Annotated in this window: 48 protein-coding genes and 1 tRNA gene (1 of these 49 cut by a window edge); 13 read left to right on the top strand and 36 right to left on the bottom strand. The window is 73.5% G+C overall.

Features of this window, described 5'->3' with window-relative positions:
• From galE to rsmI, 15 genes are all read right to left on the bottom strand, one after another.
• Positions 1-108 carry the start of a UDP-glucose 4-epimerase GalE gene (gene galE, locus ACOTKD_RS29615; protein ID WP_424892054.1) on the bottom strand. It extends 867 nt beyond the left edge of the window, so 108 of the gene's 975 nt are visible here — the first part of the coding sequence; its start codon is at positions 106-108; its stop codon lies beyond the left edge, outside the window.
• Positions 105-1,157: a galactose-1-phosphate uridylyltransferase gene (gene galT, locus ACOTKD_RS29610; protein WP_424892159.1), complete on the bottom strand. Its 1,053-nt coding sequence runs from the start codon at positions 1,155-1,157 to the stop codon at positions 105-107. Before galT ends, galE begins: the two co-directional genes overlap by 4 nt.
• A gap of 226 nt (positions 1,158-1,383) precedes the next feature.
• Positions 1,384-2,088: a helix-turn-helix transcriptional regulator gene (locus ACOTKD_RS29605; protein WP_424892053.1), complete on the bottom strand. Its 705-nt coding sequence runs from the start codon at positions 2,086-2,088 to the stop codon at positions 1,384-1,386.
• 314 nt (positions 2,089-2,402) lie between these two features.
• Positions 2,403-4,268: a hypothetical protein gene (locus ACOTKD_RS29600; RefSeq protein ID WP_424892052.1), complete on the bottom strand. Its 1,866-nt coding sequence runs from the start codon at positions 4,266-4,268 to the stop codon at positions 2,403-2,405.
• 411 nt (positions 4,269-4,679) lie between these two features.
• The gene (locus tag ACOTKD_RS29595; RefSeq protein ID WP_424892051.1) at positions 4,680-6,494 is read right to left on the bottom strand and encodes an ABC-F family ATP-binding cassette domain-containing protein; all 1,815 of its coding nucleotides are present in this window, start codon (positions 6,492-6,494) and stop codon (positions 4,680-4,682) included.
• 69 nt (positions 6,495-6,563) lie between these two features.
• Complete coding sequence (locus tag ACOTKD_RS29590) at positions 6,564-9,098, bottom strand: FtsX-like permease family protein (RefSeq protein ID WP_424892050.1); 2,535 nt, start codon at positions 9,096-9,098, stop codon at positions 6,564-6,566.
• 322 nt (positions 9,099-9,420) lie between these two features.
• Entirely contained in the window at positions 9,421-9,690 is a 270-nt protein-coding gene (locus tag ACOTKD_RS29585; RefSeq protein WP_424892049.1) for a DUF397 domain-containing protein, read from the bottom strand.
• Positions 9,687-10,496, bottom strand: a complete 810-nt coding sequence (locus ACOTKD_RS29580; protein WP_424892048.1) for a helix-turn-helix domain-containing protein — start codon at positions 10,494-10,496, stop codon at positions 9,687-9,689. The genes ACOTKD_RS29585 and ACOTKD_RS29580 overlap by 4 nt, the downstream gene beginning before the upstream one ends.
• 114 nt (positions 10,497-10,610) lie before the next feature.
• Positions 10,611-11,072: a hypothetical protein gene (locus ACOTKD_RS29575; protein WP_424892047.1), complete on the bottom strand. Its 462-nt coding sequence runs from the start codon at positions 11,070-11,072 to the stop codon at positions 10,611-10,613.
• Positions 11,073-11,121: 49 nt separating this feature from the next.
• Positions 11,122-12,021: a 4-(cytidine 5'-diphospho)-2-C-methyl-D-erythritol kinase gene (locus ACOTKD_RS29570; protein WP_424892046.1), complete on the bottom strand. Its 900-nt coding sequence runs from the start codon at positions 12,019-12,021 to the stop codon at positions 11,122-11,124.
• 562 nt (positions 12,022-12,583) lie between these two features.
• Entirely contained in the window at positions 12,584-13,468 is an 885-nt protein-coding gene (rsmA, locus tag ACOTKD_RS29565; RefSeq protein WP_424892045.1) for a 16S rRNA (adenine(1518)-N(6)/adenine(1519)-N(6))-dimethyltransferase RsmA, read from the bottom strand.
• Positions 13,465-14,979, bottom strand: a complete 1,515-nt coding sequence (locus tag ACOTKD_RS29560) for a ubiquitin-like domain-containing protein (protein WP_424892158.1) — start codon at positions 14,977-14,979, stop codon at positions 13,465-13,467. The genes rsmA and ACOTKD_RS29560 overlap by 4 nt, the downstream gene beginning before the upstream one ends.
• A 381-nt stretch (positions 14,980-15,360) precedes the next feature.
• Positions 15,361-16,287: a TatD family hydrolase gene (locus ACOTKD_RS29555; protein WP_424892044.1), complete on the bottom strand. Its 927-nt coding sequence runs from the start codon at positions 16,285-16,287 to the stop codon at positions 15,361-15,363.
• Between the two features lie 41 nt (positions 16,288-16,328).
• Positions 16,329-16,874 (bottom strand): hypothetical protein, encoded by a 546-nt coding sequence (locus ACOTKD_RS29550; protein ID WP_424892043.1) that lies wholly within the window; start codon positions 16,872-16,874, stop codon positions 16,329-16,331.
• 195 nt (positions 16,875-17,069) lie between these two features.
• Positions 17,070-17,915 carry a 16S rRNA (cytidine(1402)-2'-O)-methyltransferase gene (rsmI, locus tag ACOTKD_RS29545; RefSeq protein ID WP_424892042.1) on the bottom strand — a complete coding sequence of 282 codons (846 nt, stop codon included), beginning with the start codon at positions 17,913-17,915 and terminating at the stop codon, positions 17,070-17,072.
• 414 nt (positions 17,916-18,329) lie between these two features.
• On the opposite strand from rsmI, the gene ACOTKD_RS29540 reads away from it, so the two are divergent.
• The 5 genes from ACOTKD_RS29540 to ACOTKD_RS29520 all read left to right on the top strand — a co-directional run bounded on the left by ACOTKD_RS29540 (position 18,330) and on the right by ACOTKD_RS29520 (position 24,847).
• Positions 18,330-18,707 (top strand): cupin domain-containing protein, encoded by a 378-nt coding sequence (locus ACOTKD_RS29540; RefSeq protein ID WP_424892041.1) that lies wholly within the window; start codon positions 18,330-18,332, stop codon positions 18,705-18,707.
• 37 nt (positions 18,708-18,744) lie between these two features.
• Complete coding sequence (locus ACOTKD_RS29535; RefSeq protein ID WP_424892040.1) at positions 18,745-20,505, top strand: dolichyl-phosphate-mannose--protein mannosyltransferase; 1,761 nt, start codon at positions 18,745-18,747, stop codon at positions 20,503-20,505.
• 185 nt (positions 20,506-20,690) lie between these two features.
• Entirely contained in the window at positions 20,691-22,337 is a 1,647-nt protein-coding gene (locus tag ACOTKD_RS29530; RefSeq protein WP_424892039.1) for a penicillin-binding transpeptidase domain-containing protein, read from the top strand.
• Between the two features lie 267 nt (positions 22,338-22,604).
• Positions 22,605-23,948, top strand: coding sequence for an acyltransferase family protein (locus ACOTKD_RS29525; protein ID WP_424892038.1), 1,344 nt, complete (start codon positions 22,605-22,607; stop codon positions 23,946-23,948).
• Between the two features lie 47 nt (positions 23,949-23,995).
• The gene (locus tag ACOTKD_RS29520; protein ID WP_424892037.1) at positions 23,996-24,847 is read left to right on the top strand and encodes an EamA family transporter; all 852 of its coding nucleotides are present in this window, start codon (positions 23,996-23,998) and stop codon (positions 24,845-24,847) included.
• 30 nt (positions 24,848-24,877) lie between these two features.
• Here the strand turns inward: ACOTKD_RS29520 and ACOTKD_RS29515 are convergent, their stop codons facing one another.
• Positions 24,878-25,672, bottom strand: coding sequence for an SDR family NAD(P)-dependent oxidoreductase (locus ACOTKD_RS29515; RefSeq protein WP_424892036.1), 795 nt, complete (start codon positions 25,670-25,672; stop codon positions 24,878-24,880).
• Positions 25,673-25,724: 52 nt separating this feature from the next.
• Here ACOTKD_RS29515 and ACOTKD_RS29510 point away from each other — a divergent pair, with 52 nt between their 5' ends.
• Complete coding sequence (locus tag ACOTKD_RS29510) at positions 25,725-26,135, top strand: nuclear transport factor 2 family protein (protein ID WP_424892035.1); 411 nt, start codon at positions 25,725-25,727, stop codon at positions 26,133-26,135.
• A gap of 487 nt (positions 26,136-26,622) precedes the next feature.
• On the opposite strand, the gene ACOTKD_RS29505 is transcribed toward ACOTKD_RS29510, so the two are convergent.
• The 4 genes from ACOTKD_RS29505 to ACOTKD_RS29490 form a co-directional block, all read right to left on the bottom strand.
• Entirely contained in the window at positions 26,623-27,804 is a 1,182-nt protein-coding gene (locus tag ACOTKD_RS29505) for a serine hydrolase domain-containing protein (RefSeq protein ID WP_424892034.1), read from the bottom strand.
• A 113-nt stretch (positions 27,805-27,917) separates the two neighbouring features.
• Positions 27,918-28,715, bottom strand: coding sequence for an energy-coupling factor ABC transporter ATP-binding protein (locus tag ACOTKD_RS29500; protein ID WP_424892033.1), 798 nt, complete (start codon positions 28,713-28,715; stop codon positions 27,918-27,920).
• Entirely contained in the window at positions 28,712-29,479 is a 768-nt protein-coding gene (gene cbiQ, locus ACOTKD_RS29495; protein WP_424892032.1) for a cobalt ECF transporter T component CbiQ, read from the bottom strand. Before cbiQ ends, ACOTKD_RS29500 begins: the two co-directional genes overlap by 4 nt.
• Before the next feature lies 1 nt (position 29,480).
• Positions 29,481-30,677 (bottom strand): energy-coupling factor ABC transporter permease, encoded by a 1,197-nt coding sequence (locus ACOTKD_RS29490; RefSeq protein WP_424892031.1) that lies wholly within the window; start codon positions 30,675-30,677, stop codon positions 29,481-29,483.
• A 197-nt stretch (positions 30,678-30,874) separates the two neighbouring features.
• Here ACOTKD_RS29490 and ACOTKD_RS29485 point away from each other — a divergent pair, with 197 nt between their 5' ends.
• From ACOTKD_RS29485 to ACOTKD_RS29475, 3 genes are all read left to right on the top strand, one after another.
• Positions 30,875-32,884, top strand: a complete 2,010-nt coding sequence (locus tag ACOTKD_RS29485) for an MDR family MFS transporter (RefSeq protein WP_424892030.1) — start codon at positions 30,875-30,877, stop codon at positions 32,882-32,884.
• 283 nt (positions 32,885-33,167) lie between these two features.
• Positions 33,168-34,316, top strand: coding sequence for a helix-turn-helix domain-containing protein (locus tag ACOTKD_RS29480; protein ID WP_424892029.1), 1,149 nt, complete (start codon positions 33,168-33,170; stop codon positions 34,314-34,316).
• A 173-nt stretch (positions 34,317-34,489) separates the two neighbouring features.
• Complete coding sequence (locus ACOTKD_RS29475) at positions 34,490-35,314, top strand: HNH endonuclease family protein (protein ID WP_424892028.1); 825 nt, start codon at positions 34,490-34,492, stop codon at positions 35,312-35,314.
• A gap of 99 nt (positions 35,315-35,413) precedes the next feature.
• Here ACOTKD_RS29475 and ACOTKD_RS29470 read toward each other — a convergent pair whose 3' ends face one another.
• From ACOTKD_RS29470 to ACOTKD_RS29460, 3 genes are all read right to left on the bottom strand, one after another.
• Complete coding sequence (locus tag ACOTKD_RS29470; RefSeq protein ID WP_424892027.1) at positions 35,414-36,610, bottom strand: MarP family serine protease; 1,197 nt, start codon at positions 36,608-36,610, stop codon at positions 35,414-35,416.
• Positions 36,611-37,011: 401 nt separating this feature from the next.
• Positions 37,012-39,228, bottom strand: a complete 2,217-nt coding sequence (locus ACOTKD_RS29465; RefSeq protein WP_424892026.1) for an MMPL family transporter — start codon at positions 39,226-39,228, stop codon at positions 37,012-37,014.
• 110 nt (positions 39,229-39,338) lie between these two features.
• Positions 39,339-39,938 carry a TetR/AcrR family transcriptional regulator gene (locus ACOTKD_RS29460; RefSeq protein ID WP_424892025.1) on the bottom strand — a complete coding sequence of 200 codons (600 nt, stop codon included), beginning with the start codon at positions 39,936-39,938 and terminating at the stop codon, positions 39,339-39,341.
• 173 nt (positions 39,939-40,111) lie between these two features.
• Here ACOTKD_RS29460 and ACOTKD_RS29455 point away from each other — a divergent pair, with 173 nt between their 5' ends.
• Complete coding sequence (locus ACOTKD_RS29455; RefSeq protein WP_424892024.1) at positions 40,112-43,492, top strand: S41 family peptidase; 3,381 nt, start codon at positions 40,112-40,114, stop codon at positions 43,490-43,492.
• A 60-nt stretch (positions 43,493-43,552) separates the two neighbouring features.
• On the opposite strand, the gene ACOTKD_RS29450 is transcribed toward ACOTKD_RS29455, so the two are convergent.
• From ACOTKD_RS29450 to ACOTKD_RS29435, 4 genes are all read right to left on the bottom strand, one after another.
• Positions 43,553-43,738, bottom strand: a complete 186-nt coding sequence (locus tag ACOTKD_RS29450; RefSeq protein ID WP_424892023.1) for a hypothetical protein — start codon at positions 43,736-43,738, stop codon at positions 43,553-43,555.
• Between the two features lie 14 nt (positions 43,739-43,752).
• Positions 43,753-43,944, bottom strand: a complete 192-nt coding sequence (locus ACOTKD_RS29445) for a hypothetical protein (RefSeq protein WP_424892022.1) — start codon at positions 43,942-43,944, stop codon at positions 43,753-43,755.
• 97 nt (positions 43,945-44,041) lie between these two features.
• Positions 44,042-44,920 carry an SDR family oxidoreductase gene (locus tag ACOTKD_RS29440; protein ID WP_424892021.1) on the bottom strand — a complete coding sequence of 293 codons (879 nt, stop codon included), beginning with the start codon at positions 44,918-44,920 and terminating at the stop codon, positions 44,042-44,044.
• Complete coding sequence (locus ACOTKD_RS29435) at positions 44,917-46,452, bottom strand: flavin-containing monooxygenase (protein WP_424892020.1); 1,536 nt, start codon at positions 46,450-46,452, stop codon at positions 44,917-44,919. The genes ACOTKD_RS29440 and ACOTKD_RS29435 overlap by 4 nt, the downstream gene beginning before the upstream one ends.
• 486 nt (positions 46,453-46,938) lie before the next feature.
• Between ACOTKD_RS29435 and ACOTKD_RS29430 the strand changes: the two genes are divergently transcribed.
• Positions 46,939-47,724, top strand: a complete 786-nt coding sequence (locus ACOTKD_RS29430) for a MerR family transcriptional regulator (RefSeq protein WP_424892157.1) — start codon at positions 46,939-46,941, stop codon at positions 47,722-47,724.
• Positions 47,725-47,935: 211 nt separating this feature from the next.
• Here the strand turns inward: ACOTKD_RS29430 and ACOTKD_RS29425 are convergent, their stop codons facing one another.
• The gene (locus tag ACOTKD_RS29425) at positions 47,936-48,724 is read right to left on the bottom strand and encodes an exodeoxyribonuclease III (protein WP_424892019.1); all 789 of its coding nucleotides are present in this window, start codon (positions 48,722-48,724) and stop codon (positions 47,936-47,938) included.
• A 35-nt stretch (positions 48,725-48,759) separates the two neighbouring features.
• Here ACOTKD_RS29425 and ACOTKD_RS29420 point away from each other — a divergent pair, with 35 nt between their 5' ends.
• Positions 48,760-49,245 (top strand): GNAT family N-acetyltransferase, encoded by a 486-nt coding sequence (locus ACOTKD_RS29420; RefSeq protein WP_424892018.1) that lies wholly within the window; start codon positions 48,760-48,762, stop codon positions 49,243-49,245.
• 202 nt (positions 49,246-49,447) lie between these two features.
• On the opposite strand, the gene ACOTKD_RS29415 is transcribed toward ACOTKD_RS29420, so the two are convergent.
• From ACOTKD_RS29415 to ACOTKD_RS29405, 3 genes are read right to left on the bottom strand one after another with little or no spacing between them, the layout of a single operon-like run.
• Positions 49,448-49,942 carry a hypothetical protein gene (locus ACOTKD_RS29415; protein WP_424892017.1) on the bottom strand — a complete coding sequence of 165 codons (495 nt, stop codon included), beginning with the start codon at positions 49,940-49,942 and terminating at the stop codon, positions 49,448-49,450.
• Positions 49,943-49,979: 37 nt separating this feature from the next.
• Entirely contained in the window at positions 49,980-51,236 is a 1,257-nt protein-coding gene (locus tag ACOTKD_RS29410; RefSeq protein WP_424892016.1) for an ATP-binding protein, read from the bottom strand.
• A 20-nt stretch (positions 51,237-51,256) separates the two neighbouring features.
• On the bottom strand, positions 51,257-51,745 hold the full coding sequence (locus ACOTKD_RS29405) for a hypothetical protein (RefSeq protein WP_424892015.1): 489 nt from the start codon (positions 51,743-51,745) through the stop codon (positions 51,257-51,259).
• A 250-nt stretch (positions 51,746-51,995) separates the two neighbouring features.
• Between ACOTKD_RS29405 and ACOTKD_RS29400 the strand changes: the two genes are divergently transcribed.
• On the top strand, positions 51,996-54,305 hold the full coding sequence (locus ACOTKD_RS29400; RefSeq protein ID WP_424892014.1) for an alpha-N-acetylglucosaminidase: 2,310 nt from the start codon (positions 51,996-51,998) through the stop codon (positions 54,303-54,305).
• Positions 54,306-54,408: 103 nt separating this feature from the next.
• On the opposite strand, the gene ACOTKD_RS29395 is transcribed toward ACOTKD_RS29400, so the two are convergent.
• The 5 genes from ACOTKD_RS29395 to moaC all read right to left on the bottom strand — a co-directional run.
• A tRNA-Ala gene (locus ACOTKD_RS29395) sits at positions 54,409-54,482 on the bottom strand.
• 91 nt (positions 54,483-54,573) lie between these two features.
• Positions 54,574-55,689: a gephyrin-like molybdotransferase receptor GlpR gene (gene glpR, locus ACOTKD_RS29390; protein WP_424892013.1), complete on the bottom strand. Its 1,116-nt coding sequence runs from the start codon at positions 55,687-55,689 to the stop codon at positions 54,574-54,576.
• 151 nt (positions 55,690-55,840) lie between these two features.
• A complete protein-coding gene (locus ACOTKD_RS29385; protein WP_424892012.1) occupies positions 55,841-56,404 on the bottom strand; it encodes a GNAT family N-acetyltransferase in 564 nt (187 codons plus the stop codon).
• Between the two features lie 56 nt (positions 56,405-56,460).
• Complete coding sequence (locus ACOTKD_RS29380; protein WP_424892011.1) at positions 56,461-57,006, bottom strand: MogA/MoaB family molybdenum cofactor biosynthesis protein; 546 nt, start codon at positions 57,004-57,006, stop codon at positions 56,461-56,463.
• Positions 57,003-57,337: cyclic pyranopterin monophosphate synthase MoaC (gene moaC, locus ACOTKD_RS29375; RefSeq protein WP_424892010.1), on the bottom strand; the 335-nt coding region annotated here is incomplete at its 5' end. The genes moaC and ACOTKD_RS29380, both read right to left, overlap by 4 nt.

Genomic DNA, 57,337 nt, shown 5'->3' with positions numbered 1-57,337 from the left:
GTCGAGGACGGTCACGGTGTGCCCGGCGGCCAGCAGATGCGCCGCCACGACGCTTCCGACGTAGCCCGCGCCACCCGTGACCAGGCACTTCCTGCTGCTGTCGCTCATTGACCCGCTACCTCTCGCAGTCGCTCCGCCGCGGCCTCGGGCGGCACATCGTTGATGAACACGTTCATGCCGGATTCGGAACCCGCGAGGAACTTCAGCTTTCCGGGAGCCCGGCGGACGGTGAAGAGCTCCAGGTGGAGCGCGAATTCACTCCTGCGGGGGTCCTGGAACGGCGCCTGGTGCCAGGCGGAGACGTACGGGGTGGGCGGCCCGGCGGGGTCGAATATCCGGTCGAACCGGCGCAAGAGTTCCAGGTAGACCTGTGGGAACTCTGTGCGGGCGGCGTCGTCCAGGGCGAGCAGGTCGGGCACGCGGCGGCGGGGGTAGAGATGCACCTCGTAGGGCCAGTGGGCGGCGTACGGCACGAAGGCCGCCCAGTGCTCGGCCGCGAGGACGATGCGGCGGCCGTCCTCGCGCTCGGCGGCCACGGTGTCGTCGAAGAGGTTGCGCCCGCCCGTGCGGGCCGCGTGGGCGGCGGCCGAGGCGAGCATGCGCTCGGTGCGCGGGGTGACGAACGGGTACGCGTAGATCTGGCCATGCGGGTGGCCGAGGGTCACGCCGATCTCCTCGCCCCGGTTCTCGAAGCAGAACACCTGCCGCACGGCGGGGAGCGCGGCCAGTACGGCGGTGCGGTCGGTCCAGGCGGCGAGGACGAGGGCGGCGCGGTCTTCGCCGAGGGCGGCGAAGGAGGCGTGGTGGTCGGGGGTGAAGCAGACGACTTCGCAGCGGCCGGCCGCCTCGCCGGCGAGGGAGGGGAAGCGGTTCTCGAAGACGGCGACTTCGTAGTCGGAGGCGGGGATCTCCGTGGGGCGGCCGGGACTTGAGGGGCACAGGGGGCACGCTTCCGCGGGTGGGAGGAAGGTGCGGGTCTGGCGGTGGGAGGCGATGACGACGTCGTCGCCGAGGATCGGGTCGCGGCGGATTTCGGTGGTGGTGGTGACGGGAGGAAGGGGGCGGGGGTCGTCCGCGGGCTCGCGTATGACGTCGCCGTCGAGGTCGTAGTAGATCAGCTCGCGGCCGTCGGCGAGCTTGGTTGCCGTCTTCCTCACGGGGCGCGGTGGGCTCACGGCTTTCTTCTCCCCACCCCGCCCCTTCCCGTAACTGGGGGCAAGCCCCCAGACCCCCTTGTCGCGCTGAACGCGCTCGTCCTCAGACGCCGGACAGGCTGTGTTTTGCTGCGGCTTGCGCAACACCAAAGGTGGAGTCCGCAACGAAAATCACCCAGCGGTAGCTGGGGGGAGTTCGAGGACCGGGGTCCGGGGCGGAGCCCCGTGCCTACGGGCCTGCAGGCCCCCGCGGCGGCGGCACCGGGCCGGAGCCCGCCGCGCGGTCCAGCAGGCCGGTGCGCGCGGCAAGCGCAGCCGCCTCCAAGCGCGACCCCACCCCCAGCTTCATCAGCACTCGCTGCACATGCGTCCGCGCTGTGCTCGGCGCTATCCCCATGCCCGCCGCGATCAGGCGCGTGTCCTCCCCCTCTGCGACCCGGACGAGGACTTCGACCTCCCGCGGGGTGAGGAGCTGCAGCAGCCGCGCCCCTTCGTCGTCGGGCTGGGCCGCGGGGTTGAGCAGCTCCGCGAACGCGCCCTGGAGGAGCTGCGGATCGACCGCGGCCTCGCCCGCCCGCGCCTTCATCATGGCGCGCTCGACGCCCTCGATCCGTTCGTTGTGCCGCACGTAGCCGGACGCGCCGGCGGCGAAGGCCGCGGCGATGCCGAGCGGGCTCGGCACCGGGCCGAGCACGACGACGGCCACCTGCGGCCGGTCCCGCTTGATGCGGACGACGGGGTCGAAGACCCCCGGCTCGGCGGGTGTGGCGGTGCCCAGCAGGCACACTTCGGGTGCGCGGCTCACCACCAGATCGGCGGCGCCCGCGCTCGGCGCGGCCGCGGCCAGGACCCGGTGCCCGCGCAGCTTCAGGGCCGAGGCGAGCGCCTCGGCCAGCAGTCGGTGATCGTCGACCACCATGAGCCGCACGCCCATGCGCTTGCCCCCTGTCGCCCCGCGTACGTCTCTACGTCTCCTTGTCGACCCCTCGACCCCGGAAGCTACACGCTTGTTCGACGTTGCGCGCCCCTTACCGGTGAGAAGTCCCCCGGAATGCCGAAATCCCTGCCAATCACGTGTACTTCGCGACTGAAACGGATCGTTCAGGCGCGGCAGCGCGACGAGCAGGGATACGACTTCTCCGACGTCAATTGTGCTTGATCACGGCGCCAAGCGGTCGGAAACCGCTTGTACGGGCAGCGCCGTGATCACGTCGCGTCAACGCGGACGGTCAGCCTTCCGGGTCAGGATCAGCTCCCGCCGAACACCATCAGCGTGTACTGCTTCCCCAGATCGACCGTGGAGGCGCGGTGCGCGTACTTGGTGCCGAGGAAGAGCCGGCCCTGGGCCCACAGGCCCATCTGGAAGTCGGGCGACAGCTCCCGCTCCGGGCGGGACGTTTCGTCGGCGTTCTTCAGCAGCACGTCGGCCTTGTACGTCTTGGGGTCGATGCGCAGCACCTTGCCGCCGGCGTTGTAGGTCGGGATCTGGTACCCGATCGGGTAGCCGTCCTGGTCCACGCCGAGGGGCACCAGGGTGGAGCCGGGGGTGCCGTCCGTCTTGCCCTTGGTCTGGCCGGTGGCCAGGTCGAAGGCGACGATCTCGTTGACGCGGCCGGCCTGGTTGGCGTCTCCGGAGGCGTGGTCCGCGGTCGGCATGTAGAGCGTGTCCTTGGTGATGGACAGCTTGGTGCAGCCCTCGACCTCGGTGGACGGGCAGCGCGGCTCGTACTTGCCGTTGTCCGTGGAGATCTTGCTGCGCAGCTTGCCGTCCTTGGCGCTGTCGTCGACGACGAAGAAGTCGGACGCGCCGTTGCCCGTGCTGCCACCGGCGTTGACGGCGACGACGAGGGGATCGGTGGAGGCGATGTGCGGCCAGCTCAGGCCGGGCGGCATCTGGTACGAGGACTTCACGGCGCCCGACGCGGGGTCGAGCGTCTGGATCTTGACGATGCCGCGCTCGATGTCACCGCAGCGGCGCACGGCGACGAGCTTGCTGCCACCGCCGTAGCCGCCGTCGCGGCAGTCGTCGCCGTCGGCCTTCGGGGCCCACAGCTCCTTGCCCTCCGCCAGCGACCAGGCGGCTCCGCCGCTGAGGCCGCCCGCGGCGACCGTGCCGCCGCCGATGGTGACCTCGGAGAAGGTCACGTCGCGGTCGCCGGACTTGGCCGACTTCTGCCAGAGCTTGGTGCCCTTGTTGACGTCGAAGGCGATGACCTGGGTGCAGGGGCCGCCGTACTTCTTCTCCGCGCTGGGCTTGCCGTCGCTGACGAGGATGACGGCCTTGCCGTCGTCGGTGGCCTTGGGGTTCGCCCAGCAGATGGCGCCGTCGAGCGGGAGCTCCCACTTCTTGCCGCCGGACAGGCCGTAGCCGACGACCTTGTAGACGTCGCCCTTGGCGATCACCTGGTCGGTGGCCCACATGCCGTTCATGTTGACGAGGTCGTCGACCTTCTCCTGCTCGACGTTGAACAGGAGCTTGCCGTCGACGGTCTTGGGCTTGCCGCCACCGCCTCCGCCGCCGCCCTTGGTGCCGCCGTTGCCGCCGTTGCCACCGGTCTGGCCGTTGCTGGCGACGTTGGTCTCGTCCTTGTCGCCGCTGGTGGCGAACCAGATGCCGCCGCCGACGAGGACGAGGACGGCCGCCACGGAGCCGGCGATGATCGCCATGCGCTTCTTCTTGGCGGCGTCACCGCCGTTGCCGCCGGGCGCGCCGGGGTACTGGCCCGGGGCGCCGTACGGGCCGGGCTGCTGCGGGTAGGCGTTGTACTGCGGGTACCCCTGCGCCGGCTGCTGCTGGCCCGGGCCCGGGTAGCCGTAGCCGCCCTGGGGCGCGGTCTGCGGCGCGGCGGGCGGCGGCGGGGGCGGCGGCGTCTGCGGGTAGCCGTAGCCGGGCTGCCCCGACGGCGGCGGCCCGGGCGGGCCGAGGGGCGGGGCCGGCGGGCCCTGCGGGGGCGCCTGCGGCGGCTGCGGGGACTGCGGCGCCGGAGCGCTCACCGCGGGCTGAGCGGGCTGAGTGGGCGCGGGCTGCTGCGGCGGATAGCCGTACGAGGGGCTGGGTGCCCCGAAGCCCTGCGGCGGCTGGTTGGGCGGCTGGGGCGGGGGCGGTGTTGACATCAGCTTTCCTCGTTGCGGCGGGGCTGGCGGATGTTCTTTTTATCACCCGGTACTGACGGGGCACGGGTCGATACCGGCCCGTGACGAGACTGTTGCCCGTGCCGGACGGTTGTGCGGGGCCGTACGGGTTCGGGTGCGCCGGGCACCGCCGGGCTCCACCGTTGTGGTTGCGCGCCGTTGCGGCGGAAGCGAAGGGGCCGGGCCCCTTCGCCCCGGTCACAGGCCGAGGTTGCGCTCCCGCACCCTTGAACCGCCGGATGTGAAGGGGCAGGCTCCTTCACCGGGTGCAGGTCAAGGATGAGCTCGCATCCTTGAAGCCGCCGCGACGGCGGTCGACCACGACGGCGAGGGTCCGGCGGAATCCGGAAGCACCGGCACAGGCACGTGCCGCCCCGTCATCCGCCGGAACGGCTACGCGTCCTCCGCCAGTTCCAGCCAGCGCAGTTCCAGTTCGTCGCGCTCGCCCGCCAGCTCCCGCAGCTCCGCGTCCAGCTTGGCAACCGCCTCGAAGTCGGTCGCCTTTTCGGCGATCTGCGCGTGGAGCTTCGCCTCCTGCTCGCTGATGCGGTCCAGGCGGCGCTCGATCTTCTGCAGTTCCTTTTTCGCGGCGCGCGCGTCCGCGGCGGACTTCTGCGCCGGCGCGCCCGCCGCCGGGGCCGCGGCCGGAGCGGCGGCGGGCGCGGCAGCCTCGATCACGCGCTGCCGCCGCTCCAGGTACTCGTCCAGGCCGCGCGGCAGCATCCGCAGGGCCCGGTCGCCGAGCAGCGCGTACACCTTGTCGGTGGTGCGCTCGACGAAGTACCGGTCGTGGCTGATGACGATCATCGAGCCGGGCCAGCCGTCGAGGAGGTCCTCCAGCTGGGTGAGGGTCTCGATGTCGAGGTCGTTCGTCGGCTCGTCGAGGAAGAGGACGTTGGGCTCGTCCATCAGCAGGCGCAGGATCTGCAGCCGGCGGCGCTCACCGCCGGAGAGGTCGCCGACCGGCGTCCACTGCTTCTCCTTCGTGAAGCCGAACTTCTCGCACAGCTGTCCCGCGGTCATCTCGCGGCCCTTGCCGAGGTCGACGCGGTCGCGGACCTGCTGCACGGCCTCCAGCACCCGCTTGGCCGGGTCGAGTTCGCCGACCTCCTGCGAGAGGTAGGCCAGCTTGACGGTCTTGCCGACGACGACCTTGCCGCCCGCCGGCTGCTTCTCGCCCTCGGTGGCCGCCGCCTCCGCGAGCGCGCGCAGCAGCGAGGTCTTGCCCGCGCCGTTGACGCCGACGAGGCCGATGCGGTCGCCCGGGCCGAGCTGCCACGTCAGGTGCTTGATGAGCTCCTTGGGGCCCGCCTGGATGGAGACGTTCTCCAGGTCGAAGACCGTCTTGCCCAGGCGCGAGCTCGCGAACTTCATCAGCTCGGCGCTGTCGCGCGGCGGCGGCACGTCCGCGATCAGCTCGTTCGCGGCCTCGATGCGGAAGCGCGGCTTGCTCGTGCGGGCCGGGGCGCCGCGGCGCAGCCACGCGAGCTCCTTGCGCATCAGGTTCTGCCGCTTCGCCTCCTCGGTCGCGGCGATGCGCTCGCGCTCGGCGCGCGCGAAGACGTAGTCGCTGTAGCCGCCCTCGTACTCGTGGACGACGCCGCGCTGCACGTCCCACATGCGCGTGCACACCTGGTCCAGGAACCAGCGGTCGTGCGTGACGCAGACCAGCGCCGAGCGGCGCTGCTGCAGGTGGCTCGCGAGCCAGGAGATGCCCTCGACGTCGAGGTGGTTCGTGGGCTCGTCCAGGACGATCATGTCCTGGTCGGCGATGAGCAGCTTGGCGAGCGCGATGCGGCGGCGCTCGCCGCCGGACAGCGGGCCGATCACGGTGTCCAGGCCGTCCGCGAAGCCGGGCAGGTCGAGCCCGCCGAAGAGCCCCGTGAGCACGTCGCGGATCTTCGCGCTGCCCGCCCACTCGTGGTCGGCCAGGTCGCCGATCACCTCGTGCCGGATGGTGGCGGCCGGGTCGAGCGAGTCGTGCTGCGTGAGCACGCCGAGGTGCAGGCCGCCGGCGTGCGTGACGCGGCCCTTGTCCGCCTCCTCCAGCTTGGCGAGGATGCGGATCAGGGTGGTCTTGCCGTCACCGTTGCGGCCGACCACACCGATCCGGTCGCCCTCGTTCACGCCGAGGGAGATGCCGTCGAGCAGTGCACGGGTGCCGTACACCTTGTCGACGGCTTCCAGATTGACGAGGTTGGCTGCCATGCCGCTCCTTGCGTGGGGTTCCTGGGTTCCAGGATCCCATGCCTGCCGGAAAGCCCGGCGGGGGCGGGGTCAGCCGCGGGCCGCCTCCACCGGGCGGGACCGGAGCGCCCACCACGTGGGGACCAGTGTCGCCGCCAGCGTCAGGGCGAGCCCTGTGCCGATCACCGTGACGGCGATCTCCGGCGGCCCGGAGATCGCCCCCGCGCCGCCCAGCGCGTACCCGAACGGCACCAGCGTGCTGGCTGCCGCCACGCCGCCGAGGAGGAGGCCCACCACAGCCACCAGGCCGCCCTCCACCGTCATCATCCGCAGCACCTGCCCGCGCGTGGCCCCCGTGAGCCGCTGCAGCGCGAACTCCTTGCGGCGGTTGCCGACGGCGACCGCGGTCGTGTTGACGACGGACAGTGCCGTGTACGCGATGAGCATCCCGATGATCAGGTAGTTGACGGACGCCTGGGTGCGGCTGCCCTGCGCGTGCGCCGTCATCAGCGCGTCCCGGTCCGTGACCTTCAGCCCCGGGTGCCGCGCCGCGAACGCGGTGAGGTCGGCCGTCAGCCGGTCCCCTGCACCGGGCGCCGCCCGCACGAGGAGCTGTGCCGGAAGCCCGGCGGTGGTGTGCGGGGCGAGCAGCTCGGCGCTCGTCAGCGCCGTGTCGAACCCCTCGCGCCCCTCGAACAGCGCCACGACCCGTACGTCCGCCCGCTCCCCGTCGCCCAGGATCAGGGTGATCGTGTCCCCCACGGTGCGGTGCATGCGGTGCGCCACGGTCTCGGGGAGGGCGATCGCGTTGCCCCGCAGGGCGTCCAGGCGGCCCCCGGTCGCCCGGACGGCGAGGGTGCGGGCGACGCCCTCCGCGCTCACCCCCTGCAGGGGCAGGCCCTTCTTGTTCTCGTCGCCGTCGTGCGGCTTCTCGGTGTGCGCGACGCTGGTCACGTACGCGCTCGCGGCGGAGACGGACGGCAGGGCACGGACGCGGGCGAGGAGGGCCGGGTCCACACCGCCCGCGGCGGAGGTGAGGACGGCGTCGGCCCGCAGGTTGTCCGCGAAGGCCTTGTCGGCCATGGCGGCCGTCGTGGTCTGCAGGTAGAGGTTCCCCGTGGCGATGGCGCTGGCCAGCATGACCGGAGTGGCGATGGCGGCCAGCTTGGCCGTACGGGCACGGCAGTTGAGGGCGGCGAGGCGGCCGGCGGGACCGGTGAGGATCCGTACGGGCCAGTGGAGGAGAAGGGTGACGGCTTTGGCGAACCACGGGCCGAGGAGGGCGAGCGCGATCGCACAGCACATCACCGTGGGGCCTGCCGTGCTGGCGGCGACCGGGCCGCGCAGGACGAGCGCGGTGACGAGAGTGAGGGCGATCGTGCCGGCGAGGAACAGCAGCCCGGCGGCGATCCGCACGGGGTGCAGTCCGGGCGCCTGGACCGCCGCCTCGCCGAGCGCCTGGACGGGCTTGGCGCGGACCGCCCGCGCACTGCCGAGCAGGCCGCCGAGGACGGCGGTGAGGAGCAGCGCCCCGTAGGCGGGCAGGGCCGGGATCCAGCCCTGGGTGAAGACGACCGTGTCCGCGATCATGCCGCTGTCCACGAGGGTGTCGTAGAGGGCCCGGCCTGCGACGGGCCCGGCGAACCAGGCCGCGGCGCCTGCCAGCGCCATGACCATGAGGGTCTCGCCGAGCAGCATCCGGCGGAGCTGCGGGGTCGTCGTACCGATCGCCCGCAGGAGCGCCAGTTCGCGGCTGCGCTGCTGCGCGGAGAGGGCGACCGTCCCGGCGACGACGAACGCCGCGACGAGGACGACGAGGCCACCGACGACGCCGGAGAGCGCGACCAGGTCGTCGCCGCCCTGGAGCACCTCCGGGTGCTCTACGGCTCCCCGGTCGTCCCCGGAGAGGAGCGTGACGGGCGTCTGGTCGGCGAGGGCTTCGGTGATGCCCTTGCGGACGGCGTCCTGGTGTGCGCCGGGGGCGAGAGTGACGGCGATGTCGGCGACGGTGGCGGGGCGGCCGGAGAGGACCGTGGCGTCCGCCGCCGAGAAGAAGAGCGTCGCCTGCGGGACGTCGTGTGCGGTGGCGACACCGCTCACCCGGTAGGTGGCGGAGCCGCCGTGCGCGGCGATACGGACTCGGTCGCCGGTTCGTGCGCCTGCGCGGCGGGCGGTGGCCGCGTCGAGGACGACCTCGCCGCGGGCGGGCGCGTCACCGGTGGTGAGGGCGTACGGGGTGAGCGCGGCGGATTCCCATCCGTGAGCCTGGACGGTGACCGTTGCGGCGCTGCCCAGCACGGCGGCGTCGAACGTCCGCTCACCGGTGGCGGCCCGGACGCCCGGCACGGCGCGGACCTTGTCGACGAGATCGGCCGGAAGCTCCACCCGCTCGGGCAGCGTGGTCGCCTTCTTGTGCTTCTTGCTCGTCGCCACGGTGTGCGTACGGTCGCCGGTGACCAGCAGGTCGGCGCCCGCGAGGCGCTGCGGCGGCACGTTGTTCCGAATGCCGGTCTCCATCAGGCCACCGCAGGCCATGACGAGCGTCGCGCCGATGAACAGCGCGAGGAAGGTGGCGGCGAAGCCGCCGATTCTGTAGCGCAGCGAGCGCGCTGCGAGTTTGCCCATCACTGGGTTCACGCTAGGGACGCGGGGCGTCCCGCCCCATGGGAGCAGCGGGCCCTTTGGGGGTAGGGGTAGCCCTACCCGCCCGCCCGTGGAGAACCGGGTGGGCTGGGCGACGTGGTCCAGTGCCGGGTGCCGGGGGCTCCGGGGTGGGGGTCCGGGGCCGTATATTTACGGGCCCGTTGCCGCGGATGCCAAGGGTGCCCCGGTATTGGGCCCACAAATACACGTCAGCGCCCCGGACCCCCACCCCTGCGCCCCCGGCCCCCTCCCGCACGCTGTGGTGCTCCCCTCCGCACGCGGTGGTGCCGGCTCGCCCGGTTCTTCACATGCGGGTGGGGCAACCCCACCGCGCCGCGGCGGGTGCGTAGGCGATGAACGCCTCCCAGGCGGGGGCGCCTACGGCGAGTTGGGGGCCGTCCTTGCGTTTGGAGTCGCGTATTCGTATGGCTTGGGGGAGGCTGGCGACTTCAACGCATTGAGCGCCCTCTTCATCGCTGTAGCTGGACTTGGTCCAGCGGAGGGTGACTTCAACGCAGGCGGCGCCTTCATTGTCGCTGTAGCTGGACTTGAACCATATGGGCCCACTGCTCATAGTTCGTCTGCCACCTTCTTGATCAATCGCGCCGAGTCCGCGGCATTGAGGGCATGCATGCGGATTCCCGCATAGCGCTTCATGAGAGCGCTCACCCTCTCCGACTCCGTGTACAACATGCTGCTCCCCTGGGCCTCCTGATACCCGTAAAGCCTGTGATCGGGGTCCTCCAGCACAGTGAACCCGCCGCTGATCCCAGGGCACGCGCCTTGACCGAGAGGCAGCACCTGGATGGAAACATTGCGCAACTCGCCGACTTCCAAAAGGTGGTTGAGCTGCCCCTTCATCACCTCAGGACCGCCCACCATCCCGCGCAAGGCGGCCTCATGGATGACGAAGTTGAACAGCGTGGTCGACTTCTTCAGCAGGTCCTGACGATCCAGCCGGGCCACCACCCGCGCTTCAACAGTCTCGTCATCCACAGGTGGGCAGTGACTGGACATAAGGACGCGCGCGTACGCCTCGGTCTGCAGCAGGCCGGGGACGATCAGCACGTCGTACCAATGCAGGGCAATTGCCTCGGCCTCGATGGCCATATATTCGCGCACCCGGCTGACGAACTTATCCGGCTCCAAGTACTGGTGCGTCGACTCCAGCTTCCCGCCCGCGCCGAACATGCTGTCCGCCACCTGCAACAAGTGCTGGCTCGGCCTCCGGCGGCCCATTTCCATGGACCGGACGGCCTCCACCCCGTACCCCGCCTCCGCCGCGAGCTCCTCACGAGAGACGCCCGCGGCCTGGCGCCACAGCTTGATCTGGTTTCCGCACAGCCGCCAGGCCATCGGCGCGTCGGGTCGTGCTTCCATCCGGCATCCCGCCCTTCCTGCCTACCTCCGTCGGTAGCAACGGACGCTAGGGCGGGCAAGATGCAAACACGCCGGACTCGAAGAACTACTCCCCGAACGGGTGAACGGGGGAACTTACAGCCACTGCTGGCCAGAGCCCTGGTTGGGCACCTGTCCAGGAGTGGGCGGGGGCAGCTTGTTCAGCTTCGACCGCACCGTCATGTTCCAGATCAGCGTGAACGGCGTGAAGAGCGCCAGAGACAACGGGCTCCACCAGCCCTGCCACAGCGTCTTGCCCGTCATCTCACGCTCGACCGCGAGACCGCAGTTCCGGCAGAACGGCCCCTTCAGGTGCATGAAGGTCATCCAGAAGAGGACACCCCGGTGCTGGCGGATCGTCGCCTCGACGGCCGGGAACCCGCCGCACATGCGGCACGTGGGCCCCGCCGGCATCGGGCCGGGCGCAGGCGCATGGCCCGGCGCTACGTAGCCGTACGGGTTCTGCCCTTGGCCGTGCGGGGCCTGCCCCTGGCCGTACGGGTTCTGCTGCTGGCCGTACGGGTTCTGCTGCTGATAGGGCGGCGGTGGAGTCGCCATGGTGAAACCCCCGATTCAGGCGCCCCCTCGGGGCGCGGAATCGCAGAGCCTAACCGACAGTGATCGTCGCCCCGGGCACCGGGCCCGACGCCACCCGGACCGTCCGGCACGTGCCGGACTCCCGCAGCGCCTCCGCGACCTTCTCCGCCTGCGCCTCGTCGCTCACCAGGAACGCCGTCGTCGGGCCGGAACCCGACACCATCGCCGCCAGCGCGCCCGCCTCCGTGCCAGCCGTCAGAGTCTCCGCCAGTGACGGCCGCAGCGAGACCGCCGCCGCCTGCAGGTCGTTACTCACCGCACCCGCCAGCGCCACCGCGTCCCCCGCCCGCAGCGCCTCCATCAGCTCGGGCGACGGATCCGGCGCAGGCACGAACGAATCGCCCCGCAGGCGGTCACACTCCCCGTACACCGCCGGGGTCGACAATCCACCATCCGCAACCGCAAACACCCAGTGGAAGGAGCCGCCCGTCTCGACCGGCGTCAGGAGCTCGCCCCTCCCCCGGCCCAGAGCCGCGCCACCCACCAGGCTGAACGGCACGTCGCTGCCCAGCTCGGCGCAGATCTCCAGCAGCTCCTCGCGCGAGGCGCCCGTGCCCCACAGTGCGTCGCACGCGACCAGCGCCGCCGCGCCGTCCGCGCTGCCGCCCGCCATGCCGCCCGCGACGGGGATGTCCTTCTCGATGTGAATGTGGACATTCGCCTCGCGCCCATGCCGCGCAGCCAGCGCCGCTGCTGCCCGCGCCGCGAGGTTCGACGGATCCAGCGGCACCTTGTCCGCGTCCGGACCCGAGCACGTCACCCGCAGCTCGTCCGCGGGCGTCACCGTCACCACGTCGTACAGGCCGACCGCCAGGAACACGTTGGCCAGGTCGTGGAAACCATCGGGCCGCAGCGGGCCCACCGCGAGCTGGACGTTGACCTTGGCGGGGACGCGAACGGTCACGGACACGGAGCGGGCTCCTCGGGGTGCGGATGATAGCGGGCACCCCGATCGTACGGCCGAGCTGTAGCGAGATCGGAGTCGACCATGTCCCCGAGGCACGGGTTTCCGGTAGCGTGAGGGGCACGTAGGCCCCCGCCCAAGGGCCGGAAACCGTAATGGGCGGGAGCTGGAAGCCGCAGGGTTATCGACCTGAGCCTCCGTAGTCGGGGCTCAGGTCACCCCTTGAACCACCTCCCCAGCTTCCCCGCGATCCGGACCAGAAGGTCCTCGGCGCGCTGCCGGAGTGATGGCTTCGACTTCCCGTGACGCCCCATCGGCGCCTCCCCTCAGATCAACCGCCGAGATTCCCGGTCGACGGTTTTTCTTCGGTTCGGGCCGGGCCCCGAGGGGACGGGACCCGGAGACGATCCATGAGGGGAGGCGCCTTGATGGGAGGCGCACCGTGGCGCGCCGTGGAAGACGTTACTGACACAGCTCGGACCAGGGATCCGCTGCTCATCAACGTGAGCGGCGTTCAGCCACTTGTGCGCGCCGTGGCGCGCCCGTGGCCCATACTGCCCGCCCGCCGCTACACCGCCGGCTTGTTCTCCGCGATCGCCGCGAACTCGTGCACCGTCAGCGCCTCGCCCCGCGCCTGCGGCGAGATCCCGGCCGCGACCAGCGCCGTCTCCGCCGCCGCAGCGGACCCGGCCCAGCCGGCCAGCGCGGCCCGCAGCGTCTTCCGGCGCTGGGCGAACGCCGCGTCCACGACCGCAAAGACCTCTTCCTTGGTCGCGGTCGTCTCGATCGGCTTGTCGCGGCGGACCAGCGACACCAAGCCCGAGTCGACGTTCGGCGCCGGCCAGAAGACGTTCCGGCCGATCGCACCCGCCCGCTTGACCTCCGCGTACCAGTTGGCCTTCACGGACGGCACGCCGTAGACCTTGTTGCCGGGCCGGGCGGCGAGCCGGTCGGCGACCTCGGCCTGGACCATGACGAGCGTGCGCTCGATGCTGGGGAAGCGGTCCAGCATGTGCAGCAGCACCGGCACGGCGACGTTGTACGGAAGGTTGGCCACAAGAGCGGTGGGGTCCGGCCCCGGAAGCTCCTGCACGTGCATCGCGTCGCTGTGGACGAGCGAGAAACGGTCCGCCCGCTCCGGCATCCGCGCGGCGATCGTCGACGGCAGGGCCGCTGCCAGCACGTCGTCGATCTCGACGGCGACGACCCGGTCGGCGGCCTCCAGCAGGGCGAGGGTCAGCGACCCCAGGCCGGGGCCGACCTCGACGACGACGTCGTCGGGCCGGACCTCGGCGGTGCGGACGATGCGCCGGACCGTGTTCGCGTCGATCACGAAGTTCTGGCCGCGCTGCTTCGTGGGACGCACCCCGAGGGCTGCGGCCAGCTCGCGGATGTCGGCGGGGCCGAGCAGGGAGCCGGACTCGTCTGTGCTGGGGCTGGGGCTGGAGCTCACCCGTGAAGTTTACGGCCGCACACGGGCCACGGGCTCGCCCCCCGGCTGACGTACAGCTTCTTGGCCCGCAGGGTCTGCTCGGAGGCGGGCGCGTCCTGCGGCCGGCCGCTGCCTCCGAGGGACCTCCAGGTGTGGACGTCGAACTGGTAGAGGCCGCCGTACGTGCCGGAGGGGTCGACGGCGTCGGGGCGGCCGCCGGCCTCGCACTGGGCGAGCCCGTCCCAGTTCAGGCCGTCCCCGCCGACGCTCTGGACGGAGACGGGACGGGGCTTGGTGCCGACGCGGACGATCTGGGTGCGGGGCTCCCGCACGGTCTCGGACGCGACGCGGCGCGGCTTCTGCTTGACGCCGTTGACGGTGCGCAGGGCGTACGTGATGCGTTCCACGCCCTTCTCGCCGCGCTGGGAGACGACCTCGGTGCCTTTGAAGAGGTCCGGGTCGTCGTGGCGCTCGGTGGTGAAGTCGATGGGCTCCTCGCGGACCTCCTCGCTGCCGGTGATCCGCATGACGGAGATCGTCTGGCCTTCGCGGGGGAAGCTGTCGGGGTCGACGGAGGTGGTGTCCTCGCCGTGGAGGGAGATGCCGGCCTGTTCAACGGCTTCGTGGACGGTGGCGGCGTTGGTGCGGATGGTGCGCTCGCGGCCGTCGGCCATGAAGGTGACGGTGCGCTCCGTACGGATGGCGAGGTCGAGGCCTTCGCGGCTGATGGGGGCGGACCGATCGGTCGACAGGTAGGCGCCTTCGGCGCGCACGCCGAGCTGCCGCAGGGCGCCGTCGACGGTGCGGGCGGTGGTCCACATGCGGTGGTGCTCGCCGTCGAGGGTGAGGGCGAGGGGGCGGCCGTAGCGGACGGTGATCTCGTCGCCGCGGGCGAGGCCGTGGCCGGGGCCGGGCGAGACGTCGTCGTGCTCGCCGAGGTCCATGCCCTGGTCGGCGAGGAGCTCGTCGACGTCGTCGGCGAAGGTGTGCAGGACGCGCTCACGGCCGTCGACGGTGAGGCGGACGGTCTTGTCGTCGGCGACGAACGCGGAGGTGCCGCCGGCGAGGAAGGCGACGACGAGGGCCTGCGGGAGGAGCTTGCGCAGGGCGTCGGGGCGGTCGCCGGGGCGCTTGCGTCCGCGGCGGCCGGGGGCGGGGCGGGCCGCGGCGGGGGGCGCCTCCGCGACCGCCTCGTCAGCCCTGGCAGTCCCGGCAGCCCCGGATCCGCCGACTGCGACCACCCCGCTCGGGGCAACCTCGCCGGCGGCAACCCCGCTCGCGACGACCTCGCCCGTGACGGTCTGCCCCGTCTCGTACGCCTCCCTGGTGAGCGGCTGGCGCGGCAGGTGCGGGGCGTCGTACGGAGCGGGCGCCTCGGGGTCGGCCGCCGCCTCGCGCGGCTCGGGCAGGAACGGGTCGTACGGGGCGTAGGGGCCGGAGCCGGGCCCCGCCGGGGCCGGGACCGGTTCGTGTGCCGGGACCGGTTCGTATATCGGGTACGGCCCGACCGGGGCGACGTAGGCGGCGTACAGGTCGTAGCGGCTGTCCCCGTAGTGACCGGTGAAGTACGGGTCGTGCGGGTCGTACGGATCGTGTGCGGCGTACGCGTCGTGCGCCGCGTACGGGCTGGACAGGCTGCTGGACGGACTGGAGGTGTCGAACGGGTCGTACGGCGGTGCTTCCGCCGCACCGCTGCGTGCGGCGCGGGGGCTGCCCTGTGCATGACGAGTCACGTGACGCTCCCCTGGGTCGGGCTTCGGCCCGGGACTGTAGCGGAGGGGAAGTCACTCTCCAAAGTCGGATCATCACACGGTGTCGCGGGGCGCGGGAGTGCGGAGGGGGCGCACGGCGGACTCCGGCCACCGACCGGGCTGCCGCCCGGCAGCCGCCCGGCAGCCGGATTCAGTCCGGATTCAGTAGCCGAAAGCCCGCGCCGTGTTCGCCGCGACGGCCTCGGCGAGCGCGTCCTCGTGGATCTCCTTGTAGCCCGCCATGGCGCGCAACGTGACCGGAATGAGGTACGGCGCGTTGGGCCGTCCGCGATAGGGGGCGGGGGTCAGGAAGGGCGCGTCGGTCTCGACGAGGATCAGGTCGAGGGGGGCGACGGCGAGGGCGTCGCGCAGCGGCTGGGCGTTCTTGAAGGTGACGTTGCCGGCGAACGACATGTAGTAGCCGTTGTCGGCGCAGACCTTCGCCATCGCGGCGTCGCCGGAGTAGCAGTGGAAGACGACCGCGTCGGGCGCGCCCTCCTCGTCGAGGACGCGCAGGACGTCGGCGTGGGCCTCGCGGTCGTGGATGACCAGGGCCTTGCCGTGGCGCTTGGCGATGTCGATGTGGCGGCGGAAGGAGTACTCCTGCGCCTCCATGCCCTCCGGGCCGGTGCGGAAGAAGTCCAGGCCGGTCTCGCCGACGCCCTTGACCTGCGGGAGTGCGGCCAGGCTGTCGATCTCGGCGAGCGCGGCGTCGAGGGCCTCCCGGCCGCCGCCGGGGCGGGCGCCCTGGCGCGACCAGCCGTCCGGGTCGCCGTGGACGATGCGGGGCGCTTCGTTGGGGTGCAGGGCCACCGCGGCCCAGACGGCCTCGTGCGCGGCAGCCGTCTCCGCCGCCCAGCGGGATCCGGCCACGTCGCACCCCACCTGGACGACCGTCGTCACGCCGACGGACGCGGCCTTGGCCAGGGCCTCGGCGACAGGGGTGTCACCCTGCATGTCCAAGTGGGTGTGCGAGTCGGCAACGGGAACGCCGAGCGGGGCCGGGAGCGGCGGTGGGGCGTCCTTGTCGGTCTTGCCGCTGCCGGTCCTGCCACTGCCGTTCGATGCGTTCGATGTTGTTGCCGCCATGCGAGCGATTCTAGGCAGCGCCCGTGACCGTCACGTGACCGTCAGCGGTGGTGCTCGCGGTACGCCCGGACCGGGTGGAGGAGGTCCGAGAGGTGCCAGTGGTGTTCCTGCCCGGCCTCCTCGGGGTGCTCGGCCTTCTCGGCGCGCTCGGCACGCGGGAGCCGGTGCCAGGGCTCGGGGCCGCCGGCGTGGAGCGGGCCCGCGGGGGCCTGCTGGGTGGCCGGGACCTCGTGGGCGGGGCGGTGCAGGACGTCCGCGATCAGCGAGACGCGGCCGGACCGCATGATGCGCACGACGTGCTCGCCGCAGTTCACGCAGGTGGGGCGGGTCAGCGGGGACGGCACGCGCTCGCCGTCCGCGTAGTAGATGACGAAGGGCCGACCCTCGGCGTCCGTGTGGTGCTTGATCTCGTACGACTGCTCCCAGCCGTGGCCGCACCGCATGCAGGCGAACGAGTACGACTCGTGTGCCGTCTCCGTCTCCAGCACGGTCGGAGGTGCGGCGGCGGCGAATGTGCTGCGCTCGGGGACCGGCTGCGCGCCGGCTATCGAGTGGACACCGTTCGAGGTTCCTGCGATCTCGCTCATGGCAGCTCCTCTTGTCCTGAGGACAAGTCTCTCCGGGACCGGACGTCCCACATCCAGGGAACGCCCATCCCGGCGATGGCGCAGCAGCCTATCCCCCGAATTGGGGCAAACTTGGCGTCGACCTGCCCAAAGTCCCAGGCTGCCAGGCCTAAGCTTTGCTTTTCAGATTATCCCTTTACTCTCCGATGGGCCCTGTTATGGCGCATTCTTTGCTGCCACGACGGCATCGAAGACCTCGCGCTTGGGTAGGCCTGCTTCCGCAGCCACGGCCGCGATGGCCTCCTTGCGGCGCTCGCCGGCCTCCTCGCGCGCCCTCACACGGCGCACGAGCTCCTCGGCGTCCAGATCCTCGGGGCCGGGCTCGGGGGCGCCCTCCACGACGATCGTGATCTCGCCGCGCACGCCCTCGGCCGCCCAGGCCGCGAGGTCCTTCAGCGGGCCCCGCTTGACCTCCTCGTAGGTCTTCGTCAGCTCGCGGCAGACCGCGGCGCGGCGGTCCGCCCCGAAGGCCTCCGCCATCGCGGCGAGGGTGTCGTCCAGGCGGTGCGGGGCCTCGAAGTAGACGAGCGTGCGGCGCTCGGCGGCCACGTCGCGGAGGCGGGCGAGGCGCTCGCCGGCCTTGCGGGGCAGGAAGCCCTCGAAGCAGAAGCGGTCCACGGGCAGGCCGCTCACGGCCAGCGCCGTCAGCACGGCGGACGGGCCCGGCACGGCCGTCACCTTGATGTCCCGCTCCACCGCGGCGGCGACCAGGCGGTAGCCCGGGTCGGAGACGGAGGGCATGCCGGCGTCGGTGACCAGCAGGACGCGGGCGCCGTTCGTGAGCGCCTCCACCAGTTCGGGGGTGCGGGCCGACTCGTTCCCCTCGAAGTACGACACGACCCGGCCGGTCGTGTGCACGCCCAGCGCCTGGGTCAGCCTGCGCAGCCGGCGCGTGTCCTCCGCGGCGATCACCTCGGCGGCGGCGAGCTCGGCGGCGAGGCGGGGCGGGGCGTCTTCGACGTCCCCGATGGGAGTACCAGCAAGTACGAGCGTTCCAGTCACGCGTCCATCCTCCCAGGCGCGGGGCGCCTCGCGGCGGGCGCGGCACCGCGGGGCACCTCCGGTGGGGGTTGCGCGCCGTCGCGGCGGGCTTTTCCTGCCTGCCGGCAAGAGGGCATGCCCAGCCACAGGGCGCCGGGTAAAGCCCGCGCCGGCCTCCTTGCCCGCGGCAAGCGGGTGCCCCCTTCCTTGCCGCAGGCAAGAAAAAGCCGCCGCAACGGCGACCAGCCACCACAGCGGCACCCGGCGATGCCGGACAAGCCCCCGCATCGGCCGGCACGGCACCGCCGGACACCCCGGCAGGGACTGCGCACCATCGCGGCGGGAGATCGCCGCCCGGCTCACCGCGTGCCCCCCGGGCCGCGGAGGCGGACCCTGGGAAGGGCCGGGGGCGGTACGTAGAGAGGTGGGGTCGTCATGCCCAAGGTTTCCAGGGACAGCGCCGCGCAGATCAGCACGCGCGGACCCGTCGTCGACCGGCACGAGGACGTGGACGGGTACACCGTCGACTTCGTGACCTTCACCGAGGACGTCGACGGCGCCGCCCTCTTCCGGGGCCTCCCCGGCGGCGCCTGCAGCTGCCCGCACTGGGGCTACGTCCTCAAGGGCCGCCTGGCCTACCGGTTCCCGGACGACGGGGACCGTGAGGAGGTCTTCGAGGAGGGGGACGCGTTCTACCTGCCCCGCGGGCACGTGCCCTTCGCCGCCGCGGGGAGCGAGGTCGTCCAGTTCAGCCCCACGGCGGAGCTCCGCGTCGTGGAAGCGGCGATGCAGGCGAACATGCCCGGGCGGTGATCCGCCGAGTCACAGGCCGGTTCCCTACGATGGCGCGGTGACCAGTGACACCGCGACGCACGCCTCGCAAGGCCGGACGGCAGCCGAGCAACCGCCACCGTGGCAGCTCAGACTCCGCCGTTTCGGCTACGCGGCCAAGCCGCAGCCGGACGTGCGGGAGCGGCTCGTCCCCCCGTTCCCGGAGCCGGGGACGCGCGTGTGGTCACTGCTGGGCGTGCGGGCGGAGGCCGCACAGCGGCTCGCCCGCTGGTCGGGCTGGACGGGCCCGCTGCTCGTCACCCTCTTCGCCGGTCTCCTCCGCTTCTGGCACCTGGGCAGCCCCAAGGCCGTCATATTCGACGAGACGTACTACGCCAAGGACGCGTGGGCGCTGTGGAAGTACGGCTACGAGGCGAAGTGGCCGGACGACATCAACGACAAGGTCATCGGGGGCTGGTCCGACGTCCCGGACCTCCCGGGCTACGTGGTGCACCCGCCGGTCGGCAAGTGGGTCATCGGCCTCGGCGAGTGGCTCTTCGGGCTGAACCCCGTCGGCTGGCGCTTCATGGTGGCGCTGCTGGGCACCCTGAGCGTCCTGATGCTGTGCCGCATCGGCCGCCGTCTCTTCCGCTCCACGTTCCTCGGCTGCCTCGCGGGCGCCCTGATGGCCGTGGACGGCCTGCACTTCGTCATGAGCCGCACGTCGCTGCTCGACTCGGTGCTGATGTTCTTCGTGCTGGCCGCGTTCGGCTGCGTCCTGGCCGACCGGGACCGGGCGCGGGCCCGGCTGGCCGCCGCGCTGCCGGTCGGCGCGGACGGCGTGGCGCGCCCCGACGACGCCGTCGGCGACGGCCTGCGCCTGGGCCTGCGCCCGTGGCGGATCGCGGCGGGCGTGTTCCTGGGCCTGGCTTGTGCCACGAAGTGGAACGGCGTGGTGTTCCTGGCCGCGTTCGGCCTGATGATCGTCCTGTGGGACGCGGCGGCCCGGCGGACGGCGGGCGCGCGCCGCCCGTACGTCGCGGCGCTGCGCCGCGACGTGCCGTGGGCGTTCCTGTCGACGGTGCCGGTGGCGGTCGCGGTCTATCTGGCGTCGTGGACCGGCTGGTTCGCGAACAGCGGCACGTACAGCGAGAAGAACGGCTGGCAGCACAGCGGCTACTACCGGCACTGGGCCGAGAACGACGGCGGCTACGGCACGGACGGCTTCCTCGCCGGGGTCCTCAACCCGCTGCGCAGCCTGTGGAAGTACGAGCAGGAGGTGTGGGACTTCAACACCACGCTCTCCTCGCCGCACACGTACCAGTCCAACCCGTGGAGCTGGCTCGTCCAGGCGCGCCCGGTCTCGTACTTCTACGAGTCGCCGAAGCCGGGCGAGGACGGCTGCCCGGTGGACGCGGCGGACAAGTGCGCGCGCGAGGTGCTCGCGCTGGGCACTCCGCTGCTGTGGTGGGCGGCGTCCTTCGCGCTGGCGTACCTGCTCTACCGGTGGGCGCTGCGGCGCGACTGGCGGGCGGGCGCGGTGCTGTGCGGGGTCGCGGCCGGTTATCTGCCGTGGTTCCTGTGGCAGGAGCGCACCATCTTCGTCTTCTACGCGGTGGTGTTCCTGCCGTTCCTGTGCCTGGCGCTGGCCATGATGATCGGCGCGGTCCTGGGGCCGCCGGGGTCCTCGGAGCGGCGGCGGGTGGCGGGCGCGGTCGGCGCGGGCACGCTGGTGCTGCTGATCGCGTGGAACTTCATCTACTTCTGGCCGATCTACACCGGGCATGCGATCCCCATAGAGGCGTGGCGGAACCGCATGTGGTTCGACTCCTGGATCTGAGTCGATCTGACGAAAGCTCAATAACCTTGAGGGATGGGTTCAATAACCCTGAAGGATCGGTTCCGGCCATAGCCCCCTTGCGCGCCCCGGCCTTCCCGTACAGTGCCCACACAGAGGTTTTAATCGGATGATTAAACCGGTTGGGGCGGGGAGGCCCGGACCGGGCCTGGAGGGGGAACACACACATGCACAAGGGCGCGAAGATCGCGATCGGCGTCGTGGCGGCGGCGGTCGTGGGGGCGGCCGGCCTCGGCGCGTACAACCTGGTGGACGCCGTGGCGGGTGACGGCTCGACAGGCGCGCACGGGGAACCCGCCCCGCTGAGAACCGGGCCGCCGACGGCGGGCGAGATCAAGAAGACCGCGCACGACTTCCTCGCCGCCTGGGAATCCGGCGACACGGCCAAGGCCGCCGGCCTCACCGACAACTCCGGCGCCGCGAGCGCCGCCCTCAGCGGCTACCGCGAGGCCGCCCACGTGGAGAAGGTGTCCCTCAAGCCGGGCACGCCCCAGGGCGCCAAGGTGCCGTTCTCCGTGAGCGCCGAGGTCTCCTACGGATCGCAGCGCTCGACCTGGACGTACGACTCCTCGCTCGACGTCGTCCGCGGCCGCAGCACCGGCGCCGCGCTCGTCGACTGGCAGCCCGCCGTCGTCCACCCGCAGCTCGGGCGCGGCGAGACCCTGCGGACCACGGCGGGGGCGCCGCCCCAGGTCGACGCGCTCGACCGCAACGGCGCGAAGCTCGACGCCAAGGACTACCCCTCGCTCGCCTCCGTCCTGCCGCAGCTGCGCAAGCGGTTCGGGGAGAAGGCGGGCGGCGCGCCGGGGGTGGAGGTGCAGGCCGTGCCGGAGGGTGCGGCCGGGGGCGCCGCCGACGGGGCCGGCGCCGCCGCCCCCAAGACGCTGCACGTCGTCTCCAAGGGCAAGCCCGCCCAGCTGAAGACCACGCTCGACGCCGGGGTCCAGCGGGCGGCCGAGGCGGCCGTGAACCTCCGCGACGACGCGTCCGTCGTCGCCCTCAAGGCCAGTACGGGTGAGATCCTCGCCGTCGCCAACTCCAAGAAGACCGAGTTCAACACCGCGCTCATGGGGCAGACCGCGCCCGGCTCCACCATGAAGATCATCACGTCGGCGATGCTCCTGGAAGCCGGCAAGGCCTCCCCCGGCAAGCCGCTGCCGTGCCCGAAGTACGCCACGTACGGGATGCGCTTCCACAACGTGGAGGAGAGCGAGAACCCCGGCGCGACCTTCGCCCAGGACTTCGCCGCCTCCTGCAACACCGCCTTCATCTCGCTGGCCGGGCAGGTCGGTGACGGCGCGCTCGCCGCGGAGGCGCGGGACGTCTTCGGGCTCGGCCTGGAGTGGAAGACCGGCGTCGCGACGTTCGACGGCAGCGTGCCCGCCGAGTCCGGGGCGGGCAAGGCGGCGGCGATGATCGGGCAGGGCAAGGTGCAGATGTCCGCGCTCAACGTCGCCTCCATGGCCGCGACGGTACGGGCCGGCTCCTTCCACCAGCCCTACGTCGTCGACCCGTCGCTCGACGGCCGGGAGCTCACGCGGGCGCCGAGGGCCCTGCCGGGCGGGGTCGCCGAACAGCTGCGGGGGATGATGCACCTCACCGCCACGGCGGGCACGGGCGCCCGGGCGATGTCCGGGCTCGGGCCCGACACCGGCGCGAAGACCGGCTCCGCGGAGGTCGACGGCCAGCCCAAGCCGAACGGCTGGTTCACCGCGTACCGCGGCGACGTCGCCGCGGCGGCGGTCGTCCCTCAGGGCGGCCACGGCGGCGACTCGGCGGGCCCGATCGTGGCGTCGGTCCTGCGGGCGTCTTGACGACGCCGGCCCGCGCGGGCCTGGTCGGCGCAGCCCATACGACGCCAGGCCGGTTCGGCACCGCCGGGGCGCGCCGCGGGGGCTGATCGCCGGGGCGGCGGGGGGTGGTTGCCGGGCCCCGGCGATGGGGGTGTGTTGCCCGGCCCCGGCGGCGGGGGGTGCCGGGCATCCGGTAGTGAGGGCGCGGGCCCCGGGCCGCGTACTCAGATGCGATCTGAGTACCCCGGCGGTGGTCGTCCGCCCGGCCCGGCGGCGATCGTGGCGCGCATGGGAATCAAGATGAGCGCGCGGGAGATGGCCGCGGCGACGCCGGGGGCGCGGGATCGCGTCATCGATCTGTTGCGCGTGGCGTCCCTCGGGACCGTCGTGTTCGGGCACTGGCTCATGGCCGCCGTCACCGTGGACGACGACCGCCCCGCCGTCGGCAACCTGCTCGCGGTCGAGCCGAAGCTGCAGCTGCTGACCTGGTTCCTGCAGGTCATGCCGGTGTTCTTCTTCGTCGGCGGCTTCTCGCACGCCCTGTCGTACCGCTCGCTCACCCGCCGCACCGGCGCCCCCGCCTACGCGCTGTTCCTCCGCGCCCGCCTCCAGCGTCTCCTCCGCCCCACGATGCTGTTCGTCTCCGTGTGGGGCGCGGGCGCGCTCGCCGTGCAACTGGCCGGCGGGAACGGCGCCCTGACGGACGTCGCGGCCCGGCTCGTCGCCCAGCCGCTCTGGTTCATCGGCATCTACCTGGCCATGGTGGCCTTCACCCCGCCGCTCCTGCGCCTCCACGAGCGCTACGGCTGGGGCGCGTTCGCCGCCCTGGCGGCCGCGGCGGCGGCCGTCGACGTGCTGCGCTTCGCGGCCGGCGTCCCGTACGTGGAGTTCCTCAACTTCGCCTTCGTCTGGCTGGCGGTCCACCAGCTGGGTTTCCTCCGCGCGGACGGCCGCCTGCGCCGGCCCGCGGTCCTCGCCGGGGCCGGTCTCGCCGGAGCCGTCGCCCTCGTGGCCCTCGGCCCGTACCCGCTGTCCATGGTGGGCATGCCGGGCGAGAAGATCAGCAACATGGCGCCGCCCACCGCCGCCCTGCTCTGCCACGGCATGTGGCTGATCGGCGCGGTCGAGCTGCTGCGCGGCCCCATGGCCCGCGCGGTGGCCCGCCCCCGCGTCTGGCGCACGGTCGTCGCCGCGAACGGCGTCGCGATGACGGCGTTCCTGTGGCACCTCACGGCGATGCTGGGCGTGTACGGGGCGATGCTCGCGGCGCACGTGTCCCTGCCCGCGCCCGCGGGCGCGGCCTGGTGGCTGCAGGTCCCGCTCCGCATCGCGGCCGCGGCGGCCGTCACCGCGCTCCTCGTCGCGGTCTTCCGCAGGGCCGAGCAGCCGCCGGCACCCGCCCCGGCGGGGACGGCCGCAGCCCGCCGCGGCGCCGCGCCCGCCGCCGCGCTCGGCGTCACGCTCGCCCTCCTCGGCGTGCTCGGGCTGTCCATGGTGGGCTTCGCCGGGCTCCTGGAGGGGCACTCCGCGGTGCTCGTCGCGGTACGCGTCACCGCCCCCGTGACCGTCCTCATGTGCGCGGCGGGCTGGCTGCTCGTGGAGACGGCGGGGAGGCCCGTCCGGCCCGTGTGATCCGCGACATCGCGTGTCCCGTCCGTACGGGGTTAGCGTCCTGGTCCATGACCCCTTTGGTCGCCACGGCCGTCCTCATAGCCGCCATCACGCACGCCAGTTGGAACGCCGTCGCGCACGGCATCAAGGACCAGCTCCTCGCCTTCACCCTCGTCGGGGGCGGCGGGGCGCTGTGCGGGGTGGCGGCGGCGGGCTTCGTCCCCCTGCCGGCGGGCGCGGCCTGGCCGTACCTGCTGGGCTCCGCGGTCCTGCACATCGTCTACCAGATGCTGCTCATGCGGTCGTTCACGCTCGGCGACTTCGGGCAGATGTACCCGATCGCCCGCGGCACGGCCCCGCTCGCGGTCACCGTCCTGGCCGCCGTCTTCGCCGGCGAGACGCCCGGCGGCTGGCAGGCCGCGGGCGTCCTCGTGGCCTCGGCCGGGCTGGTCGGGCTCGCGCTCTGGGGGATCCGCGGCTCGGGGGCGCGGCCGCACTGGGCGGCCATCGCCGCGGCCGCGGCGACGGGTCTCGCGATCGCCGCGTACACGGTCGTGGACGGCCTCGGCGTCCGCGCCTCCGGGACGCCGCTCGGCTACATCGCGTGGCTGATGATCCTGGAGGGGGCGCCGATCCCGGTGTACGCGATGGTCACGCGGCGCGGCGGGTTCGCGGCGCAGATCAGGCCGTTCGCGGTGCGGGGGCTGCTGGGCGGGGTGCTGTCCGTGGCCGCGTACGGGCTGGTGCTGTGGGCGCAGACGCGCGCGGACCTCGCGCCCATCTCGGCGCTGCGGGAGTCGTCGATCCTGGTGGGGGCGGCGATCGGGGCGGTGTTCTTCAAGGAGCGGTTCGGGGCGCCGCGGGTGGCGGCGGCGGGGCTGATGGTCGCGGGGATCGGGATGATGCTGCACGCGGGGTGAGCGGGGTGACTGCCGTTCGGCGGGCCCGGTTCACCGCCTTCTGAGGATCTGTTTCAGGTCCGCGTTGCCGATGAGGATGCCGCCGTCCACGGGAAGGGTCACCCCCGTGATCCACGCGGCGTCGCGCGAGGCGAGGAAGGCGACGGCCGCCGCGATGTCCTCCGGCTCGCCGACCCTTCCCAGCGGGTACTGCCCGGCCGCCAGCTCCAGCGCGTCCGGCCGGTCGGCCCAGCCGGGCGTGCGGACCGTGCCCGGGGCGACGAGGTTGACCCGTACGCCGCGGGGCGCGCACTGCCCGGCCAGGGTGCGGGTCAGGCCCGCGAGGCCGGCCTTGGCGGCGCTGTAGGCGTGGGCGCCGTAGTCCCGCTCGCCGTTGACGGAGCCGACGCTGACGACGGCGCCGCGGCCGTCCGGAGCGGCGGCCAGGTGCGGCATGGCAGCCCGCACGCAGCGGAACGCGCCGGTGAGGGTGATGTCCAGGTCCCGCGACCAGGCGTCGTCGGTGACGTCCTCGACGAGCGGGGGGTCGGCGTGGAACGAGTACGCGTTGTTGACCAGGACGTCCAGCCCGCCGAACCGCTCGACGGCGCGCGCCACCGCCGCTTCGACGGCCGCCCGGTCGCCCACGTCGCACGCGTACGCCTCGGCGGTCAGGCCGTCCGCGCGCAGGCGGGCCGCGGTGTGCTCGGCGCGGTCGCCGTCGATGTCCGTGACGAGGACGCGGGCGCCCTCCGCGGCGAGGCGGTACGCGGTGGCGGCGCCGATGCCGCGGCCGGCGCCGGTGACGAGGGCGGCGTAACCGCCGAAACGGTGCGATGCCTGCATGGACCGATACCGTAGGCATCCACCGCCGACAGGGAAAGAGGACCGGACCGACGTGGACCACGGATCCGAAAGCACGCGCAGTGCGGTACGGCTGTTCCTGACCCGCTTCGGCGAGGGCGATCCGGAGCGGATCGCGGACCTGTTCGCGGAGACCGTCGACTGGATGATCGTCGGCGATCCGGCGGTCGTGCCGTGGGTACGGGCGCGCTCCACGCGGGCCGATGTCGCCGCGCACTTCCGGGAGCTCGCGGAGAACGTGGCCCAGGCGGACGGCTCGCCGGCCGTCGACGGGGTCCTGGCGGACGGGTGCGACGCGGTGGTGACGGGCGTCCTCCGCGCGACGATCCGCGCCACGGGGCTGCCCTTCCGGACGCCGTTCGCCCTCCGTCTCACCGTCGAGGGCGGTCTTCTGACGCGGTTTCATCTGTACGAGGACAGCTTGGCGGTCGCCCGCGCGGTCTGACCTCCCGGCCGGGGATGCGGGGCACCGGCCCGTTCCCCTTGCCGGGGAGCCCGGCAACCATCCCTCCGCTGCCACGGCGAACAACCACCACGGCACAGACCGGCGGTGCCCGCACCACCTCGCCCCTGAGCCCGGCACCACCGGACACGTCCGTACGGGCTGAGCACCGCCGCGGCGGAACGAACTGGCCGAGGCCGTCAGGCGGCTCAGATGGTGCCCCGGCCCGCACCCATTGCCGGGCCCGGCAACCATCCCCCGCCGCCACGGCGAACAACCACCACGGCACAGACCGGCGGTGCCCACACCACCTCGCCCCTGAGCCCGGCACCGCCGGACACCTCCGTGCGGGCTGAGCACCGCCGCGGCGGGAGGGAACGGCCGAGGGCGTCAGCCGGCTCAGGTGAGGGACCTGGCCCATCCCCGTTGACGGGTCCGGCAACAGACCCCCGCGGCGGCCGGGCGGCCCCGGGCGCGGCCGGTGGGTGGGCTACTGCTTGAGCGAGCGGGACAGTGCGCGGACCAGCGCCTGCGCCCGGGGGTCCGCCGTGACGTTCTTCTGCATGCCGTTCGTGACGTAGCCGAAGGACACGCCCGATTCCGGGTCCGCGAAGGCCAGGGAGCCGCCGCGGCCCGGGTGGCCGAAGGAGCCGGGGGCGAGGAGCGGGGAGGCCGGGCCGTGGAGCATGTAGCCGAGGCCGAAGCGGGTGTTGACGACGAGGACCTTGTCCGGGCCGGCGGACTCCTCCGTGCGGGCCAGCGTCAGCGTCGCGGGGGCGAAGAGGCGCCGCACGCCGTCCACGTCCCCGATGAGGGAGGCGTAGAAGCGGGCGAGCGCGTCCGCCGTCGCGATGCCCGCCGAGGCGGGCAGTTCGGCGGCGCGGTACGCCGGGTCGTTCTCGTCCGCCGCCGGGGAGATCGCGGCGAAGGCGCGCCGGGTCAGGGACTCCGGGTCGCCGTAGGCGTCCGTGACGGCCTGCTTGGGGCGGACGCGCAGCCCCGCCGAGGGCGCGGCGGCGGCCGGCGCCTCGATGTCCGCGATGCGGCCGGCCCGGCGCGCCTGCTCGGGCTCCGGCAGGCCGATCCACAGGTCCAGGCCGAGCGGCCCGGCTATCTCCTGGGCGATCCAGCGGCCGATGGACCGGCCGGTGATGCGCTCGACGAGTTCGCCGAGCAGCCAGCTGTACGTCTGCGCGTGGTAGCCGTGCGCCGTGCCCGGCTCCCACGCGGGGGCCTGGGCGGCGACGGCCGCGGGGCCGCTGACGCCGTCGATCGCCTGCGCCGGGGTCAGGGGTGCGTCGAGCGCGGGCAGGCCGGCGCGGTGCGAGAGGAGGTGCCGGACGAGGACGCGTTCCTTGCCGGCGGCCTTGAACTCGGGCCAGTACGTGCCGACGGGCGCGTCCAGGTCGACCTGGCCGCGCTGGTGCAGGAGCAGCAGGACGGCCGCGGCGACGCCCTTCGTGGCGGAGCGGACGATCTGCGCGGTGCCGCGCTGCCACGGCTCCTCGCCGCCGTCGGCGTCGCGCACGCCGCCCCACAGGTCGACGACCTTGCGCCCGTCGCGGTAGACGGCGACCGCCGCGCCCCGCTCGCCGCGCCGGGCGAAGTTCTCCGCGAAGGCGTCCCGGACCGGTTCGAAACCGTCCGTCACCGTGCCCTGGACGTCCACCACTGTTGCCTGCTCCTGTGCCGATTGCCGCAAATTCCTCCACCATGGTGCAACGTGTTCGTCAATGCGCGTAGACCGGGGTGGAGGGACCCGTCACCTCCCGGCGCCGCGCGCGGCTAAGCACCCACCGTGTTCGGCCGTACGGTGCGCGGGTCGAAGCCGAACGGCAGCTCCAGTCGGTGCGCCCGCATGAGGTTCTCGTCACACAGCAGGTCGCGGGTCGGGCCGTCGGCCGTGATCACGCCCTCGCTGAGGACGACGGAGCGCTCGCAGAGCTCCAGGGCGTACGGCAGGTCGTGCGTGACCATGAGGACCGTCACGTCCAGGGAGCGCAGGATGTCCGCGAGCTCGCGGCGGGAGGCCGGGTCGAGGTTGGAGGACGGCTCGTCCAGGACGAGGATCTCCGGCTCCATGGCGAGGACGGTCGCCACGGCGACGCGGCGGCGCTGCCCGAAGGAGAGGTGGTGCGGCGGGCGGTCCGCGTAGCCGGCCATGCCGACCCGCGCGAGGGCCTTGTCCACGCATGCTGCAAGCGGAGCGCCGCGCAGGCCCGCCGCGGCCGGGCCGAACGCGACGTCCTCGCGGACGGTCGGCATGAACAGCTGGTCGTCGGGGTCCTGGAAGACGATGCCGACGCGGCGGCGGACCTCGGCGAGGTTCCGCTTCTCGACGGGCAGGCCCGCGACGCGGACCGTGCCGAGGCCGCCGCCGAGGATGCCGTTGAGGTGGAGGACGAGGGTCGTCTTGCCGGCGCCGTTCGGGCCGAGCAGCGCGACGCGCTCCCCGCGGGCGACCTCCAGGTCGACGCCGAAGAGGGCCTGGTGGCCGTCGGGGTAGGCGTAGGCGAGGCCGGACACGTCGAGGGAGGGCGTCCGCGTGGGGGCTGCGGTCGTGTCGGGGTCGGCTGCGGTCATGTCAGGGTCCATCCGGTCAGGCAGACCGCGAGTGCGGCCAGCGGCAGTGCTGCGGCGTACGTCCACTGCGTACGGGTCGCGGGCGTGTCGTCGGTCACCGGCATCGTGCCGGTGTAGCCCCGGCTGACCATCGCCAGGTGGACGCGCTCGCCGCGCTCGTAGGAGCGGATGAACAGCGCGCCCGCGGACTTGGCCAGCACGCCCCAGTGGCGCACGCCGCGGGCGGTGAAGCCGCGGGACTCGCGGGCGATGCGCATGCGGCGCATCTCGTCGGTCACCACGTCCCCGTAGCGGATCATGAACGAGGCGATCTGGACGAGCAGCGGGGGCATGCGGAGGCGCTGCAGGCCGAGGAGCAGCGAGCGGAGCTCCGTCGTCGAGGCGAGCACGACGGAGGCGGCGACGCCGAGGGTGCCCTTGGCCAGGACGTTCCAGGCGCCCCAGAGGCCGGGTTCGCTGACCGTCAGCCCGCCGGGGAGGTGGACGGGCTCGCCCGGCACGACGAACGGCATGAGCAGCGCGAACGCCACGAACGGGATCTCGATCAGCAGGCGCCGGAGGAGGAACGCGGCGGGGATGCGGGCCGCGGCCGCCGCGGCGGCGATCAGCAGGGCGTACAGGGCGAACGCCCAGACCGCCTCGCGCGGGGTCGCCACGACGGTGAGGACGAACGCGAGGACGGCCACGATCTTGCAGTGCGGGGGGAGGGAGTGCACGGGGGTGCGGGCGTGGCGGTAGAGCTTGTGGGCGTGGCCGGAGGACATGTCAGGTGGCTGCCGTCTCGGACTCGGATTCGGATTCGGATTCGGATTCGGCGGAAGCGTTGCGCCTCCGGCGGAGGACGACGAAGACGCCGGTGCCGGCGGCCAGAGTGGCGCCGACGCCGATCACTCCGGCCAGGCCGCCGGAGAGGCGCTCGTCGGAGACGTCCTTGACCTGGTAGTCGGCCAGGGGGGAGTCCTTGGCGGCGTGCGCTTCTTCCTTGCTGTCGATGCCCTTGTCGTGGGCGACCTTTTCGAGGCCGTCGGGGCTGGCGGAGGCGTAGTAGCTGAGCCCGCCGGCGCACACGAGGGCGGCGGCGACACCGACGAGCCAGAGCCGCTTGGCGCTGCGGGGGGCGCCCGGGGCGCCTCCTTCCGCCGCGACGGCGCCCGGCTCCCGCGCCCCTGTCCGGCGATGCCGGTCCCCACTCGGCCCGTCCGGCACCGCCGGGCCACGCCGCTCAGGCTGATCGCCGTCGCGGCGAGGGGAGATCGCCGGGCTCCCCGGCACGGCGGGGGTCGCTGCGGCGGTCGTGCGGAGTTCCAGAGGCCTCAGAAGATCCCTCGCCCCGTGCACCAGGTCCGGGCGGACCGCTGCCACCGCGGTCACCGTCAGTGCGGTGATCGCCGCCTCGCCGAGGCCGATCAGGACGTGGACGCCGGTCATGGCCGTGAACACCTGACCCACCGGGACGTCCGTCGTCCCGCCGAGCGCGTAGATCAAGGTGAAGGCGGCCGCCGCGGCCGGGACGGAGACGAAGGCCGCCACGAAGGACGCCGCGCTCAGGCCCGTACGGCCCCGCGGCAGCAGCCGCAGCAGCAGGCGGAAGACCGCGTACGCGACCACCGTCGTGACGATGCCCATGTCGGTGATGTTGACGCCGAGCGCGGTGAGCCCGCCGTCCGCGAAGAGGACGCCCTGCATGAGCAGGACGACGGATATGCAGAGCACTCCGGTGTACGGGCCGACGAGTATCGCCGCGAGCGCGCCGCCCAGCAGGTGCCCGCTGGTGCCCGCCGCGACGGGGAAGTTCAGCATCTGGACGGCGAAGACGAACGCCGCGACGAGGCCGGCGAGGGGCGCGGCCTTGTCGTCCAGTTCGCGCCGGGCGCCGCGCAGGCTCACGGCGACGGCCGCCGCGGCGACGGCCGCCGTGGCGGCGGAGACCGGCGCGTCGATGAATCCGTCGGGTACGTGCATGGCGTCGCCCCTCGCTTCTCTTCCTGCCCGCGACGCTTCCCGGCCCGCGGCGCTTCCCGGCCCGCAACGGGCCGCTCGATGATAGGGGCTCTCTGCGAATCATTCGCAAGAGCTTGCGTCACGCGGCTGCGCGCCCCTCGCCCCTCCGCGCGCCTCCCCCGGTGGCGGCCCCGGCACCCGCCGCACACGCTGGGCGTATGACCACGGCCGCACCCCCCGTGCTCAGCCGCCGCCGCACGAACCTGGTCTTCGTCACGATCGTGCTCGGCATGCTGCTCGCGGCCCTCGACCAGACGATCGTCTCGACCGCGCTGCCGACGATCGTCGCGGACCTCGGCGGCGGCGGGCACATGGCCTGGGTGGTCACGGCGTACCTGCTGGCGGAGACCGTCGCGACCGTCCTCGTCGGCAAGTTCGGCGACCTCTTCGGCCGGAAGGTCGTCTTCCAGCTCAGCGCGGTGGTCTTCACGGCCGGTTCGGTCTTCGCGGGCGCCGCGGGCTCCATGGCGATGCTGATCGCGGCGCGCGCCGTGCAGGGCGCGGGCGGCGGCGGGCTGATGGTCACCGCCATGGCGCTGATCGCGGACGTGATCCCGCTGCGCGAGCGCGGCAAGTACCAGGGCGCGCTGGGCGCGGTCTTCGGCGTGACGACGGTCGTCGGGCCGACCCTGGGCGGCGTCTTCACCGACCACGCGACGTGGCGGTGGTGCTTCTACGTGAACGTGCCCGTCGCCGTCGTCATGGTCGTCATGGCGGCCCGTACGATTCCCGTCGTCCGCTCGGCCGTGCGGCCCGTGATCGACTACCTGGGCATCGCCCTGGTCGCGGCCGGCTCCTCCGCGCTCGTCCTGGGCCTGGAGTGGGGCGGCAACACGTACGCGTGGAGCTCGGCGGTCATCGTCGGCCTCTTCGCGGGCGCGATCGTCCTGCTGACGGCCTTCGTCCTGGTGGAGCTGCGGGCGAAGGAGCCCATGCTCCCCATGCACCTCTTCCGCAACCCCGTCTTCACCGTCTGCTCCCTCCTCAGCTTCATCGTCGGCTTCGCGATGCTGGGCGCGCTCACGTACCTGCCGACGTACCTGCAGTACGTGGACGGGGTGTCGGCGACGATGTCGGGCGTGCGGGCGCTGCCGATGGTCGCCGGGCTGCTGGGCGCGTCCATGCTCTCGGGCGTCGTCGTCAGCCGCACCGGCCGCTACCGGTGGTTCCCCGTCGCCGGCATGGCGGTCATGGCGCTGGGGCTGTACCTGATGTCGACGATGGGCGCGTCGACGGGGGCGTGGCTGGAGTCCCTGTACATGTTCGTGCTGGGCGCCGGCATCGGGCTGGCCATGCAGGTGCTGACGATCGCCGTGCAGAACACCGTCCCGTACCACGAGCTGGGCACGGCCACCTCCGGCGTCACCTTCTTCCGCACACTCGGCAGCTCCTTCGGCACGGCCATCTTCGGCACGCTCTACGCGGGCCGGCTGAAGCCGGAGCTGGCGGAGGCGCTGCTGCGCTCGCCCGGCGTGCCGCCGTCCGCCGTGATCAGCCCGCAGCGGCTGGCCGCGCTGCCGCCCGCGCAGGCCCGGCCGGTCGTCGACGCCTACGCGCACACCGTGAACTACGTCTTCCTGTGGGTCGTGCCGGTGGCGCTGGCGGGCTTCGTCGCGGCGTGGTTCCTCAAGGAGGTGCCGCTGCGCGACAGCGCGCGGGCCGGGGCGGCCGACATGGGCGAGGGCTTCGCGGCGCCGGACTCGGCGGAGGCGGAGCGGCAGCTGGAGCGGGCGGTGGCGAGTGTCATGCGCAAGGCCGGGGGGCCGGTGGGCCGGCAGGTGCTGGCGGAGTCGGGCAGTCCGCTCGATCCGGCGGAGGCGTGGACGCTGGGCCAGATCCACTGGCGGCTGCGCGTCCGCGGCGAGGCGACGCTGTCCTCGGTGGCGGCCGCGCACCGGATGCCGCCGGAGGCGCTGGAGCCGGTGTTCGTACGGACGGCGGGGGCGGGGTACGCGCGGGTGGACGGCGACCTGCTGACGCTCACGCCCACGGGCGAGGCGGAGATCGAGCGGCTGGAGGCGACCTGGCGCTCGTGGCTGGCCGCCCGGCTGGGTGACTGGGACGCGGGCGACCCGGAGGACCGGGCCCGGCTCGACCGCGCGCTGGACGCGCTGGCGGCCCGGCTGCTGGAGGAGGCGGAGGAGGAAGAGGAACGGATCCCGGTGTGACGGATCCCGGTGATCCTGGTGTGACGGCCCCGCCGCCGCACAGGCGGTGAAGGCCCGTGGGTGGGCAGGTGGCGGCCCCGGGAAAGGGGGATCCCCCCGGGGCCGCTCCCGCGGGTCGCCCGTGCAGGGGCGGTGGCCCGGCCTGGAGGCGCGCACGCGACCGCGTGCGCCGGACCCCGACACGCACCCCCGTGGCGCATCGCGGTCCGAGCCGCTTGGGACCCCAGCCTCTTACGGAGGCGAATGATCCACTAGTGGCATCTTCAGGGGCAGGCATGGCTAGATGGCTCCCGTGGAGACCGGAGATCTTGTCAGGGAGCTGCGCACGGCGCGCGGATGGAGCCAGGGCCGGCTCGCGGCGGAGGTCAACGAAGCGTGCGGCACCGCGCTGACCCGGGAGTACGTGAGCGGCTGGGAGCGGGGCAAGGTCCGGCCCGGACCGTTCTACCTGCGCGCCCTCGCCGAGGTGTTCGACGTGCCGCGGGCCGCGCTGGACGCCGGGCGCGCCGGTGGCCGGGCAGGCGTCCGGGCCGGCGGGGCCGCGGGCGGCCGGGCCCCCGCGGCGACGGCCGCCGCGCTCGCCCCCGCCGTCACCTCCGACCTCCTCGGCCTGGGCTTCGCCGCCCGGCTGGGCGGCGGCCCCTCGGCCGACGACTGGGAGGCGCGGCTGGCCGCGTACGGCACCGACTACATGTCCTCGCCGGCCGCCGACCTCCAGCGGCGGGTCGCCGAGGACCTCGTCGTCGTCCAGCAGCAGCTGGACGAACCGGCGATGTGGTCGGCGGCGGCCCGGCTGATGACGATGTACGCGACGACGTTCTCGCGGCAGGAGTGCGCACGGAGCATCCACTGGTTCCGGACGGCCGCGGAGGCGGCTGACCGTTCGGGGGACGTGGGCGTACGGGTGTGGGTGCGCGGCCGGGGCGCCCTCGCCCTCGGCTACGGCGGCACGGCCACAGGGCTGGCCGACCTGCTGGCCGACCAGGCCCTCGCCCTCACGGACAAGCCGTCCGTGGGCCTGCTGCACGCCGCGCTCGGCAAGGCGTACGCGGCGGCCCTGCGCGGCGACCGGGAGGCGGCCCTGCGCCTCGCCGACCGGGCGCGGCGGATCTTCGACGCCGCGTACGACCCGTCGGCGCAGCTCAGCGACTACAGCATTCCGGCCTGGCGCATGAACGGCTTCCTGTCGCTGCTGTCGGCGCGGCTGGGCGACGAGAAGCAGGCCACGAAGGCCCGGGAGGAGGCCCTGTGCGAACTCCCGGAACGGCTGCCGCGCTTCGTCACGCACCTGGAGCTGCACAAGGGGCTCACTCTCGTCCGCTCGGGTGACCGCGAGGGCGGGCTGGAGTGTGCGCGGGCGGCGCTCGACGCGCTGCCGGAGGAGAGGTGGTGCGGGACGCTGCAGATGCTGATGGCGGAGATCGCGGCGTGACTGCGGCGTGAGCGCGGCCCTGCCCGGGGGCGCGACCGCCCTCGTACGACCACCCTCTTACACAGATGGGTGAATTAGTCATAATATATGCAGTTTTGGTGGTCTCCTGGTCAATTCTCCTGACGGCTACATCGGCCACATCGGCACCCGCAGCAGCCACGAGGAGATGCGTCATGCGCCGGTTCAGACGCCTGGGAATCGCCTTCGCCACCGCCGCCGCCGTCCTTCCGGCGGCCCTCCCCGGTAACGCGGCCCGGGCCACTCCCCCGCCGCCCGAACCCACCACACCGCAGGCCGGACTCCACCGGGCCCCGGTGGACTACGACGAGAACGAATGCGAAGGGGCCACGGCGGAGGAGGGGGACGTCTACGCACCCCCCAAGACCGACACCACGACGGGCCCGGCCCCGCACCACCGCAGCCTCCCCGTGAAGTGGCCCCGGCACATCCCGGACGTCAAGGAAGCCGTGCGCATGCTGGACGAGCTGAAGGTCAGGCCGTTCAGCAGCAAGGGCTACAAGCGCAAGTACTTCGGCTCCACCTGCTGGGTACGGCACGGCATCGACCAGTGCACCACGCGGGAGACCGCCCTCAGGCTCCAGTCCGTCGTCCCCGTGAGGCTCGAAGGCCGCTGCAAGGTCGTCGGCGGCCGCTGGCACAGCGAGTACGACAACCGGGACATGGCCGACCCGGCGCACGTCGACATCGACCACATCGTGCCGCTGCGGCACGCGTGGGGATCCGGGGCGCGCCACTGGACGGACAGGAAGCGGCGGGAGTTCGCCAACGACCTGACCGCCGCGCCGCAGCTGATCGCCGTGTCCACCTGGGCCAACCGGCGCAAGATGGACAACGGCCCGGACCGGTGGCTGCCGGTGGCCGGCGCCGAGTGCAACTACAGCGAGGCGTGGATCGGGGTGAAGGACTACTACGGGCTGTCCGTCACCTCCGCGGAGAAGGAGAAGCTGCAGCAGGTCCTGTCCGGCTGCAAGTCCTGACCCCCGCACGGCCTCGGGGCGGGGGGGCGGGCGGGGCCCCCGCCCGCCGGGGGGGGGGGCGCCGGCCGGGCCCCCGGCCCCGTGGCGGGGCGCGCCCCGCTACAGCGCCGCCCGGCTCCCCGTGCTCACCGGCGCCGTCGCCGTCGCCGCGCGCTGAGCGGCGTCCGCGACCTGCGCCGCCGTCAGGACGTAGCCCGTCCCCGTGTCGGACGTGGAGCGGGCGAAGACGACGCCGTAGACCCGCCCGGAGGGGGTCAGGAGCGGGCCGCCCGAGTTGCCCGGGCGGATCGTGGACCGCACGGAGTACACCTCGCGGGTCGTCACGCCGTCGCCGTAGATGTCCTGGCCCTTCGCGCGGATCTCATTGGCGACCGTGGCCGCGCGGATGTCCAGGCCGCCGTTCTCCGGGAAGCCCGCGACGATCGCCGCGTCGCCGCGCTTGGCGCCCTTGTCGAACGGCAGGACGGGAGCCCGCAGGCCCGGGACGTCCAGGACGGCGACGTCCGTGCGCGGGTCGAAGAGCACGACCTTCGCCTGGTACGCCTTGCCGACGCCGCCGACGCGCACGGTGGGGGTCCGCACCCCCGCCACGACGTGGGCGTTCGTCATCACGTGCTGCGCGGCGTAGACGAAGCCGCTGCCCTCCTGGCCGCGGCGGCCCTCGCCCGTGTCGGAGACGCCCTCGACCTTGACCACGCTCTCGCGGGCGACGCGCTTCGCGGCCGGCGTGACGGTGTCGCCGGACGGCTCCGGGACGCTCGTCGCCGGCTCGTTCTCGAACGGGTTGAACACCTGCGGGAAGCCCGCGCCGGTCAGGGCGTCCGTGGTGCGGCTGAACCAGGTGGGGGCCTGCTCCGGCATCGCCTTCTGCACGGCCCCGAGGAGGGTGGAGTCCCTGATCTGACGGGACAGGAGCGGCGAGTTCGCCGAGACGAGCACGCTCGCCGCGACCCAGGCCACGAGGAGCACGGCCAGGGAGTTCACGGCGGCGCCGCCGATCCCGTCCACGCCCCGGACCGGGGCCCACGTGAGCCTGCGGCGCAGGCCGTAGGCGAGCCGGCCGGCCAGGGCGTGCCCGATGCCGGCCGGGACGAGGACCACGAGGACGGCGACCACGGCCGCGGCGGCCGTCCCCGCCTCGAACGGCTCCAGGGCGAACGGCAGGGCCCACACGCCGAGGACGGCTCCGCCGAGGAAGCCGGCGAGCAGCACGACGCTCGCCACGAGGCCCCGGCGGAAGCCGGAGACGGCGTAGCCGAGCACGACGAGCAACAGCAGCAGATCGAGCAGGTTCAACGTGGAGCCCTTTCCTTCGCGCGCGCCCCCGACCGCGACCGCGGGTCGTCGACCCGTGGACTTCAAGAAACGCCGGCATGGCGGGGGGTGGTTCCCCATCCGGGCGAATTCATGGCGTACGACACGTTGCGGCCGGGGCGCGCACGTACGACTACGCGCGGTTCGGCACCGCCGGGCGCGCCGGCTGTGGCTGGGCGCCGCGGCGGCGGAAGAAAAGCGGGGCGCTGCCCCGGGCCCCGGTGGGGGCCCGGGGGCTTGCCCCCGGGGAAACGGTGAAAGGGCGGGTCAGGGGCCCCTCCCCCGCCGCCACGGCGATCAGCCGAACCGGCGCGGCCCGGCGGTGCCGGGCCCACCCGCAGGGGTGAGCCGCACCGCCGGGCCGCGCCCGCGAAGAGCCGAGGTCAGGCCTTGACCAGCTCCCGGTCCTCGTCCGCGTCCGGCGCCTTCGGCGCCCCCGGCTCGGCGAGCCGCTTCTGGAGCCCCTCGCCCTCGACGTCCACGTTCGGCAGGACCTTCGCCAGCCACCCCGGCAGCCACCACGCCGACTTCCCGAGCAGGGCGAGCACCGCCGGCACGATGGCCATGCGGACGACGAACGCGTCGAAGAAGACGGCGATGGCCAGGCCGAAGCCGATCATCTTGATCATCTGCTCGGAGGAGCCGATGAAGCCGGCGAAGACGCTGATCATGATGATGGCCGCGGCCGTCACCACGCGCGCACCGTGCTTGAAGCCGGTCACGACGGCCTGTCCGGGCCGCTCGCCGTGGACGAACGCCTCCCGCATCCGGGTGACGAGGAAGACCTCGTAGTCCATGGCGAGGCCGAAGACGACGCCCACCATGAAGATCGGCATCATCGACATGATCGGGCCGGTCTCCTCGACGCCGAAGAGCGAACCGAGCCAGCCCCACTGGAAGACCGCCACGACGGCGCCGAGCGCGGCGACGACCGACAGCAGGAAGCCGAGCGCGGCCTTCAGCGGCACGAGCACCGAGCGGAAGACGACCATCAGCAGCAGGAAGGCGAGGCCGACGACGAGTGCCAGGTAGGGCAGCAGGGCGTCGTTGAGCTTCTGCGAGACGTCGATGTTCATCGCCGTGGCGCCGGTGACGAGCACCTCCGCGCCCGTGTCGGCCTTGAGCGGGCCGCCCTCGGCGCGGATCGCGTGGACCAGGTCCTCGGTGTCCGTGCTGGTGGGCTTGGACTTGGGGACGACGGTGAGCATGGCCGTGTCACCGGCCGGGTTGAAGTGCGCCGGGGTCACGGTGGCGACGTTGTCCAGGCCCTTCAGCTTGTCGCCGACCTTCTGGACCGCGCCCTTGGGGTCCTTGGCGTCCGCCACGTCGGTGATGACCATGAGCGGGCCGTTGAAGCCGGGGCCGAAGCCCTCGGACAGCAGGTCGTACGCCTTGCGCTGCGTGCTGCTCTTGGACGCCGCGCCGTCGTCCGGAAGGCCCAGCTCCAGGGAGGCGGCGGGCACGGCGACGGCGCCCAGGCCCAGCACACCGGCGACGAGCACGAGCACGGGCTTGCGCAGCACGAAGCGGGCCCAGCGGGTGCCCATGTTCGGCTTGCCGGCGCCCTCGGCGCCCGGCTTCGCCTTGCGGACCTTGCGGGCCAGGACCTGCTTGCCGGCGAAGCCGAGCAGGGCGGGGATGAGGGACAGCGCGATCAGCACCGCGATGGTGACCGTGCCCGCCGCGGCCATGCCCATCTTCGTCAGCATGGGGATGTTGACGACCATGAGGCCGGCCAGCGCGATGACGACGGTGAGGCCCGCGAAGACCACCGCCGAACCGGCGGTGCCGACGGCCCGTCCGGCCGCCTCCTCGCGCTCGCGGCCCTCGGCCAGCTCCGCGCGGTAGCGGGAGACGATGAACAGCGCGTAGTCGATGCCGACCGCGAGGCCGATCATCATGGCGAGCGTGGAGGTGTTGGTGGAGAGGTCCAGCAGGGGCGCGAGCGCCGCGATGGACGAGACGCCGATGCCGACGCCGATGATGGCCGTCAGGAGCGGCAGGCCCGCGGCGACCAGCGAGCCGAAGGTGATCAGCAGGACGACCGCGGAGACGGCGATGCCGATGGCCTCGGAGCCGCCCTCGGGCATCTCCTGCAGGACGCTGCCGCCGACCTCGACGGTCAGCCCGGCGTCGCGGCCGTGCTGGGCGGCCTCCTTGAGCTCGCTGCGCGAGTCCTCGGTCAGGTCCATGGACTTGACCTTGTACGCGGCGGAGGCGTAGCCGGTGGTGCCGGCCGGGTTGACGGTCTTCGCCGTGAACGGGTCGGCCGCGGCGGCCACCTGCGAGCTGTGCTTGAGCTCGCCGATGACCTTCTCGACGGCCGCCTTGTTCTTCGGGTCGGTGAGCTTCTGGCCCTCCGGGGCCTTGAAGACGACGCGGGCGGACGCGTTCTGCTCGTTGTTGCCCGGGAAGCGCTTCTCCAGGAGGTCGAAGGCGCGCTGCGCCTCCGTGCCCGGTATGGAGAAGTCGTTGTTGGAGGACTTGGACGCGGTGGCGGCGCCGGCCCCGGCGAGGACCAGCAGCAGCACCCATATGAGGGCGAAGTACCAGCGCCGCCGGTAGGCGAGCCGGCCGAGTCTGTAGAGGAACGTGGCCACGAGGAGTGGTGCTCCCGTCGGATCAGTGGATGAACAAGGGCATGGGGAAGCAGCCCGACGACGAGAGCGGCACGTCACGTGGGCAGTGTGGGGGAGGTGATCTGTGGGGGTCAGGCGCCGAGGGCGGGGAGGACCACGGCGTCGATGTAGCGGGACAGGTACGCGGTGTCCGCGGTCTTGTCCTCGATCAGGGAGCGGGCGATGAACGCGCCCAGCATCATGTGCGGGACGAAGTCGAGCGCGGGATTGTCCGCGGCCACCTCGCCCCGGTCGACCGCGCGGCGCAGCATGGCGCGGAGCCCTTCGTGCTCCGGCCGGATCAGCAGGTCGCGCAGTGCTTGATGCAGGTCGGGGTTGGTGTGGATCGCGTGCCCGAGGCCGCGCATAAGGGCGGCGTCGCGCGCCATCTGTTCATCGTCCACCTCGCACGCCATCTTGCGGAGGTCACCGCGCAGGGAGCCGGTGTCGATGTCCGCCAGCTTGACCGGCTTCTGGTGCCGCAGCGCGCTCGCGACCAGCTCGGGCTTGCCCTTCCACTGGCGGTAGAGGGTGGCCTTGCTGGCGTGCGTGCGGGCGGCGACGCCGTCCATGGTCAGGCCGTCGTAGCCGACCTCGCGCAGGATCGCGAGGACCGCCTCGTAGAGCTCGGCCTCGCGCTCGGGGGTGAGCCGGGTGCGGCGCGCCGCGGGCTCGGTCGGATCCGTGGACACGGCCACCTCCCTGGGTCCACTCCCGTACGAAACGGTTTCGTACACCTGGAAGCGTACGACGGTGCGGGATCGAAACGGCGCCGTTTCGCCAGTGTTCTCCGTCACGGCCGGTTACCGCCCCGGTCCCGGGCGACCGAGTTGCCGCGCCTCCCGGGGGCCGAAACGATGGTGGAGTGAGTGATTCTTACCTGAGATTTCCTCATCTCCATGGTGATCTCTTCTGCTTCACCGCGGAGGACGACCTGTGGCTGGCCCCCCTGGAGCCGGGGGCGTCCGGCGGCCGGGCCTGGCGGCTGACCGTCGACCGCACCCGCGTCGGCCATCCCCGCTTCTCCCCCGACGGCCGCCACATCGCCTACACGAACTGGCGCAGCCTCGACCCCGAGATCCACCTGGCCCCGGTCGACGGCGGACCCGCCCGCCGGCTCACCTACTGGGGCAGCACCGACGCCCGCGTCTGCGGCTGGGCCCCCTCGGACCGCAACGGCGGCCACGACGTCCTCGCCGTCTCCTCGCACGGCCAGCCGTTCTCGTACTTCTCGTGGGCCTACCGGGTGCCGACCGAGGGCGGTCCGGGCCTGCGGCTGCCGTGGGGCCCGGTGTCCGACATCGCGATCGGCGAGGCCGGCGGCGAGCACCGCACGCTGCTGCTGGCCGGCAAGCCGCCGCACGAGCCCGCCGCCTGGAAGCGCTACCGCGGCGGGGCCACGGGCCGGCTGTGGCTGCTGGGCGCGAAGGAGCGGCGGCTGGTGCCGGAGATCGGCGGCCACCTCGACTCGGTGATGTTCGCGGGCGGCCGGATCGTCTTCCTCTCCGACCACGAGGGCGTCGGCAACCTCTACTCCTGCCTGCCCGACGGCTCGCAGCTGCGCCGCCACACCGACCACGACGACTTCTACGCCCGGCACGCCTCGACCGACGGCGAGCGCGTCGTCTACCAGTGCGCGGGCGAGCTGTGGCTGGTGGACGACCTCGGCCCGGAGGGGAAGCCGCGCCGCCTGGAGGTGACGCTGGGCGGGCCGCGCGCCGGGCGCCGCCCGTACCAGGTGCAGGCCGCCTCCAACATCGATGGCGTGAGCGTGGACACGACGGGCCGGGCGAGCGCCGTCCAAGTGCGCGGCAGCCTCTACTGGCTCACCCACCGCGACGGCCCCGCCCGCACCATCGCCGACACCCCGGGTGTGCGGGTGCGGCTGCCGGAGATGCTCGGCGCGTCCGGGCAGGTGGCCTACGTGACGGACGCGGAGGGCGAGGACGCGATCGAGATCGCCCAGCTGCCGCGGGCGGCGGGCCCGGCCGAGCCGCGGCGGCTGGCCGCCGGGAAGATCGGCCGGGTGCACGAGACCCTGGCCTCTCCCGACGGCGAGCGGCTGGCCCTGGCCACGCACGACGGGCGGCTGCTGCTCGTGGACACCTCGGCCGAGGGCGAGGGCACGGGATCGGGATCGGGCGAGGCCACAGGCTCCGGCTCCTCCGGCTCCGGCGAGGGCACAGGACCGGACGAGAGCGCGGGATCCGCCGAAGGCGCCGGACCGGACGGCGGCGGAGCCCAAGAGGTGAGCGAGCTGATCCGGTCGGCCAACGGGCCGGTGCGCGACCTCGCCTTCTCCCCCGACTCGGAGTGGCTGGCCTGGTCCCACCCCGGCATCGGCCGCTCCCTGCGCCAGATCAAGATCGCGCGGCTCAAGGACCGCCTGATCGTCGACGTGACCAACGGGCGCTTCGAGGACGAGCAGCCGGTCTTCACCCGCGACGGCCGCTATCTGGCCTTCCTCTCCTGGCGCGGCTTCGACCCGGTCTACGACGTGCACACCGGCGACCTGTCCTTCCCGCTGGGCTGCCGCCCCTACCTCGTCCCGCTGTCCTCGGCGACGCCCTCGCCGTTCGCGCTGTCCGCCGAGGGCCGGCCCGCGGCCGGCGGCCTGGACCTGGAGGACACCGGCGCCGGGCCGACGCTGATCGAGGCGGAGGGGCTGGAGAGCCGGGTGACGCCCTTCCCCGTGGCCGCCTCGAAGTACTCGTCGCTGCGCCCGGTCAGCGGCGGCGGCCTGGTGTGGCTGCGCTGGCCGATCTCCGGGGCGCTCGGCGAGACCTTCGCCAACCCCGCCGACGTCTCCGGCAAGCCCACCCTGGAGCACTTCGACCTCACCAAGGCCAAGCGCACCGAACTCACCAGCTCCCTCGACTGGTTCGCGGTCAGCGGCGACGGCACCCGCCTCGTCGTCAACGACGACGGCGAGCTGCGGGCCGTCCCCGCCACGGACACCCCCGACCCCGAGTCGACGGTCTTCATCGACATGCGGCGCATCAAGCACGACGTCGACCCCGCCGCCGAGTGGCGGCAGGCCTACGAGGAGGCCGGGCGGATCGTCCGCGCGTACTTCTGGGAGCCGGGCATGTGCGGCATCGACTGGGACGCGGTGCTCGCCCAGTACCGACCCCTGGTCGGCCGGGTCGCCACCCCCGACGACTTCGCCGACCTGCTGCGCGAGGTCCTCGGCGAGCTGGGCACCTCGCACGCCTACGTCGCCCCCGCCCGCCGCAACGAGGGCCCGCCGCACTACCAGCGCGCCATCGGCCTGCTCGGCGCCAACCTCACGCACCGGAAGGACGGCTCCTGGACGGTCCGGCGCATCCTGCCCGGCGACTCCTCCGACTCCAAGGCCCGCTCCCCGCTGGCCGGTTCGGGCATCCGCGAGGGCGCGGCCCTCACGCACGTCGACGGCCGGCCCGTCGACCCGGTCGCGGGCCCGTACCCGCTGCTCGCGGCGGCGGGCGGGACCACCGTGGAGCTCACCTTCCGCTCCCCCGAGCCGGAAGGGCACGCGCGCCGCGTCGCCGTCGTCCCGCTCGTCGACGAGCGCCCGCTGCGCTACCAGGACTGGGTGGCCAAGCGCCGCGCGGTGGTCCGCGAGCTCAGCGGCGGCAAGTGCGGCTACCTGCACATCCCCGACATGGGCGGCTCGGGCTGGGCCCAGTTCAACCGCGACCTGCGCATGGAGATGTCCCGCCCCGCCCTGATCGTCGACGTGCGCGGCAACGCGGGCGGCAACATCAGCGAGCTGGTCGTGGAGAAGCTCACCCGCACCATCATCGGCTGGGACCTCACGCGCGACGCCCAGCCCGTGTCGTACGCGAGCAACGCCCCGCGCGGGCCGGTCGTCGCCATCGCGGACGAGATGACCTCCTCCGACGGCGACATGATCACCGCCGCGTTCAAGCTGCAGGGCATCGGCCCGGTCGTGGGCCTGCGCACCTGGGGCGGCGTGGTCGGGATGACCGGCCGGCACCGGCTCGGGGACGGCACGTCGATCACGGTGCCGATGAACGCGGCGTGGTTCGACGCGTACGGCTGGACGATCGAGAACCGCGGCGTCGAACCCGACGTCGAGATCGACCGCACGCCGCTGGACTGGGCCGAGGGCCGGCACAAGCAGCTGGACGACGCGGTGCAGATCGCGCTCGACCTGCTGGATCGGCACGGCGCGGCGCAGCCGCCGGACTACTCGGGGGCGCCGGACCTGCGGCGGCCGAAGCTGCCGCCGCGGAGCTGAGCGCAGCAGCAGAGGCGCACCCCTTGCGGGGTGCGCCTCTGCTCGCGAGGGTCGCGATGGTCAGATCTCGAAGTTCTCGTCGAACGTGTCGCGACGGTCCCACTCCTCCTGCTCCTTGCGGATCAGTTCCTGGCGGGCCTTGTCGTTGGCGTTCTGTTCGGCCTTCTTGCCGGATTGTGCGGCCTTTCCGGCCTGTTGCTGCTTGAGCTGCTCGGCCTTGCTCTTGGCCTTGTCTCCCTTGGCCATGAGGCTCAGCCCCCTCAGGTGCGGTCGTCGAGCTCGTCGCGCAGGTCGTCGAAGGACTGCTGACGGCCCTCCTGCCGACCTTGCTGCCGGCGCTCCTTGAGCTTGTCCTGTTCCTGCCGGCCCCTCTGCTGGGCCTGCTCCTTGGCCTGCCGGGCCTTCTCCTGGGCCTGCCGCGCCTTGTCCTGCATCTCGTCCTTGATGCCCATGCTGTCCACTCTCCTCACCGAGGGGATTCGGGGTAGTTCGCCCCAGAACAGCCTTACACGCACCCCCAGGGGCCGCACATCGGATGACTACGCTGCGCTACACCCCCGTGCGCTCCTTCTCGTCCGCCGCCCCGCCCGCGCCCACCAGCCCCGCGCGCATGCCCGCGAGCCTCGGCTCGTACCGCCGCATCTCGCGCTCCGCGCCGAGGGCGAGCAGGCCGGGCAGCCAGCCGCGGGCGCCCTGCATCAGCCGCAGCCAGCCCTGCCCGTACACGTGCGCCGCGCGCCGCTCGATGCCGTCGACCAGGCGGTCGGCGGCCGGGCCGAGCGGGTAGGTGCGGTTGGCCGGCCACGGGAGGCGCTGCCGCAGCTCGCGCATCACCTCGTACTCGTCGGCGCCGCGCACCATGTCCGTGTCGGTCCAGCTCAGGTAGGCGACGCCGACCCGGACGCCTTTGTGGGCGACCTCGCCGCGCAGGCAGTGCGCGTACGCCTCGACGCCGGCCTTCGACGCGCAGTAGGCGCTCATCAGCGGCGCCGGGGCCATCGCGGCGAGCGAGGCCACCTGCAGCAGGTAGCCGCGGCTCTCGGCGAGGACGGGCAGGAAGGCGCGGCCCGTGACGGCGCTGCCGACGAGGTTGACGTCCACGACGCGGCGCCAGCTCCCGGGGTCGGAGCCGGCGAACGGGCCGCCCGCGGCGACGCCGGCGTTGGCCACGACGATGTCGGCCTTGCCGAAGCGGGCCTTGACCTCGCGGGCGACCTGCGTCATGACCTCGTGGTCGGTGACGTCCGCGTGCCAGTGCGCGGCGTCCTCGTGCAGCGAGGCCGCGACCCGGGCCAGCTCGTCCGGCTCCAGGCCCACCAGCGCGACGCGCGCGCCGCGCGCCGACAGCTTGCGGGCCAGCTGCTCGCCCACGCCGCGGGCGGCGCCGGTGACGACGGCGACCTGGCCTTCGAGGCTCACCCGGCTCATCGCGCGGCCTCCGTCCCGGCGGCCCCGGCGGCCGCGGTCACCGCCGTACGAGGTGCGCGCGGTGGCCGCAGCACCTGGTACTCGGAGAGGTTCACCTGGCGGGTGGCCCTGCGGAACTCGGCGGTGGTGCCGGGCCAGACGACGGTGTTGCGGCCGTTCGCGTCCAGGTACCAGCTGTTGCAGCCGGTGTTCCAGACCGTGCGTTCCATGCGGCGCTGGAGGTGCCGGTTCCAGGCGTTGACCGCGGAGGGGCGGGCGTCCAGGGCCGCCCTGCCGCCGAGGGTGTCCAGCTGCCGCATGAAGTCGGCCAGGTAGTTCAGCTGGGACTCGATGATCAGGATCATCGAGCTGTTGCCCAGGCCGGTGTTGGGCCCGATGACGGTGAGGAAGTTGGGGAAGCCGGCGGCACTGGTGCCGCGCAGGGCCGCCATGCCGTCCTTCCACGCCTCGGCGAGCGTCACGCCGCCGGCGCCGGTGACCCGCTCGGCGATCGGCATGTCCGTGACCCGGAAGCCCGTCCCGAAGACGATGGCGTCGGCCTCGGCCTCCGTGCCGTCGGCGGCGACGAGCGTCGATCCCCGCACTTCGGCCAGCTCCGAGGCCACCAGGTCCACGTTCGGGCGGGCGAGCGCCGGATAGTAGTCGCTGGAGAGCAGGATGCGCTTGCAGCCGATGCGGTAGTCCGGCGTCAGCCGGGCCCGCAGGGCCGGGTCCGCGACGGCCTTGCGCAGGTGGGCCAGCGCCAGCTTCTCCACCACGCGCATCCGCTCCGGGTGCTTGGTGAAGTTGCTGACCTGCAGCTCCCGGATGCCCCACAGGACGCCGCGGCGCAGCGCCGCCGTCGCGGGCAGCCGGGTGTGCAGCCAGCGCTCGGCGGCCGAGACGGGGCGGTCGAAGCGGGGCAGCACCCACGGCGGGGTGCGCTGGAAGAGGGTGACGCGGCCCGCCTCGGGCTGGATGCCCGGCACGATCTGGATCGCGGAGGCGCCCGTGCCGATCACGGCGACGCGCTTGCCGCGCAGCTCGAAGTCGTGGTCCCAGCGGGCGGAGTGGAAGACCTTGCCGGGGAAGGAGTCCAGGCCGGGAATCTCCGGGACGCGCGGGTCCGCGAGGGGGCCGGTGGCGGAGACGACGACGTCGGCGGTGTAGTCGCCCCCGGCCGTGGTGACCTCCCAGCGCAGCTCCTCCTCGTCCCAGCGCAGCTGCTGCGCCTCGGAGTCGAAGCGCAGGTGGGGGCGGAGCCCGAAGGTGTCGGTGACGTGCTCCATGTACGCGCGGATGTGCGCCTGGCCGGAAAAGCTGCGCGGCCAGGCGGGGTTGGGGGCGAAGGAGAAGGAGTAGAGGTGGGACGGCACGTCGCAGGCGCAGCCGGGGTAGGTGTTGTCGCGCCAGGTGCCGCCGACGGAGCCGGCGCGCTCCAGGACCACGAAGTCGGTGATCCCTTCGCGGCGCAGCCGGATCGCCGCCCCCAGCCCGCCGAAGCCGGACCCGATCACCGCAACCCGTACGTGCTGACGCCTCTGCTCGGCCATGCCGCAGCCTCCCGGATTCGACACAACTGCGCCAGCAATCACTGGCACGATGGGGAGCGTAGGGCAGAGCCGGGCCGAGCGATAGGGGTACAGGGAAAGGAAGTTACCGCCGGTCGCACGTACGCTTACGCTTCGCGCGTGACCACGGACGAGGGGGACGCGATGGGCGACGAAGGGGGCCGCGGGGCGGCGCGGCGTGCCGGCTCAGCCGGGGCCGCACGGCGCACCGGTTCGGCCGGGGAACGCCGGGCGCCGGGGACGGCCGGCGAGGCCGCGGCGGGGGCCGGCAGGCCGGAACGCCGCGGGGCGGCGAGGCCGGCCGAGCCCGCCGCGCACGAGAGCCGCGCCGCGGAACCGGCGGACGCCGCCGCACGGCAGCACCGCACCGAGGAGCCGCCCGCAGGAGCCGTGAGGCAACAGCGCGCCCCGGAGCCGCCCGAAGCCGCCGCGAGGCAACAGCAACACCACACCGAGGAACCGGCCGAGCTGGCCGCACGGCAACCCCGCACCGAGGAACCGGCCGAGCCCGCCGCACGGCAGTACCGCGCCGCCGAGCTCGCCGACGCCGCCGGCATCACCCCCCGTACGCTGCGCTTCTACCGCGAGCGCAAGCTGCTGCCGCCGCCGCGCCGCGAGGGCCGCATCGCCTGGTACGGGCCGCAACACCTGGCCCGGCTGCAGACGATCGCCGCGCTCCTGGAGCGCGGGCACACCCTCGGCGGCATCGCCGAGCTGATCAGCGCCTTCGAGTGCGGGCGGGACGTGGGCGAACTGCTGGGGCTGGCGGGGGCGGCGGTCGCCGTCCCGTGGCAGGAGGAGGCCGCCGTCCGCCTCACCCCGGCCGAGCTGGCCGACCGCTTCGCGGGCGAGATCACCCCGGAGAACCTCACCGCCTCGCTCGACATGGGCTACCTCGGCGTCGACGGCGACGAGATCGTGCACGTCAGCCGCCGCCTCCTGGACGCCTCGACCGCACTCGTGCGGCACGGCGTCCCGCTGGCCGCGGTCCTCGCCGCGGGCCGCGAGGTGCGGGCCCACGCGGACGCCCTCGCCGGGACGTTCACCGAGCTCATCCGCACCCACGTGCTCGCCGGGCTGCGGCCGGGCGAGCCCGCCACCGCCACCGCCCTCGCCGAGCTGCGGAGCATCGCCAAGACGGTCATGGACGCGGAGATCACCATGGCCCTGGACCGGCGCGTGCGCACCGAGCCGGCTGTGTGGCTCGGTGCGCACGGCGCCGCCGACGAACCGGGACCCGCCAGACCCGGCTGACGGCGGCGGGGACGCACGGGCGCGCCATGCCGCGACCACGCCCGTACGCCGGCCGGTCAGGCCAACTGTGCTTCCACGAAGCAGAATTGAAGCAGCCCGCCGCCCGCTGGCGGGCGGGAAGCCGGAGTCCGCGCACGCAAACGGGCGTGATTGCGCCGAAAGCCGGAGCCCGGGCGGGAACCGGGGCCGAAGCCGTGGCCGGGGCCCGGCCTCAGCCGAAGACGCCGGTCACCGGCGCGTGGTCCGACCACCGCAGGTCGTGCGAGGCCGCCCGCTCCACCGTCGCCTTCAGCGCCCGCTCCGCCAGCCCCGGCGTCGCGACCAGGTAGTCGATGCGCCAGCCCGAGTCGTTGTCGAAGGCCCGCCCGCGGTACGACCACCACGAGTACGGCCCGTCGACGCCCGGGTGCAGCGCCCGGACCACGTCCACGTACTCGCCGAAGACCTTGCCGAGCCACTCGCGCTCCTCGGGCAGGAAGCCCGCGCTCTTGCGGTTGGCCTTCCAGTTCTTCAGGTCGGCCTCGGTGTGCGCGATGTTCCAGTCGCCGCAGACCAGGACCTCGCGCCCCTCGGCCGCCGCGCGCGCCTTGAGCCCGACCAGGTACGGCAGGAACTCCGCCATGAAGCGTTCCTTCTCGTCCTGCCGCTCCGTGCCGACCTCACCGGAGGGCAGGTAGAGGCTGGCGACCGTCACGCCCGGGAAGTCGGCCTCCACGTAGCGGCCGCTGCCGTCGAACTCGGCCGAGCCGAAGCCGATGCGCACGGCCTCCGGCTCGCGGCGCGAGTAGAGCGAGACGCCCGCGCGCCCCTTGGCCGCCGCCGGGGCGTGGACCGTGAACCAGCCCTCCGGCTCGCGCACCTCGTCGGGCAGCTGGTGCGGCTCGGCCCGGACCTCCTGAAGGCAGACGACGTCCGCCCCGGTCCGCGCCAGCCACTCCACGAAGCCCTTCTTGGAGGCCGCACGGAGTCCATTCACATTCACGCTCGTAACGGTCAGCATTCCGGCACGATACCGACTTCCGTACGATGCCTTGAATGCAGATCTTGCCGGTCGCATACGACCATCCCGACGCGGTGAAGCTCCAGGACCGGGTCCAACTGGAGTACGCGGAACGGTACGGAGACGGTGATCTCACCCCGCTGGAGCCGGCCCAGTTCGCCCCGCCGTGTGGCCTGTATCTCATCGCCTACGAGCCCGGCGGCGCGCCCGTCGCCACCGGCGGCTGGCGCGCCCGCGACGCGGCGGGCGGCGAGGGCCACGCGGACGGCGACGCCGAGCTGAAGCGGATGTACGTGATACCGGAGGCGCGCGGGCGCGGGCTCGCGCGGCGGATCCTCGCGGAGCTGGAGGAGGACGCCCGGGCGGCGGGCCGGACGCGGATGGTCCTGGAGACGGGCACGAAGCAGCCGGAGGCGATCGCGCTGTACGTGTCGAGCGGGTACGCGCCGGTGCCGGAGGCGGGGAAGTTCGGCATGTACCGGGCGTACGAGAGCAGCCGCTGCTTCACGAAATCGCTGTAACGGGCCGGGCCCGGTCCGGCACCGCCGGACTCCACCACCGTGGCCGAGCGCCGTCGCGGCGGTGGCAGCCGGCTCCGCCACAGACGAAAGCCGCGGGCAGCCCGGCAGATCGCGCTCGCCGCAACGGCGGCACGCCACCACGGCGAGGGTCCGGCGGCATGCCCGGCCGGCGCGTGCGTTCCCCTGCCCCCCCCGGCAGGGATCAGTGCTCGGCGATCGCCGCCTCCACCTCGTGGCGGATGTCGTCCGTCCGGTAGCGCGTGGCCTCCCCGTACGCCTCCAGGATCGCGTCGGCCTCCTCCGGCCCGTCCTCGACGATCTCCACGGCCAGGACCGTGCTGCCCGGCGGGACCTCCGCCGCGAGCATCTCCAGGGCGGCGTTCGCGGCCGTGGCCTCGCGCGCGTCGCGCACGCCGCCCATGAGGCCGCCCGCCCCGAATCCGATCATGACGCCGAGCGGGCCGCCGAGGATGCCCAGCAGGCCGCCGAGCAGGCCGCCGACGGCGAAGGCGCGGCCCGTGCCGGAGTTGTCCACGGCGTCGGGGAAGTCGAGGGTGCCGTCGTCGGCGCGGGAGATCACCGCTCCTTCGCGGAGCTTGAGGCGGCCCGCGGCGTGCGCCTCGCGCAGGGCGTCCAGGGCCCGGTGGCCCTTCTCGGGCGAGGGGACGTTCAGGAAGAGGACGTTGTCGTCTTTCATGGCTTCCACTGTTGGGGCAGTCGGCCCGCCCCGCACCTCAGGAAGGACCGGGGCCGCCGTCCGCCACCGGGTCCGGCGCCGGGTCTCCCTCCCGTACCGACGCGCTCAGGTCCAGCGTCGCCTGCGCGCCCCCGCCGTCCGGGTTGGCGAAGGTCAGAGCCGCCCCGAGGACCCGCGCCTGGCCCGCGGCGATCGTCAGGCCCAGGCCGAGGCCGGAGCGCGAGCCCGTGCGGAAGCGCTGGGGGCCGCGGGTCAGCAGCTCGGGCGGGAAGCCGGGGCCGCCGTCGCGGACCCGGACGGCGCCGCCGTCGACCTCCACGGTCACGGGCGCGCCGCCGTGCCGGAAGGCGTTGGTGACGAGGTTGGCGAGGATCCGCTCGACGCGGCGGCCGTCGGTCTCGACCAGGCAGTCGCGCGCGACCCGCACCTCGGCGGCGTCCTTGCCGTCCACCTCGGCCGCGCGGACCGCGCGCCGGGTCAGCTCGCCGAGCGTCCGCAGCTCGGTGTCGGCCCGTTCGGCGGTGCCGTCCAGCCGGGCGACCTCCAGGACGTCCTCCATGAGCGCCCGGACGCGCTCCGCCCGCTCCCGGACCATTTCGGCGGGCCGCCCGGGCGGCAGCACCTCGGCCGCGGCGACCAGGCCGGCCACGGGCGTGCGCAGCTCGTGGGCGATGTTGGAGGTGACCTCGCGCTCGGCCTGGAGGCGGGCGGCCAGCGCGTCGGCCATGGTGTTGACGGCGACGGTCAGGCGGGCGATCTCGTCCTGCCCGCCGCGCGGCCGGAGGCGGGCGCTGAGGTCGCCGTCGGCGATGCGCTCGGCCGTCCGGGCGGAGGCGTTGAGGCGGCGCCCGGCGACGGTCGCGAGGCCCACGCCGACGATGCCGGCGAAGGCGGTGCCGAGGCCGCCCGCCCACCACAGGGCCTCGTCGAGCTTGTCGAGGTTGGCGGCCTGCCGGGAGTAGGGGTGTTTGACGACGATCGTGTCGCGGCCGAGGCGGCTGCCGGCCCACAGCATCGGTACGGGGCCGCTGCGGTCGAGGTAGGTGGCGCGCTTGCCCTGCCCGACGGCCTTCCGCAGCGGCCCGGGTATGCGCTCGGGGTTGATGAGCGTGCGCGGCCGGTCGACGCCCGCGGCGTGGTCCTCGACGGCCGTGGCGAGCCGGCTCTCCAGGGACTCCCGCGCGGTCTCCAGCTGGCTGGTGGCGGTGCGGTGGTGCACGACGAGGCCCATGATGACGGCGACCAGGGCGGCGGTGGCGGTGATCGCCACGCCGATCTTCGTGCGCAGTCCCATGGCTTCCAGCTCCTCGGCGGCTAACGCGGGGGGACGGGGAGCCGCAGGTCGCGCAGCTCGTGGGCGAGCGAGCCGGGCAGGCCCTCGGGGTCGACGGTGGCGCGGGTGTAGTAGGCGGTGCCCTCGTCGTCGCCGTTGCCGTCGGCGGCGCGGCGGACGAGGCCGCCGAGGGTGACCTTGGCGGCGTACGGCCGGTCCGGGGCGCAGGCGGGGCGGCACCAGGTGCCCCGCACGCTGCCGTACGCCTCGGCCGTCGGGCCGCCCCAGGACTGCCAGCGCAGCTCGGAGAGGGCGGCCCCGGGAGAGAGGGTGAGGGCGGCGGGGCGGCGCACCGGCGGCTTGTCCGCGGCCTCCGCGACATAGACGGCCCCCGTACCGGGCGAGGGGCTGAGGGCCGGCCCGGAGACCTCCAGGCCGCCGGGGTCGGCGCAGCCGGTCAGCAGGGCGCCCATGGCGAGCAGGCCCGCGGCGAGGGCCACGGCGCCGGGCGCTGCGGTGAGCGGTCGCACGCGGTTCCTCGGGTCGGGCCGGCGGGGCCGGCGGCTGACCGGAGCGGTGGCACTTAGCAGGCCGGGCCGATCCGATGGGGCCATTCGTGCCAAATGTAACCGGCGTGGCTGGTTCGACGCCCGCGCCCTTGCGGCGTGGCGCTCATCAGCTCGTAGGATCGCCGCGCCTAATGCGCGTAATGCGCCCCAGTGGTCCGGTCCGTTCACTCCTGTCTCAGGAGCTTCGCACTCGTCACGGTGGAGGTCACTCATGCACATGGCCCGTCGCAAACTCCTGGGCGCCCTCGCGGGGGCGGCGGCTCTGGGGACGGTGCCCGGCGTGGCCGCCGCGGCCGGGCCGGGAAGCGCCGGGGGGCCGGGCGGTCCCGGCGGGGACTCCGGCTCCCCGGACGCCGAGGCCGTGGCCTCCGCCGGGGCCGAGAGCTCCGCGGCGGGGCTCCCCGGCGCGGAGGACGCCGCCGCGCCGGGAGCCGCCGGAGCGGCCGCGGCGGCCCTCGCCCGGCTGCTGCCCGCCCACCACCGGCAGGTCGCCTTCCGCACGGTGCCGCGCAAGGGCGGGGCGGACGCCTTCCGGGTGTCCGGGCGGGAGGGCGCGCTGGAGGTGTCGGGCACGACGCCCGCCGTGCAGCTCACGGGCTTCCACTGGTACCTCAGACACGTCGCCCACGCCCACTTCTCCTGGAACGGGGCGCAGACCGCGGCCCTGCCCGCGCGCCTCCCCGGCGTCCGTACCCCCGTCGTCAGGACGGCGAACGTACCCCACCGGTTCGTGCTCAACGACACGAGCGACGGCTACACCGGCCCCTACAACGGGTGGGACTACTGGCAGCGCGAAATCGATGTGCTGGCGCTGCACGGCTTCAACGAGGTGCTCGTCTACGCGGGCGCGGACGCGGTCTACCACCGCACGTTCCGCGAGCACGGCTACGGCGACGCCGAGCTGCGCGCGTGGCTGCCGGGCCCGGCCCACCAGCCGTGGTGGCTGCTGCAGAACATGGAGGGCTACGGCGGGCCGCTCTCGGCCGGGCTGCTGGAGCGGCGGACCGCCCTGGCGAAGAAGATCGTCGGCCGGCTGCGGGAGCTGGGCATGACGCCCGTCCTCCCCGGCTACTACGGCACCGTGCCGCCCGGCTTCGCACAGCGCAACCCCGGCGCCCGCACCGTCCCGCAGGGCACGTGGGGCGGCTTCCGCCGGCCCGACTGGCTCGACCCGCGCACCGCGCACTTCCGGCGCGTCGCGGCGACCTTCTACCGGGTCCAGAAGGAGCTCTACGGCGCCACGTCCATGTACAAGATGGACCTGCTGCACGAGGGCGGCAAACCCGGCGACGTGCCCGTCGCCGACGCCGCCCGCGCCGTCGAGAAGGCCCTGCGCGCCGCCCGCCCCCGCGCCACCTGGGCGATCCTCGGCTGGCAGGAGAACCCGCGCCGCGCGATCCTCGACGCCGTCGACCGGAGCCGGATGCTCGTCCTGGACGGCGTCCCCGACCACTACCCCAAGGTCACCGACCGCGAGGACGACTGGGGCGGCACCCCGTACGCCTTCGGCTCCATCTGGAACTTCGGCGGGCACACGGCCATGGGCGCCAACACCCGCGACTGGGCGAGGCTCTACGAGGACTGGCGCACCAAACCCGGCAGCGCGCTCAAGGGCATCGCCCTGATGCCCGAGGCCGCCGACAACAACCCCGCCGCGCTCGCCCTCTTCAGCGACCTGGCCTGGACCGACGGCCGGATCGACCTGGAGGACTGGTTCGCGCGGTGGCCCCGCTACCGCTACGGCGCCGCCGACCCGCACGCCGTCCGCGCCTGGGACGTCCTGCGCCGCACCGCCTACGGCACGACCCGCGAGGACGGCTGGAGCGAGGCCGCCGACGGCCTCTTCGGCGCCCGCCCCGACCTGGCCGTCACCCACGCCGCCACCTGGTCACCGCGGCAACTGCGCTACGACGCGGACGCCTTCGACAAAGCCCTGCCCGAACTCCTCGCGGTCGCCCCCGCCCTGCGCGGCAGCTCCGCCTACCGCTACGACCTCCTGGACGTGACGCGCCAGTCGATCGCCAACCGCAGCCGCACCCTCCTGCCCCGGATCAAGGCGGCCTACGAGGCGGGCGACCGGGCCCGCCTGAGCGACCTGACCCGCCAGTGGCTCGACTGGATGGCCCTCCTCGAAGAGACGGTCGCCACCGACGAACGCCACCTCCTCAGCCGCTGGACGGCCGCCGCCCGCGCCTGGGGCTCCTCCGAGGCCGAACGCGACCGCCTCGAACAGGACGCCCTCACCCTCCTCACCACCTGGGGCCCCCGCCCCTCCGCCGACGCCGGCAAGCTCCACGACTACGCCAACCGCGAGTGGTCGGGCCTGGTCGGCGGCCTCTACCGCAAGCGCTGGACGGCGTACTTCAAGGAACTGGACGCCTCCCTCACGACCCGCCGCAAGCCGAAGGCCATCGACTGGTACGCCCTGGAGGAGGACTGGCTCCGCCACCGCCCGGCCCTGCGGACGAAGCCGGCGGGTGACGTGGTGAAGGTGGCCCGGCGCGTCGCCCGCAAACTCTGACGCAGCCCGGCCGCGCAACGGCGGCGCCCGCAGGGGCACATGACCCGCAAGGGCATAAAAAAGATCCCGTCCGATCTATCAGATCGGACGGGATCCCTTGCTGTGGACCTGAGGGGATTCGAACCCCTGACCCCCTCGATGCGAACGAGGTGCGCTACCGGACTGCGCCACAGGCCCTTGCAACGAGTGAAACTCTAGCAGCTCCATCCGGGTGCCCGGTAATCCGCTCCCCGCTGGTCAGGCGGCCGGGCCGGTGAAGTGACGCGGGTCACTCGTTGGCGGCGCGGGGGCGGTCGTCGTCGGCGTACTGGTCGAAGAGGGGCGTGCGGCCGCCCTCGCGGGGGCGGCGGCGGCCCCGGGAGGGGCGGCGCTCCTCCGCGGCGGCGCGGGCGCGGTCCGCGGCCGGGTCGGCGGTGCTGGAGCGGGCGGAGCTCCAGGTGTCGGGCGCGCCCAGGTCGGTGTCGTCGCCGGCGCGCGGGGCGACCGGTGCGGTGACGTAGGTGGGCAGGGGGACGGGGACCGGGTCCCAGCCCTCGGCCGCGCCGCGGTCGCGCTGCTGGTCGACCCACTCCGCGTGGTCCGTCTGCTCCACGAGGGCGCGGCGGCCCGCGGCGGGCGACGGCTCGACCGTGTGGTCGGCGGCGGGCGCCGGGTGGGCGACGGTGTCAACGGGGTCGGCGGCGGCGTGGGGGTCCGCCGCCTGGCGAGGGCGGACGCGGCCCTCGCGCAGGCGCTGGGCGGCCAGTTCGGCGCGGCGCTGGTCCATGGTGAAGGCGAAGCGCCGCCGCTCCTGGATCCGCAGGTAGACGATGTACGCGCTGAGCAGCACCGCCGGGACGGCCGGCACCCACAGGAACGCCAGGCCGCCGACACCGGCGACGACCGCACCCAGGGTGAAGGCCAGGAAGAGCACGACCGTCGTGCGGCGCCGGCGCGCGAGGACCTTGGTGCGCCGGGCGCGTGCGGCGGCGGCCGCCGGGGTCGCGGAGGACCCGGCGCGCTCCCCCGCCGCCCCCTGGACGCCCGGGGCGCCCGCGGGCGGGCCCGCGGAGGCCGGTGCTTCCGCCGGGGGCGCACCGCCTCCTCCGGGCATGCCGAAGGGCCGGACGTCGACCATTTCGGTCGGCGCTTCCGGCTCGGGCGCACGGGCCGCCGGCTCCCCGGGCTCGCCTGAGACCGGCGCGTCGTCGGCGGCGCGCACTTCCAGGTCCTTGGCGTAACGGCGCTCCATCCCCGCCCGCCCGGACAAGAGCCGGATGGCGGTGCTGAAGCGTTCCGTCGGACGGGCTTCATTGAGCTCGTCCTGCCTACGGAGCCACATCGGCACCAAGTAGGCGGCCCAGGCCCCGACGATGACTGCGTAGATGAGGCCGCTGCTGCTCACACTTCACACCGTAGAGGGGTACGCGCAGGGGATTCCGCCAATTGGCCCGGTGTGTCGCACGATCCGGCTGATATCTCGAACTTTTTTTGTGATTGTTGGGACCGAGTCGACTCGAATACCGTCAATTGACGGTCACTTTCGAATATTTATTCTATTTCCGGGGTGTGCCGGGGCGGGACCGGTGCCAGCGCTGCAGGAGCCCCTCCGGGACCTCCTCGGCCGTCAGCGCGTAGACCAGGTGGTCGCGCCAGGCGCCGTCGATGTGGAGGTAGCGGGGCCGCAGCCCCTCCTCGCGGAAGCCCAGCTTCTCCACCACGCGGCGGCTGGGGAGGTTCTCCGGCCGGATGCACACCTCCACGCGGTGCAGGCCGACGGCGCGGAAGCAGTGGTCCACGGCGAGCGCGACCGCGGTCGGCATCACGCCGCGGCCGGCGACGGCCTCGTCCACCCAGTAGCCGACGTGGGCCGAGCACATCGAGCCCCATGTGATCCCCGCCACGGTCAGCTGGCCCGCCAGGCGGCCCTGGTACTCGATGACGAACGGCAGCATGCGCCCCGCGTGCGCCTCGGCCCGCAGGTGCCGCACCATCTGCCGGTACGTGGGCCGGTGCGTGACCGGACCGCCCGGCGGGGGCGGCGGGATCGTGGCCTCCCAGGGCCGCAGCCAGTCGCGGTTGCGCCGGTTGACCTCGCGCCACTGGTGCTGGTCGCGCATCCGGATGGGGCGCAGGACGACGTCCCCGTCCGCCGGCTCGGCCGGCCAGCCGGCGTTCAGTGCGGGCCCCCGGCTCTCGGGTGGTCGCCCCCGCGGACCTGCTCCACGGCGTGGACCAGCAGCCGGCCCAGCACGGCGAGGCCGTCGCGGACGCCGCCCGTCGATCCGGGCAGGTTCACGATCAGCGTGCGGCCGGCCAGCCCGGCCAGGCCGCGGGAGAGCGCGGCCGTGGGCACCTTCGCCAGGCCCTCGGCGCGGACGGCCTCGGCGATGCCGGGGACCTCGCGGTCGAGGAGGGGGCGGGTCGCCTCGGGCGTGCGGTCGGTCGGGGAGAGGCCGGTGCCGCCGGTGGTGACGATCACGTCGTAGGCGGCGGCCACCCCGTCCCGGAGGGCCGCCGCCACGGGCTCCCCGTCGGGGACGACGACGGGGCCGTCCACGGCGAAGCCGAGGGCCTCCAGCCCGGCGGCGAGGAGAGGCCCGCCCTTGTCGGGGTAGACGCCCGCGGCGGCGCGGTTGGAGGCGGTGACGACCAGGGCCCTCATGGCCTGCGCCTGAGCCTGAGCCTGAGCCTGAGCCTGAGCCTGCTCCGGGGCGCTCATGACCGGCTCCAGTCGCCCGACTTCCCGCCCGTCTTCTCCTCCACCCTGATGTCCGTGATCACCGCGCCCTTGTCGACGGCCTTCACCATGTCGACCACCGTCAGGGCGGCCGCGCTCACCGCGGTCATCGCCTCCATCTCCACGCCCGTGCGGTCCGTCGTCCGCACCGTGGCGGTGATCTCCACGGCGTCGTCGGCGACCCACAGGTCGACCTTCACACCCGAGAGCGCCAGGGGGTGGCAGAGCGGGATCAGGTCGGGGGTGCGCTTGGCGGCCATGATGCCGGCGATGCGGGCGGTGGCGAGGGCGTCGCCCTTGGGGACGCCCTCGC

It is taken from the genome of Streptomyces sp. XH2 (assembly GCF_049725035.1).
Lineage (GTDB): Bacteria > Actinomycetota > Actinomycetes > Streptomycetales > Streptomycetaceae > Streptomyces > Streptomyces roseoverticillatus.
This window is presented reverse-complemented; position numbering and strand designations above follow the sequence as displayed.

Coding starts and splice junctions, on each gene's coding strand:
- ACOTKD_RS29445 (WP_424892022.1), bottom strand. CDS start 43,944: ATGGGCATCAAGGACGAGATGCAGGACAAGGCGCGGCAGGCCCAGGAG.
- ACOTKD_RS29575 (WP_424892047.1), bottom strand. CDS start 11,072: ATGGCGACTCCACCGCCGCCCTATCAGCAGCAGAACCCGTACGGCCAG.
- ACOTKD_RS29475 (WP_424892028.1), top strand. CDS start 34,490: ATGCGCCGGTTCAGACGCCTGGGAATCGCCTTCGCCACCGCCGCCGCC.
- ACOTKD_RS29525 (WP_424892038.1), top strand. CDS start 22,605: ATGGGAATCAAGATGAGCGCGCGGGAGATGGCCGCGGCGACGCCGGGG.
- ACOTKD_RS29400 (WP_424892014.1), top strand. CDS start 51,996: ATGCACATGGCCCGTCGCAAACTCCTGGGCGCCCTCGCGGGGGCGGCG.
- ACOTKD_RS29580 (WP_424892048.1), bottom strand. CDS start 10,496: ATGGAAGCACGACCCGACGCGCCGATGGCCTGGCGGCTGTGCGGAAAC.
- ACOTKD_RS29385 (WP_424892012.1), bottom strand. CDS start 56,404: ATGCGCGACCAGCACCAGTGGCGCGAGGTCAACCGGCGCAACCGCGAC.
- ACOTKD_RS29530 (WP_424892039.1), top strand. CDS start 20,691: ATGCACAAGGGCGCGAAGATCGCGATCGGCGTCGTGGCGGCGGCGGTC.
- ACOTKD_RS29450 (WP_424892023.1), bottom strand. CDS start 43,738: ATGGCCAAGGGAGACAAGGCCAAGAGCAAGGCCGAGCAGCTCAAGCAG.
- ACOTKD_RS29440 (WP_424892021.1), bottom strand. CDS start 44,920: ATGAGCCGGGTGAGCCTCGAAGGCCAGGTCGCCGTCGTCACCGGCGCC.
- ACOTKD_RS29600 (WP_424892052.1), bottom strand. CDS start 4,268: ATGTCAACACCGCCCCCGCCCCAGCCGCCCAACCAGCCGCCGCAGGGC.
- ACOTKD_RS29425 (WP_424892019.1), bottom strand. CDS start 48,724: ATGCTGACCGTTACGAGCGTGAATGTGAATGGACTCCGTGCGGCCTCC.
- ACOTKD_RS29540 (WP_424892041.1), top strand. CDS start 18,330: ATGCCCAAGGTTTCCAGGGACAGCGCCGCGCAGATCAGCACGCGCGGA.
- ACOTKD_RS29380 (WP_424892011.1), bottom strand. CDS start 57,006: ATGAGCGCCCCGGAGCAGGCTCAGGCTCAGGCTCAGGCTCAGGCTCAG.
- ACOTKD_RS29515 (WP_424892036.1), bottom strand. CDS start 25,672: ATGCAGGCATCGCACCGTTTCGGCGGTTACGCCGCCCTCGTCACCGGC.
- ACOTKD_RS29590 (WP_424892050.1), bottom strand. CDS start 9,098: ATGGGCAAACTCGCAGCGCGCTCGCTGCGCTACAGAATCGGCGGCTTC.
- ACOTKD_RS29605 (WP_424892053.1), bottom strand. CDS start 2,088: ATGGGCGTGCGGCTCATGGTGGTCGACGATCACCGACTGCTGGCCGAG.
- ACOTKD_RS29420 (WP_424892018.1), top strand. CDS start 48,760: ATGCAGATCTTGCCGGTCGCATACGACCATCCCGACGCGGTGAAGCTC.
- ACOTKD_RS29490 (WP_424892031.1), bottom strand. CDS start 30,677: ATGCACGTACCCGACGGATTCATCGACGCGCCGGTCTCCGCCGCCACG.
- ACOTKD_RS29595 (WP_424892051.1), bottom strand. CDS start 6,494: ATGGCAGCCAACCTCGTCAATCTGGAAGCCGTCGACAAGGTGTACGGC.
- ACOTKD_RS29585 (WP_424892049.1), bottom strand. CDS start 9,690: ATGAGCAGTGGGCCCATATGGTTCAAGTCCAGCTACAGCGACAATGAA.
- ACOTKD_RS29480 (WP_424892029.1), top strand. CDS start 33,168: ATGGCTCCCGTGGAGACCGGAGATCTTGTCAGGGAGCTGCGCACGGCG.
- ACOTKD_RS29415 (WP_424892017.1), bottom strand. CDS start 49,942: ATGAAAGACGACAACGTCCTCTTCCTGAACGTCCCCTCGCCCGAGAAG.
- ACOTKD_RS29500 (WP_424892033.1), bottom strand. CDS start 28,715: ATGACCGCAGCCGACCCCGACACGACCGCAGCCCCCACGCGGACGCCC.
- ACOTKD_RS29435 (WP_424892020.1), bottom strand. CDS start 46,452: ATGGCCGAGCAGAGGCGTCAGCACGTACGGGTTGCGGTGATCGGGTCC.
- ACOTKD_RS29555 (WP_424892044.1), bottom strand. CDS start 16,287: ATGGCGGCAACAACATCGAACGCATCGAACGGCAGTGGCAGGACCGGC.
- ACOTKD_RS29485 (WP_424892030.1), top strand. CDS start 30,875: ATGACCACGGCCGCACCCCCCGTGCTCAGCCGCCGCCGCACGAACCTG.
- cbiQ (WP_424892032.1), bottom strand. CDS start 29,479: ATGTCCTCCGGCCACGCCCACAAGCTCTACCGCCACGCCCGCACCCCC.
- ACOTKD_RS29520 (WP_424892037.1), top strand. CDS start 23,996: ATGACCCCTTTGGTCGCCACGGCCGTCCTCATAGCCGCCATCACGCAC.
- ACOTKD_RS29410 (WP_424892016.1), bottom strand. CDS start 51,236: ATGGGACTGCGCACGAAGATCGGCGTGGCGATCACCGCCACCGCCGCC.
- ACOTKD_RS29550 (WP_424892043.1), bottom strand. CDS start 16,874: ATGAGCGAGATCGCAGGAACCTCGAACGGTGTCCACTCGATAGCCGGC.